The sequence below is a fragment of the Cupriavidus basilensis genome, from assembly GCF_000832305.1.
Classification (GTDB): Bacteria; Pseudomonadota; Gammaproteobacteria; order Burkholderiales; family Burkholderiaceae; genus Cupriavidus; species Cupriavidus basilensis_F.
Map to the genome: position 1 here is coordinate 2176618 of NZ_CP010537.1, position 56098 is coordinate 2232715.

Annotated in this window: 51 protein-coding genes and 2 pseudogenes (1 of these 53 cut by a window edge); 20 read left to right on the forward strand and 33 right to left on the reverse strand. The window is 65.8% G+C overall.

Features of this window, described 5'->3' with window-relative positions; all coding sequences use genetic code 11:
- Nucleotides 1-48: 48 nt before the first annotated feature.
- The 3 genes from RR42_RS30315 to msuE form a co-directional block, all read right to left on the reverse strand.
- Nucleotides 49-480, reverse strand: coding sequence for a HEAT repeat domain-containing protein (locus tag RR42_RS30315; protein ID WP_043355467.1), 432 nt, complete (start codon nucleotides 478-480; stop codon nucleotides 49-51).
- Nucleotides 449-1426 (reverse strand): HEAT repeat domain-containing protein, encoded by a 978-nt coding sequence (locus RR42_RS30320; protein ID WP_043355470.1) that lies wholly within the window; start codon nucleotides 1424-1426, stop codon nucleotides 449-451. Before RR42_RS30320 ends, RR42_RS30315 begins: the two co-directional genes overlap by 32 nt.
- Nucleotides 1427-1517: 91 nt before the next feature.
- Nucleotides 1518-2084, reverse strand: coding sequence for an FMN reductase (gene msuE, locus RR42_RS30325; protein ID WP_043355473.1), 567 nt, complete (start codon nucleotides 2082-2084; stop codon nucleotides 1518-1520).
- 601 nt (nucleotides 2085-2685) lie between these two features.
- On the opposite strand from msuE, the gene RR42_RS30330 reads away from it, so the two are divergent.
- From RR42_RS30330 to RR42_RS30355, 6 genes are read left to right on the forward strand one after another with little or no spacing between them, the layout of a single operon-like run.
- The gene (locus tag RR42_RS30330; protein ID WP_043355475.1) at nucleotides 2686-3300 is read left to right on the forward strand and encodes a phosphatase PAP2 family protein; all 615 of its coding nucleotides are present in this window, start codon (nucleotides 2686-2688) and stop codon (nucleotides 3298-3300) included.
- On the forward strand, nucleotides 3297-3965 hold the full coding sequence (locus RR42_RS30335) for an ABC transporter ATP-binding protein (protein WP_330218529.1): 669 nt from the start codon (nucleotides 3297-3299) through the stop codon (nucleotides 3963-3965). The genes RR42_RS30330 and RR42_RS30335 overlap by 4 nt, the downstream gene beginning before the upstream one ends.
- The gene (locus RR42_RS30340; RefSeq protein ID WP_043355478.1) at nucleotides 3962-4759 is read left to right on the forward strand and encodes an ABC transporter permease; all 798 of its coding nucleotides are present in this window, start codon (nucleotides 3962-3964) and stop codon (nucleotides 4757-4759) included. Before RR42_RS30335 ends, RR42_RS30340 begins: the two co-directional genes overlap by 4 nt.
- A 41-nt stretch (nucleotides 4760-4800) precedes the next feature.
- Nucleotides 4801-5472: a response regulator transcription factor gene (locus tag RR42_RS30345; RefSeq protein ID WP_043355480.1), complete on the forward strand. Its 672-nt coding sequence runs from the start codon at nucleotides 4801-4803 to the stop codon at nucleotides 5470-5472.
- On the forward strand, nucleotides 5469-6788 hold the full coding sequence (locus RR42_RS30350; RefSeq protein WP_043355481.1) for an ATP-binding protein: 1320 nt from the start codon (nucleotides 5469-5471) through the stop codon (nucleotides 6786-6788). Before RR42_RS30345 ends, RR42_RS30350 begins: the two co-directional genes overlap by 4 nt.
- 51 nt (nucleotides 6789-6839) lie before the next feature.
- Complete coding sequence (locus tag RR42_RS30355; RefSeq protein ID WP_052495081.1) at nucleotides 6840-8579, forward strand: glycosyltransferase family 39 protein; 1740 nt, start codon at nucleotides 6840-6842, stop codon at nucleotides 8577-8579.
- A 110-nt stretch (nucleotides 8580-8689) separates the two neighbouring features.
- Here the strand turns inward: RR42_RS30355 and RR42_RS30360 are convergent, their stop codons facing one another.
- Nucleotides 8690-9253, reverse strand: a complete 564-nt coding sequence (locus RR42_RS30360) for a c-type cytochrome (RefSeq protein WP_236702239.1) — start codon at nucleotides 9251-9253, stop codon at nucleotides 8690-8692.
- A 109-nt stretch (nucleotides 9254-9362) separates the two neighbouring features.
- Nucleotides 9363-10571: a hypothetical protein gene (locus tag RR42_RS30365; protein ID WP_043358223.1), complete on the reverse strand. Its 1209-nt coding sequence runs from the start codon at nucleotides 10569-10571 to the stop codon at nucleotides 9363-9365.
- Nucleotides 10572-10908: 337 nt separating this feature from the next.
- Here RR42_RS30365 and RR42_RS30370 point away from each other — a divergent pair, with 337 nt between their 5' ends.
- The 3 genes from RR42_RS30370 to RR42_RS30380 all read left to right on the forward strand — a co-directional run bounded on the left by RR42_RS30370 (nucleotide 10909) and on the right by RR42_RS30380 (nucleotide 13727).
- On the forward strand, nucleotides 10909-11604 hold the full coding sequence (locus RR42_RS30370) for a VIT1/CCC1 transporter family protein (protein WP_043355485.1): 696 nt from the start codon (nucleotides 10909-10911) through the stop codon (nucleotides 11602-11604).
- 231 nt (nucleotides 11605-11835) lie between these two features.
- Nucleotides 11836-13101, forward strand: a complete 1266-nt coding sequence (locus tag RR42_RS30375; protein WP_043355486.1) for a M20 family metallopeptidase — start codon at nucleotides 11836-11838, stop codon at nucleotides 13099-13101.
- Nucleotides 13098-13727 carry a trimeric intracellular cation channel family protein gene (locus tag RR42_RS30380; protein WP_173430735.1) on the forward strand — a complete coding sequence of 210 codons (630 nt, stop codon included), beginning with the start codon at nucleotides 13098-13100 and terminating at the stop codon, nucleotides 13725-13727. Before RR42_RS30375 ends, RR42_RS30380 begins: the two co-directional genes overlap by 4 nt.
- Nucleotides 13728-13844: 117 nt before the next feature.
- On the opposite strand, the gene RR42_RS30385 is transcribed toward RR42_RS30380, so the two are convergent.
- The 4 genes from RR42_RS30385 to RR42_RS30400 all read right to left on the reverse strand — a co-directional run bounded on the left by RR42_RS30385 (nucleotide 13845) and on the right by RR42_RS30400 (nucleotide 21236).
- On the reverse strand, nucleotides 13845-14915 hold the full coding sequence (locus RR42_RS30385) for a porin (protein ID WP_043358224.1): 1071 nt from the start codon (nucleotides 14913-14915) through the stop codon (nucleotides 13845-13847).
- A 450-nt stretch (nucleotides 14916-15365) separates the two neighbouring features.
- Complete coding sequence (locus tag RR42_RS30390; RefSeq protein ID WP_043355490.1) at nucleotides 15366-18410, reverse strand: FAD-binding and (Fe-S)-binding domain-containing protein; 3045 nt, start codon at nucleotides 18408-18410, stop codon at nucleotides 15366-15368.
- Between the two features lie 75 nt (nucleotides 18411-18485).
- Nucleotides 18486-19754: an MFS transporter gene (locus RR42_RS30395; RefSeq protein ID WP_043355492.1), complete on the reverse strand. Its 1269-nt coding sequence runs from the start codon at nucleotides 19752-19754 to the stop codon at nucleotides 18486-18488.
- A 261-nt stretch (nucleotides 19755-20015) separates the two neighbouring features.
- Entirely contained in the window at nucleotides 20016-21236 is a 1221-nt protein-coding gene (locus tag RR42_RS30400; RefSeq protein ID WP_043355494.1) for a pyridoxal-phosphate-dependent aminotransferase family protein, read from the reverse strand.
- Between the two features lie 170 nt (nucleotides 21237-21406).
- Here RR42_RS30400 and RR42_RS30405 point away from each other — a divergent pair, with 170 nt between their 5' ends.
- Nucleotides 21407-22132 carry a GntR family transcriptional regulator gene (locus RR42_RS30405; RefSeq protein WP_043355496.1) on the forward strand — a complete coding sequence of 242 codons (726 nt, stop codon included), beginning with the start codon at nucleotides 21407-21409 and terminating at the stop codon, nucleotides 22130-22132.
- 86 nt (nucleotides 22133-22218) lie between these two features.
- Nucleotides 22219-22437: a DUF2188 domain-containing protein gene (locus RR42_RS30410; RefSeq protein ID WP_043355498.1), complete on the forward strand. Its 219-nt coding sequence runs from the start codon at nucleotides 22219-22221 to the stop codon at nucleotides 22435-22437.
- A 146-nt stretch (nucleotides 22438-22583) separates the two neighbouring features.
- Here the strand turns inward: RR42_RS30410 and RR42_RS30415 are convergent, their stop codons facing one another.
- From RR42_RS30415 to RR42_RS30425, 3 genes are all read right to left on the reverse strand, one after another.
- Nucleotides 22584-22871: a XapX domain-containing protein gene (locus RR42_RS30415; RefSeq protein WP_043355501.1), complete on the reverse strand. Its 288-nt coding sequence runs from the start codon at nucleotides 22869-22871 to the stop codon at nucleotides 22584-22586.
- Nucleotides 22872-22937: 66 nt separating this feature from the next.
- Entirely contained in the window at nucleotides 22938-24809 is a 1872-nt protein-coding gene (locus tag RR42_RS30420) for an amidohydrolase (RefSeq protein WP_043355502.1), read from the reverse strand.
- Nucleotides 24810-24897: 88 nt separating this feature from the next.
- Nucleotides 24898-25584, reverse strand: coding sequence for a hydrolase (locus tag RR42_RS30425; RefSeq protein ID WP_043355504.1), 687 nt, complete (start codon nucleotides 25582-25584; stop codon nucleotides 24898-24900).
- A 257-nt stretch (nucleotides 25585-25841) separates the two neighbouring features.
- Here RR42_RS30425 and RR42_RS40115 point away from each other — a divergent pair.
- Nucleotides 25842-25940: pseudogene (locus tag RR42_RS40115) on the forward strand (glucose dehydrogenase); the annotation flags it as partial.
- 110 nt (nucleotides 25941-26050) lie between these two features.
- Here RR42_RS40115 and RR42_RS30430 read toward each other — a convergent pair.
- Nucleotides 26051-26758: a hypothetical protein gene (locus RR42_RS30430; RefSeq protein ID WP_043355506.1), complete on the reverse strand. Its 708-nt coding sequence runs from the start codon at nucleotides 26756-26758 to the stop codon at nucleotides 26051-26053.
- 235 nt (nucleotides 26759-26993) lie between these two features.
- On the opposite strand from RR42_RS30430, the gene RR42_RS30435 reads away from it, so the two are divergent.
- A complete protein-coding gene (locus RR42_RS30435) occupies nucleotides 26994-27311 on the forward strand; it encodes a high-potential iron-sulfur protein (protein ID WP_043355507.1) in 318 nt (105 codons plus the stop codon).
- Nucleotides 27312-27329: 18 nt separating this feature from the next.
- Here the strand turns inward: RR42_RS30435 and RR42_RS30440 are convergent, their stop codons facing one another.
- The 9 genes from RR42_RS30440 to RR42_RS30480 all read right to left on the reverse strand — a co-directional run bounded on the left by RR42_RS30440 (nucleotide 27330) and on the right by RR42_RS30480 (nucleotide 37319).
- Nucleotides 27330-27737 (reverse strand): Na+/H+ antiporter subunit G, encoded by a 408-nt coding sequence (locus RR42_RS30440; RefSeq protein ID WP_236702240.1) that lies wholly within the window; start codon nucleotides 27735-27737, stop codon nucleotides 27330-27332.
- A gap of 24 nt (nucleotides 27738-27761) precedes the next feature.
- Entirely contained in the window at nucleotides 27762-28037 is a 276-nt protein-coding gene (locus tag RR42_RS30445; protein WP_043355509.1) for a K+/H+ antiporter subunit F, read from the reverse strand.
- Complete coding sequence (locus RR42_RS30450; protein WP_043355510.1) at nucleotides 28022-28525, reverse strand: Na+/H+ antiporter subunit E; 504 nt, start codon at nucleotides 28523-28525, stop codon at nucleotides 28022-28024. The genes RR42_RS30445 and RR42_RS30450 overlap by 16 nt, the downstream gene beginning before the upstream one ends.
- A 4-nt stretch (nucleotides 28526-28529) precedes the next feature.
- On the reverse strand, nucleotides 28530-30062 hold the full coding sequence (locus tag RR42_RS30455) for a monovalent cation/H+ antiporter subunit D (RefSeq protein ID WP_043355511.1): 1533 nt from the start codon (nucleotides 30060-30062) through the stop codon (nucleotides 28530-28532).
- Complete coding sequence (locus RR42_RS30460; protein WP_043355513.1) at nucleotides 30059-30454, reverse strand: Na+/H+ antiporter subunit C; 396 nt, start codon at nucleotides 30452-30454, stop codon at nucleotides 30059-30061. Before RR42_RS30460 ends, RR42_RS30455 begins: the two co-directional genes overlap by 4 nt.
- Nucleotides 30454-33267, reverse strand: a complete 2814-nt coding sequence (locus tag RR42_RS30465) for a monovalent cation/H+ antiporter subunit A (protein ID WP_043355517.1) — start codon at nucleotides 33265-33267, stop codon at nucleotides 30454-30456. Before RR42_RS30465 ends, RR42_RS30460 begins: the two co-directional genes overlap by 1 nt.
- A 571-nt stretch (nucleotides 33268-33838) precedes the next feature.
- Nucleotides 33839-34198, reverse strand: coding sequence for a hypothetical protein (locus RR42_RS30470; RefSeq protein ID WP_043355520.1), 360 nt, complete (start codon nucleotides 34196-34198; stop codon nucleotides 33839-33841).
- A gap of 63 nt (nucleotides 34199-34261) precedes the next feature.
- A complete protein-coding gene (locus RR42_RS30475) occupies nucleotides 34262-36112 on the reverse strand; it encodes an OPT/YSL family transporter (RefSeq protein ID WP_043355521.1) in 1851 nt (616 codons plus the stop codon).
- Between the two features lie 241 nt (nucleotides 36113-36353).
- Nucleotides 36354-37319 carry a LysR family transcriptional regulator gene (locus tag RR42_RS30480; RefSeq protein WP_043355522.1) on the reverse strand — a complete coding sequence of 322 codons (966 nt, stop codon included), beginning with the start codon at nucleotides 37317-37319 and terminating at the stop codon, nucleotides 36354-36356.
- A 236-nt stretch (nucleotides 37320-37555) separates the two neighbouring features.
- On the opposite strand from RR42_RS30480, the gene RR42_RS30485 reads away from it, so the two are divergent.
- The 3 genes and pseudogenes from RR42_RS30485 to RR42_RS30495 all read left to right on the forward strand — a co-directional run bounded on the left by RR42_RS30485 (nucleotide 37556) and on the right by RR42_RS30495 (nucleotide 39622).
- A complete protein-coding gene (locus RR42_RS30485) occupies nucleotides 37556-37909 on the forward strand; it encodes a cyclophilin-like fold protein (protein ID WP_043355523.1) in 354 nt (117 codons plus the stop codon).
- A gap of 217 nt (nucleotides 37910-38126) precedes the next feature.
- Nucleotides 38127-38285, forward strand: a pseudogene (locus RR42_RS40875) (alpha/beta hydrolase); the annotation flags it as partial.
- A gap of 107 nt (nucleotides 38286-38392) precedes the next feature.
- Nucleotides 38393-39622 carry an MFS transporter gene (locus tag RR42_RS30495; protein WP_043355525.1) on the forward strand — a complete coding sequence of 410 codons (1230 nt, stop codon included), beginning with the start codon at nucleotides 38393-38395 and terminating at the stop codon, nucleotides 39620-39622.
- Between the two features lie 328 nt (nucleotides 39623-39950).
- Here RR42_RS30495 and RR42_RS30500 read toward each other — a convergent pair whose 3' ends face one another.
- The 5 genes from RR42_RS30500 to gtdA all read right to left on the reverse strand — a co-directional run bounded on the left by RR42_RS30500 (nucleotide 39951) and on the right by gtdA (nucleotide 45185).
- Entirely contained in the window at nucleotides 39951-41294 is a 1344-nt protein-coding gene (locus tag RR42_RS30500) for an MFS transporter (RefSeq protein ID WP_043358225.1), read from the reverse strand.
- Between the two features lie 123 nt (nucleotides 41295-41417).
- Complete coding sequence (locus RR42_RS30505) at nucleotides 41418-42626, reverse strand: 3-hydroxybenzoate 6-monooxygenase (protein WP_043355526.1); 1209 nt, start codon at nucleotides 42624-42626, stop codon at nucleotides 41418-41420.
- Nucleotides 42627-42687: 61 nt separating this feature from the next.
- The gene (gene maiA, locus RR42_RS30510; RefSeq protein WP_043355527.1) at nucleotides 42688-43332 is read right to left on the reverse strand and encodes a maleylacetoacetate isomerase; all 645 of its coding nucleotides are present in this window, start codon (nucleotides 43330-43332) and stop codon (nucleotides 42688-42690) included.
- A gap of 41 nt (nucleotides 43333-43373) precedes the next feature.
- A complete protein-coding gene (locus RR42_RS30515) occupies nucleotides 43374-44072 on the reverse strand; it encodes a fumarylacetoacetate hydrolase family protein (RefSeq protein ID WP_043355529.1) in 699 nt (232 codons plus the stop codon).
- A 66-nt stretch (nucleotides 44073-44138) separates the two neighbouring features.
- Nucleotides 44139-45185, reverse strand: a complete 1047-nt coding sequence (gene gtdA, locus RR42_RS30520) for a gentisate 1,2-dioxygenase (protein ID WP_043355531.1) — start codon at nucleotides 45183-45185, stop codon at nucleotides 44139-44141.
- A 157-nt stretch (nucleotides 45186-45342) separates the two neighbouring features.
- Here gtdA and RR42_RS30525 point away from each other — a divergent pair, with 157 nt between their 5' ends.
- Entirely contained in the window at nucleotides 45343-46287 is a 945-nt protein-coding gene (locus RR42_RS30525; RefSeq protein WP_043355533.1) for a LysR substrate-binding domain-containing protein, read from the forward strand.
- Between the two features lie 57 nt (nucleotides 46288-46344).
- Here the strand turns inward: RR42_RS30525 and RR42_RS30530 are convergent, their stop codons facing one another.
- The 5 genes from RR42_RS30530 to RR42_RS30545 form a co-directional block, all read right to left on the reverse strand.
- Nucleotides 46345-47769, reverse strand: a complete 1425-nt coding sequence (locus RR42_RS30530) for a DHA2 family efflux MFS transporter permease subunit (protein ID WP_052495084.1) — start codon at nucleotides 47767-47769, stop codon at nucleotides 46345-46347.
- Nucleotides 47770-47924: 155 nt separating this feature from the next.
- On the reverse strand, nucleotides 47925-48875 hold the full coding sequence (locus tag RR42_RS30535) for a cation diffusion facilitator family transporter (protein WP_043355535.1): 951 nt from the start codon (nucleotides 48873-48875) through the stop codon (nucleotides 47925-47927).
- A 35-nt stretch (nucleotides 48876-48910) separates the two neighbouring features.
- Entirely contained in the window at nucleotides 48911-49177 is a 267-nt protein-coding gene (locus RR42_RS41310) for a hypothetical protein (protein ID WP_236702079.1), read from the reverse strand.
- Nucleotides 49178-49273: 96 nt separating this feature from the next.
- Nucleotides 49274-50125 carry a universal stress protein gene (locus tag RR42_RS30540; RefSeq protein ID WP_043355537.1) on the reverse strand — a complete coding sequence of 284 codons (852 nt, stop codon included), beginning with the start codon at nucleotides 50123-50125 and terminating at the stop codon, nucleotides 49274-49276.
- 165 nt (nucleotides 50126-50290) lie between these two features.
- Nucleotides 50291-50980: a cobalt-precorrin-7 (C(5))-methyltransferase gene (locus tag RR42_RS30545; RefSeq protein ID WP_043358227.1), complete on the reverse strand. Its 690-nt coding sequence runs from the start codon at nucleotides 50978-50980 to the stop codon at nucleotides 50291-50293.
- 240 nt (nucleotides 50981-51220) lie between these two features.
- Here RR42_RS30545 and RR42_RS39035 point away from each other — a divergent pair, with 240 nt between their 5' ends.
- Nucleotides 51221-53788 (forward strand): EAL and GGDEF domain-containing protein, encoded by a 2568-nt coding sequence (locus RR42_RS39035; RefSeq protein WP_158408325.1) that lies wholly within the window; start codon nucleotides 51221-51223, stop codon nucleotides 53786-53788.
- A gap of 40 nt (nucleotides 53789-53828) precedes the next feature.
- Here the strand turns inward: RR42_RS39035 and RR42_RS30555 are convergent, their stop codons facing one another.
- On the reverse strand, nucleotides 53829-55193 hold the full coding sequence (locus RR42_RS30555) for a M20/M25/M40 family metallo-hydrolase (RefSeq protein ID WP_043355539.1): 1365 nt from the start codon (nucleotides 55191-55193) through the stop codon (nucleotides 53829-53831).
- A gap of 256 nt (nucleotides 55194-55449) precedes the next feature.
- Here RR42_RS30555 and RR42_RS30560 point away from each other — a divergent pair, with 256 nt between their 5' ends.
- Both RR42_RS30560 and RR42_RS30565 read left to right on the forward strand, forming a co-directional pair.
- Complete coding sequence (locus tag RR42_RS30560) at nucleotides 55450-55701, forward strand: HPr family phosphocarrier protein (protein ID WP_269083405.1); 252 nt, start codon at nucleotides 55450-55452, stop codon at nucleotides 55699-55701.
- 25 nt (nucleotides 55702-55726) lie between these two features.
- On the forward strand, nucleotides 55727-56098 hold the beginning of the coding sequence (locus RR42_RS30565) for a DUF1275 domain-containing transporter (protein WP_043355543.1). Its footprint extends 771 nt past the window's final position; only the first 372 of its 1143 coding nucleotides appear in the window; its start codon is at nucleotides 55727-55729; its stop codon lies beyond the right edge, outside the window.

The window sequence follows — 56098 nt, forward strand, 5'->3', positions numbered from 1 at the left end:
CGAGATATCCGGGCGGGAAGTACTGTCCTCCTCCTTGCAGTACGGCTGCTACGCGTAATGCACCGTTCCGATGCCGACGCGACGGGATCCGCCACCCTCGTCGGGCATCGCGCCGCTTTCGAGTGCCTCGATCGCCTCCTCCAGCGCTTGCCTCACATCCTCGCGCCGTTTTGGCAGCGCCGATAGCAGATCGCGCAGTCCGGACACAACGCAGATCTCGGCCAGCGCCAGGACAGCCTGCTGCCGCACATGGGGATCGCTGTCGCCAAAGCTGCCCGTCAGCAGCGGCAGCACCTTGCCGGGCGTGAAGAAGCTCAGCGCCCAGACGATGCGGCGCCGGACATCCGGCGAAAGCTCACGCTTGAGCCGCGACGCCAATGGCGGAACCGCCTCATCGTCACCGATGGCCGCCAGCGCCAACGCCGCCTCGCCACGCACCGCATCGTCGTCATCCCCCAGCAGTCCAAGCAGCAGCGGCATGGTGCTTCGCGTCGATGCGGCTGATGGCCTCGATGATCTTGCACCAAGCCTCCTCGTCGCCGTCGCTCAGCGCACCGGCAAAAAACGGGACGGCCCGCGCATCGCGCAAGCTGGCGAGCGCGCCGCAGACGCTGCGCCTGACGTTCGGCTCGGCATCGCTCAGCGCACGGCAGAGGCTTTGCAGCGTGGCCTTGGTGTCGGGATGCGCCGCCCACGGGAGGCTGCCGAGCGAGTCGATCAGATGTTGCGTGGCGCCCGCATGCCGCATCTCGCCCAGCGCATTGACCGCGTAATTTCGGACTTCTTCGTCCGGATCGCTGAAGATGCGGTCGGCGAGGGTGTCGATGGCTTGATGCACCTGCATCGAACCCAGGGCGATCACGGCCTGCAGCCGCACGCCAGCCACCTCGTCGTTTGGCGCAACCATGAGCGCCGGGATGGCCTCCGGCGACTGGCTCGCCAGGGCCGAAGCCGCGGCCGCCCGGATCGACGCATCGCGGTCGCCCGCCAACGCCCGATGCACGGCCTGCGCCGCTTGCGCATGCGTCGCCATGTCGTAGTGCCCGAGCGCATGGATCGCGCTGGCGCGGATGTACGGGTCTTCGTCCCGCGCCGCGGCCAGCAACGGCGCAACAAACGCATCGGCCGTCCCCGGATCGGTGAGGCTGACGTTCGCACCGCGCCGTTCGTCAGGGGGCTGCGCCCTCAAGAACGCGATCAGGTCTTCGATTTCGCCCGGCGCACGCCCCTCTTCGCCGGCCCGATCGTCAGCAGCGGCATCTCGATTGCCAGCCAGGGCCGCTTTCGCGCGCATCATCACGCATGTGCCGGCCTCCGGAGCTTTCCTCGTGTCGTTCTCCGCAACCGGCAACGCGCGCAGTCGCCGCCCGTTGAACAGCGCATCGGACGCGCAGTCAATGCGCCGGATTTCCTTGATATCTATCATGATGTCTATCACGATCCTTGATCCGTGCGGCCACTTCCTGTGCCGTGCGTGGGAAGAACCCAGAAGACATTCAGCGCCGCGGTTCTCCCCTTCAAGCCGCGCGCTGCAGCGGCAATTTGCGGCTGGCCTCGAACAGCGGCGCGCAACGATCCGCGGCCAGGCGGATGCGTTCGGCCAGCGCGGCGCTGCTGACCTGGTAATTGTGGAAATCCCCCGGGCTGCCATACACGCCGATGGGCAGCGTGAGCGCCTGCAGGAAGCCGAACAGCGGCCGCAACTGATGCTCCAGCACCAGCGCGTGGCGGTCGCTGCCGCCCGTCGCCCCCAGCAGCACCGGCTTGTCCACCAGCGCTTGCTGCCCCACCAGGTCGAAAAGGTGCTTGAAGTGGCCGGGATAAGAACCGCGATACACCGGCGCGGCCACCACCAGCAGGTCCGCGGACTCGATGGCGACCAGCTGGTTTTCAATCTCGGCCGGCAGCTCCGCGCGCGACAGCGCCGCGCCCAGCGGACGCGCGATGTCGCCGAGATTGACGATATGGCTTTGCAAATGCAGCCGGCTATCCAGCTCCGTGAGCAGTGCCTGCACGAGCGCGAGCGTGCGCGAGGGCTGCTGCGCGCTGCCGTTGACGGCGACCACTTTCAGCGGTGTAGCCATGGGATGAACCTCCTGTCGATATCGATGGTTTGTGGTTTCACGCGCGGGGCGCATTTCATTGCCGGCCATGCGTCAGGCAAGCAGCAAGCCCGCGTGAATGGCCAAGTTCTTTACCTGTGCGCCATTCCTGGCGCGGATCCGCGCCGCTCTCCCGGAGCACACTGTCGATCTGCTATTGCTGGTGCGACAGTGTGGAGAGAGGGCGTAGCCACCGCAGCCGTCTTGGGCACGCGCTGACAAGTCCCTCACGATAGCGCAATGGAATTGGCCGTCGAAGGATGAATTTCGTCTATGCATAGACACGCGAGACGCATATAGGCATGCGGGCTTTGCATCCCCACCCGGCCCCCACAGAGGGTGCCGAAGATGGGTGCCGGCTCCAACCTGAAAACGCTGCGGCGAAGCATGCAAAGCGAAGGGGGCCCTGCTTGCGGGACCCACTTCGTTCATGCCTTGCCGGATATTTGCCCGGGTCCGCGAGCCCGGGTCCACGACATCGGCATGGAGCGGACCGGGCACGGCCAGCCTGCCAGCCGGCCTTAAGCGTTTCTTAAGCCGCTGTGCCCTATCCTTGTCGCATCGCCAGAATCCAACGCTCCCGATGCCGACGCTCCTTGCCCTGAACCTCACACTGTTCCAGTGCCTGAACGCCCCCGCCGGGCTGTCTGGCGCCGGCCTCTGGGTGGCCGCTTTCCTTGCCGAAGGGCTGATCGCAGGCGCGCCGCTGGTGCTGGCCGCAGGCTGGCTGCGCGCGCGGCCGGGCGAGCGCCAGATGGTGACGAGCGCCCTGGCGGCCGTGGCGCTGGGCGGGCTCTGCTCGACCCTGCTCGGCCTGCTGCTGCCGATGCCGCGGCCCTTCATGGCGGGCATCGGGCATACCTACCTGGCACATGCCGCCGACCCCTCCTTCCCGAGCGACCACGTCACGCTGCTGGCCACGCTGGCGTTGGTCCTGCTGCGCGCGCCCGGCAGGGCCCAACGCCTGAGCGGGACCGGCTTGCTGGTAGCCGCGGCATTCACGGGCTGGGCCCGCGTCTTCCTCGGCGTACACTTTCCACTGGACATCGTCGGCGCATTTGCGATAGCAGCATGCTGCGCGGCCGTGGCTACGTCTGCCCTCACGCGCCCGCTGCTTGCCGCTGTCACGGTGCGCGCGGAGCAACTCTACCGGCACCTGCTGGCCTACCCCATCGCACGCGGATGGCTCAACCCATGACAACGGCTGACACGATGCCCCACCTCGCCAGCGCTGACGCACTGCCGTCAATGCGCGATGCCGACGCCAGCCTGGGCATCAACGGCCTTGAAGGCGCTGGCCGCGGGCCCTTCAGCCTCACCGTCGCGCCCGGCAGTTGCGTGATCCTGTCCGGCGCATCCGGCGCGGGCAAGAGCCTGCTATTGCGCATGATCGCCGATCTCGATCCCAATCGCGGGCAGGTCCGGCTAGGCCAGTCCCCGCGCGAGAGCATGAGCGGGCCGGCCTGGCGGCGCCAGGTCATTTACGTGGCGGCCGAGTCCGGCTGGTGGGGCGACGACGTGCTTGAACATATGACGGACGTGCCGGCCGCCCAGGCGCTGCTGGCGCGGCTGCGCCTGCCCGCGGACATCCTGGGCGCGCCCGTGAGCCGCCTGTCCACCGGCGAGCGCCAGCGCCTCGCGCTGATCCGCGCGCTGGTGCGCCGTCCGCGCTTCCTGCTGCTCGATGAACCAACCTCTGCGCTGGACGCCGAGACCACGCTGGCCGTCGAAGCGCTGCTGCACGACTGCAAGGCGCAGGGGCTAGGGCTGCTGATCGTCTCGCACAATCCCGCGCAGGCGGCACGCCTGCAGGACCGGCACTATCGCCTCGGCGCCGCCGGGCTGGAAGCGGTGCCGGCATGAGCCCGATCCCGCTCACAGCCTATGACCTGGCGCTGGCCAGCCTGCTGGTGCTGGCCGGCGCGGGCGCCTCGCTGGTGATGTCGCTGGACGTGCACCGCAGCCTGCTCTGGGCCGCCGGCCGCATGGTGGTGCAACTGCTGCTGGTCGGCCTGGTGCTGCGCACGGTGTTTGGCTTGTCATCGCCGCTGGTAACCGCGTTGACCGTAGCCGCCATGATCGCGGCAGCCGCCCGGGAGGTGGGCAGCCGGCAGGAGCGCCGCCTGGCCGGGCCCTGGCACGCGCTGATCGGTGCCGCCGCCGTGAGCCTGCCGACGCTGCTGGTAACCGTGCTGGCGCTGACCACGGCCTTGCGCCCGACGCCCTGGTACGACGCCCGCCACGCGATCCCGCTGGCCGGCATCATCCTGGGCAATGTGATGAACGCCGCGAGCCTGGCGCTCAACGGCGCCTTTACCGCGGTCTGGCACCAGCGCGCGGCCATCGATGCGCGCCTGGCGCTGGGCGACGACCGCCAGGCGGCGCTGCGCGTGATCGTGCGCCAGGCGGTGCGCAGCGGCATGCTGCCCACCATGAACACCATGGCGGCGGCCGGCATCATCACCATGCCGGGCATCATGACTGGCCAGATCCTGGCCGGGATGGATCCGATCGCCGCGGCCCGGTACCAGATCCTGCTGATGTTCCTGCTCGCCGGCGGCAGCATGCTGGGCGTGATCCTGGCGGCCACGCTGGCGGTCCGGCGGCTGACCGACCACCGCCACCGCTTGCGCCTGGACCGGCTGCAACGCCGTTGAACCCAAGGCATCCACTGATCACCAACCAAGGAACCCATGCCATGCGCCTGCTGCTGGTGGAAGACGACCCGATGATCGGCGAGAGCGTAGAGGAAGGCCTGCGGGCCGAAGGCTACGCGGTCGACTGGGTCAGGGATGGCCGCCTCGCCGATGCCGCGCTAGCCGCCAATGCGCCCGGCACCTACGACGCCGTGCTGCTCGACCTTGGCCTGCCCGGGCGCTCCGGCGAGGCGGTGCTGCGGCAACTGCGCGCCCGCGGGCTGGCACTGCCGGTGCTGATCCTGACCGCGCGCGACGCCACCGCCGACCGCGTGCGCGGCCTGGATGCCGGCGCCGACGATTACCTGGTCAAGCCGTTTGACCTCGATGAGTTGTTCGCGCGCATCCGGGCCCTGCTGCGCCGTAGCGCCGGACGCGTCAGCACCGAGCTGGCGCATGGCCCGGTGCGCCTGGACCCGGCCACACGCGAGGTACGCCGCACCGGCGAGATCGTGGCGCTGTCGATGCGCGAGTTCATGGTGCTGCAGGCCTTGATGGAGCAGCCGGGCCACGTTGTGACCCACGAGCGCCTGCGCGAGGCGGTCTACAACATGAACGAGGAAATCAGCAGCAATACAGTGGAAGTCCATATCCATGCGCTGCGCAAGAAGCTTGGCGCCGACTTTATCCGCAATGTGCGCGGTGTCGGCTACAAGCTGGGCGGTCCGGCATGAGAACGATCCGCGCCCAGTTGCTGGCCGGCCTGCTCGGGGCCATGCTCGCATGCGCCCTGGTGGCGGGCGCGGCCGCCTATTTCAAGGTGCGCCGCGAAGCCAACGAGGTCTTCGACGCGCAACTGCAGCAAGCGGCGCGCATGTTGCCGACACATCTGCAGCGCGACGCCACGCCGCCGCTGGACGGCAGCGAACTTGACGAGGAGATCGTGGTGCAGGCCTGGGATGTGCAGGGCCGCCAGATCTACGCCTCGCACCCGGTCACGCTGCCGCGCGCGGACCTGCCCGGCTTTCATGACCTGCAGGCGCACGGCAGCGAATGGCGCATCTACGGCGTGCTCGCCGGGGATCGCTACGTGCAGGCCGCGCAATCGGTGGTGTTTCGCCGCAAGCTGGCGGCCTCGCTGTCGCTTGGCGCGCTGCTGCCCATCCTGGCGCTGGTGCCAGTGCTTGGCTTGCTGATCCACCTGGTGGTCAGGCGCTCGCTGCGCCCGGTCGAGGAGATCGCGCGCGCGGTCGGCAGCCGCTCGGCAAACACCCTGGCGCCGCTGGACGCGCACGGCTGGCCGCCGGAACTGGTGCCGGTGGTGGAAGCCCTCAATGCCCTGCTGGCCCGCCTGCAGCAATCCATGGACACCCAGCGCGCCTTTGTCGCCGACGCCGCGCACGAACTGCGCACGCCGCTCACCGCGCTCAAGCTGCAGCTGCAGCTGGCCCTGCGCGCCGACAGCGAAGACAAGCAGAAACTGGCGCTCGCCAAGCTGGGCGAGCGCCTGGACCGCACCACGCACCTGGTAGCGCAGTTGCTGACGCTGGCACGCAGCGAAGACGGCGCCCCTGCCACCCAGGCCCCGCTCGCCGACGTGCGCTTGCGCGACGTGGCGGTGCAGGTGGTGCGTGAGCTGCTGCCCATGGCCGAAGCCAAGGATGTGGACCTCGGCCTGGATGCGAGCGCGCCCGAATGCCGGGTGCGCGGCGTGGATGGCGATCTCTTCATCCTGCTGCGCAACCTCGCCGACAATGCGATCCGCTATACCAGCCCGGGCGGCCGGGTCGACCTGCGCATCGAATGGCGCAACGGCGCGCCCATGCTGGGCGTGAGCGACACCGGCCCGGGCATTGCGCCGGCCGAGCGTGACAATGTGTTCCGCCGCTTTCATCGCGGCGCCGCCAGCGACGCGCATGGCAGCGGACTGGGCCTGGCGATCGTGCAGAGCATCGCCGCGCGCCATGGCGCCACGGTGTTGCTGGAGGATGGCCCGGCGGGCCGCGGGCTCACGGTGGCCGTGGTGTTCCCGGCGCAAAACGGTGCGTGAAAGACAACGCCGGTCGTGCACGGCTGGACTTCATTCTTATCCGGAGCTCCAATGCATCCCCAATCCGACTCTCGCTCCCCAGCGTTCTTCGCCCGGCAGGTGGCCGGCCTGCCCACAGCCCTGTGGCTGCTCACCGGCCTGCTGATCCTGCTGCTGTGGTTCGGCACGCTGGATTTTCGCCACCTGCTCAGCTCCGATGAAGGCCGCTACGCCGAGATCTCGCGCGAGATGTTCGCCAGCGGGGACTGGGTAACGATCCGCTACAACGCGCTCAAGTACTTCGAGAAGCCGCCTTTCCATATGTGGGTGACGGCGCTGTCGTATACCTTGTTCGGCGTGGGCGACTGGCAGGCCCGGCTATGCGCGGCGCTGTCCGGCATGGTTGGCCTCATCGCGTCGATGTTTGCGGCAATGCGCTGGTATGGCATTCGCGCTGGCCTGCTGACCGGGCTGGTGCTGGTGGCCGCGCCGATGTGGAGCGTGGCCTCGCACTTCAACTCGCTGGACATGACGCTGTCCGGCGCCATGGCCTGCGTGCTGGCCTTCATGCTGGTGGCACAGCATCCCGACGCCACGCCTGCGGCCCGCCGCTACTGGATGTGGGCCTGCTGGGTGGCCATGGGCGTGGCGATCCTGAGCAAGGGCCTGGTGGGCATCGCCCTGCCCGGGCTGGTGCTGGTGATTTACACCCTGATCTCGCGTGACTTCGGGCTGTGGCGGCGCCTGCACCTGATCTCCGGCATCGCATTGATGCTGATCGCGACGGTGCCCTGGTTCTGGCTGGTGTCGGCGCGCAACCCCGAATTCCCGAATTTCTTCTTTATCCACGAGCACTGGCAACGCTATACGTCGACAGTGCACTCGCGCGGCGGGCCGGTCTGGTACTTCGTGCCGTTGCTGGTGGCGGGCTTCGTGCCCTGGCTGGGGCTGGCGCCGCGCATGTGGGAGGTGGTGCGCGACGATGGCGCCGCAGCCCGCGTGGCGACGGTTCGGCGCCTGCGGCCAGCGCTGTTGCTGGCTGTGTGGGCCATCGCCATCTTTGTCTTCTTCAGCCTGTCCGGCTCCAAGCTGCCCGGCTATATCGTGCCGGTCTTCCCGGCGCTCGGCATGCTGGCAGCCATGGCGCTGGAGCGCATCGGCGAGCGCGGCTGGCGACGGCAGCTCAACGCCATGCTGGTAATCATGGCGATCGGGTTGCTGGCCAGCCCGGTGGTGGCCACGCTGCATTCCAACCACACTGCGGTCGCCGACTACCGCCGCTACGCGGTCTGGGTGGCCGCCGCGTTTGTCGTGATGCTGGCGGGCACGTGGCTGGCGCGCCGGCTGCTGCGCACCCACGGCCTGATGCCGAGCATCGTGGCCTACACGCTAGCGCTGCTCACCGGCTTTACCACCGCGCTGCTCGGGCACGAATCGATCGGCGGCCCGGCCTCGGGCGCCAGCCTGGTGCCAACCATCCGGGCGGTACTCAAGGACGACATGCCGATCTACGGCGTGCGCACACTGGACCACACCCTGCCGTACTATCTGCGCCACACCACCGTGATGGTGGAACACCCCGACGAGCTGGAGTTCGGCACCCGGCAGGAGCCGCAGAAATGGCTGCCCACGCTCGACAGCTTTATCGCCCGCTGGCGCGAGGGGCCGCCGGCACTGGCGATCATGTCCGCCGATACCTACCGCGAGCTGACAACGCGCCAGCTGCCCATGCACCTGGTTGCGCAAGACCAGCGGCGCATCGTGGTGGCTAACTTTCCGGTGGCGGCTTTGCTTGGCCGCCAAGCGCCTTGAAGTTCTTGAACCCGGCGCCTTCGCGAGCAAATCGGTCACCGACCTATGTGCGCCGGGTCCGATCCCTTTGCCGACCCAACAAACACAATCAAAATATGACTGAATCCGAATCACCTGGATTGCAGATAGGTTGCAACGGCGTTGGCTTGATCGGTATTCAGATTGTGTGCGACCGCACTCATGACCGGTGCATTGCCGCGCGACTTGTCCCTGAAAGCCTCGATCTGACGTAGTAGATAGGATTTATGCTGCCCGGCAAGTCGCGGGAATTGCGCCGCACCCTGTCCCAGCGCGCCATGACAGGACGCGCAGGCTGGCACCCCGTCATCGGGAGCGCCATGCTCGAAGATGGTCTGCCCCTTGGACATCAGTGCCGTGTCTCCGGCCGCACCGGGTGCCGCAGTTTGACCTGCATAGTACTCGGCCAGCGATCGGACGGTTGCGTCGTCAAGTTGTGACGCGATGCCCCACATGAATGAACGCGCCTCCGTTTCGCCACGCGCATGCTCCCGAAAGCCTTTGAGCTGCGCCTCCAGGTATTCAGGTGTCTGAGCGTCAAGCCGGGGGAACATCGGCGATTCGCTTCGCCCGTGAATGCCATGGCAAGTTGCGCATAGCTGGGCAGCGAGCTTGGCGCCATCCTCGCCATAGGCCTGGATGATCGTCATGCCCATGCCCGTGAAGGTCAGCAGCGCAATCAACGGTACACGGATGGTCAGCGTCATTTTCATAGTCGTACCCAGCCCAGAAAATCTCCAACGGCAGATGTTGCCGGTGGCTCGTTCAGAACATAAACCAGCCGAGCAGATATAGCGTGTTGTTATCGCCAGCATTCCTGCCGTTACCGTCGTAGTTCGAACGTGCACCATTGAATTTAAGGAACCACGTGTACTGCACCGCAAACTTGACTTGCGGGTGAGGCAGATAGTTGAGCTCGAAGATCAGCCCGCGCGTGTCGGGATATCCATTGGCACTGCCTGTGACCGGCGCCGGAGCGTACAAGCCCGTATCCGCGTTTCCGGTGGTCGAGAAGTAAGCCAGCGTGCCGCCATACTTGCGCTGGTAGATATAGGATGCCTTGGCCTTGAAGGTCGTGAGGTGGTCGGTCGGGTTCGCCGGTGTGGGGCCAGCGCCTATGCCGCCGCTGGGAAAGCTCGCGCGCCAGTCCTGTTTCTCGTAGATCCAGGCTGCCTGGGCAGTAAAGGCATGAGGTAGCGTGAGGTACTGGTACTGCGCGTCCAACGCATAGTCGCTGAAGCGGTCCGTGGGCGTGCCGGGCAGCGTGTTGTCCGGATACCGGCTGGCTATCAGGCCGAAGGTGCCCGCCATGATGGAGTGCGGGCCCCACTCCCGGTTGTACGCCACGCGCCAATATGGGTTCGCGCCACTCAGGCGTGCTACGCCCCCCGGTGTGTTGCTATCTTGTCCGGTCCGGAATACCGAGAATGCCTGGTCGGCCGTCCGATATAGGCCAAATTCGACATAGAGGCTGCGCTGCCAGAAGAGGTACGCGGACGCGCCCGCCACTTGTTGCGCCAGCCCGCCATCGATGAGCGTGCTCGCCGTTGGCGTGAGCGAAACACTGCTCGACGCGTAGGGATAACCGAAAGCTGGCGTGCTGTTCCACACGTCGGAGACCGTCGGGTTGTTGTTGACGGTCATGCCGTAGATGAAGTCGACATCGTTATCTGTCAGGTGCCACGCGGCGCGGATATCTGTGTTGTCGAGCGCGGCATGGTGGGCGATGCCATCGTAGGTCCATTGCCCAAAGGCACCCACATGGTCAACGATGCGGCCGGCATAGAAGACGCTAGCCTGCTGCAACGTAGTATCGCCATCGCGCAGGAAGTCGTAATTGGCCCGGTCAAGCGTCCTGGTATGTGTTTTTGAGACCTGCACCATTGCCGAGACTGGAATGGTGGTGTTGTTCGTCAAGGTGTAGCCAGTCAACTTGAAGAAACGGCCGAACGGGGTCAGTTCGGGAAAACTCACATGGCACGCCATGCAGGCCATGCCCGTCTGGCGGGCAAAGGCGGGAACCGCCTCTGCCTCCCTCGGCAGCAGAGCAACCACGCAGGCGAGCGTCAATAGCGCCTTTACGGCGTACCGTGTGTAAGCCCTCATCATGTCCCCCGGCTTCCCTTTGGATTACGTTCTTAGGCTGGCACTTTTTCCAATCCTAGAAAATCAAGTAACCTTTGAACAGGAATTCCGACGCAAAAAGCTTGTGCTGCGTCAAGTTGCAGCGGATGCGGGCGGCCAGCCGCGACTTCGACGATCCCCTTTGCCGCCGTCCAGGCGATTCTTCCAACCCTCTTGATGAGGAAATATGCCCAGGCGACATAAAGAACAGCATCGTGTTGAGGCCATTGGGTGGCTGCGTGCCGCGGTGCTCGGCGCCAATGACGGCATCGTATCGACCGCAAGTCTCGTTATCGGCGTGGCATCGGCACACACCGCTCACGCAAATATCGTGCTCACGGCAGCCGCGGGTCTGGTCGCAGGAGCCATGTCGATGGCAACAGGGGAATACGTATCAGTTTCATCTCAGGCAGATACCGAAGCGGCGGCCTTGTTCCAGGAACAGGCTGAACTCGACGCCGATTTTCCACGCGAGCAGCAAGAACTGACCGCGATCTATATGCACCGTGGCCTGGATCTTTCGCTTGCCAGGCAGGTTGCCGAAAAGCTGATGGCGCACGACGCCCTCGGCACGCATGCACGCGATGAACTGGGGCTTTCGACTGCGACCGCCGCACGGCCTTTGCACGCCGCGCTGGCTTCCGCCAGCAGTTTTTCGGTCGGCGCTGCCCTGCCGGCTACCGTCGCAGCGCTTGCCCCCGAATCGGCAGTGATCCCGTGCATAGTGATCTCGGCGTTGATATCGCTGGCTGCCCTGGGCGGCCTGGCTGCAAAAACCGGCGGTGCGAGGGTCGGCCCGGGCGTTATCCGCGTGGTCTTCTGGAGTGCCTTGGCCATGGCTGTGTCATCGGGCATCGGCCTGTTGTTTGGCAGGACAGGCTGAAACTCCTTAGCTCGACGGCGCGGCGTTCGGGGCGCCGCTTGAAAGGCTCCCGCTCTAGCTAAGCACAAGCCGAATGCGCCGCGGTGGTATCGAATGGACAGGCATGCTCCTGAATCACGGACCGGCAGATTGAGCACTATACTGAAACGCTACATATCCTCATCGGCGAAGCGGGATAGCCATTGCGCGATGGCATGAGGCATCCTGCCTATTCGCGATCCGGAGGTTGCCATGAATCCGCTCGTCCAGGCCCTGACTATCTGTAGCGGGAAACTGCTGGGGGAACTCGAAACGATCTACAAGGATATCCACCAGCACCCGGAACTGTCGATGCAAGAGGTTCGCACCGCCAAGCTCGCGGCCGACTACATCGAAGCGCTCGGCTACGCGGTGACGCGCGCGGTTGGCGTCACGGGCGTCGTCGGCGTATTGCGCAATGGCGAAGGCCCCACCGTGATGCTGCGCGCCGACATGGATGCGCTACCCATGGCGGAGAATACGGGCCTGCCCTATGCCAGCACCGTCAAGGCAAAAGATGAAGATGGTGTAGAGGTCGGCGTGGCCCACTCCTGCGGACACGACCTGCACGTGACATGGCTGATGGGGGCGTCGCGCATTTTTGCAGAGCATCGCGACGCCTGGAAAGGCACTGTCATGCTCGTGTTCCAGCCCGGCGAGGAAGTGGGCCGGGGTGCGGCGAGCATGGTTCAGGATTGGGGGGAGGGGCGCTTCCCCAAGCCAGACATTATCCTGGGCCAGCACGTGATGGTAGGACTGAGTGGAACGGTCCGCTACCGCCCAGGTGTTATCTTGTCAGCCGGTGACAGCTTGAAGATCAAACTATTCGGCCGCGGGTCACATGGCTCACAACCGCAGACCGCCATCGATCCGGTGATCATGGCTGCCGCCACCACTTTACGTCTGCAAACCATCGTTTCGCGTGAAATCTCGCCGCTGGACAATGCCGTGTTGACCATTGGCTCGCTGCAGGCCGGCACCAAGGAAAACATCATTCCCGACGATGCCACGATCAAGCTCAATATGCGCACCTTCGACGAAGATGTGCGCGAGTACATGCTGTCATCCGTCAGGCGAATCTGCTGCGCCGAGTGCGATGCCTCCAACGCCGAGCGGCCGCCCGAGTTCACCACCCTCAGCAGTTACCCGCTAACCGAAAACGACGATGCGTCGACGCAGAAGATCGCGGCGGCCTTCAAGGCGCAGTTTGGCGACCAGGCCTATGAGACGGCTCCGGCGTCGGCAAGCGAAGACTTCAGCATCTTCGGGCGTACGTGGAATGTGCCGTACGTCTTCTGGTTCGTCGGCGGTACCGACCCCAGTGTGTATGCGCAGGCCAAGAAGGACAAGCAAATCAACAAGATACCTAGCAATCACTCGCCCAAGTTTGCACCGGTCATCCACCCGACGCTGGAAACGGGGCTGCAGGCCATGTTGACAGCCGCGTCTGCCTGGCTTTGCGGTCATCAAGAGGCATGATGGAACACAGTCTCTTTGCCTTGGTCGACCTGTTCGGTACCTTCGCCTTTGCAGTCAGCGGTGCCCTTGCCGCCGAACAGAAACGCCTCGATCTGTTCGGCGTCGTCGCGATCAGCTACATGACAGCCTGCGGGGGAGGCATCGTTCGGGATCTCTGCCTGGGCTCGTTACCGCCGGTGGGCATCTCCGATTGGCGGTATCTCGCGACCTCGGCATTGGCCGCGGCGATGGCAATCTGGGCGAGACCAATCGTCGACCATCTTCAGCATCCTGTCGTTTTTTTTGACTCGCTTGGACTGGGCTTCTTTGCTGTCGTTGGCGCACACAAGGCGCTGCTGTTTGGCCACAACATCGAGGTGGCCATCGTGCTCGGCATGGTGACCGCGGTCGGCGGCGGCGTGGCGCGAGATGTGGTGCTCAATCGCGTACCGATCATCCTGCAGAAGGAAATCTATGCACTTGCCGCACTGGTTGGCGCAGCCTTGCAGGTGCTTGGACAATTCATGGAATGGAGGGTGGCAGTTACGCCCTGGTTCGCGGCGTCGATCTGCTTCGCAATCCGCCTGCTTGCGCTCCGCTATTCCTGGAGCCTTCCTGTTTTTCACAAGACGGACGCCGCGCACTGAAAAAAGGCCGGCAGATCTGCCGGCCAAGCGTCCTTGCACCCAGTGAACAAAGGCAAGGTCGATATGACTTGTCTCCAGCGCACCCCGACAGCACGCTGGCTGAAATCGCGAGCGCTATTAGAAGCGGTGACGCACGCCAACCATGGCGCCGGTCTGGTTCTGGCCAGGCAGGGTGTTCATTGTGTTGGTCACGCCGTAGGTTGCCTGCCCCTTGTTCTTCACGTAGCCGAGCAGCACGTAGGCATCGGTGCGCTTGGACAGGGCATAGTCGGCATTCAAGACGTACATCCACGAACTGTTGCTGTCCTTGCGGGCGTCGGTGTAGTAAGCCGCGCCGGTCAGGCTGAAGGCAGGGGTGAACTTATACAGCGCGCCCAGCCAGTACAGGTTGTCCTGGCGGACTGCGGTCGCGCTGGTGACCTCATCGCGCATCCAGCGATAGCCGGCGAACACCTTGGCATCGCCGAACGCATACGCGCCACCGATTGCGGCGCGCTTGGCCGCAGCGCCGGACGTGGCAATGGTGCTGCCCTGGTACTGGTCATACGCGACACCCACCGAGACCGGGCCGTTCGCGTACGCCAAGCCGCCACCGAAGTTCTTGCCAACCCGGAAGCTACCGGGCACTTCCCCACCATTGGCGACGTTGCTATCGCGGCCGAAGCTGTAGAAACCCGTGGCGGTCAGGCCGCCGAACTTGCCGGTGTACTTGACGGCGTTGTCGGCGCGGCCGTTGAAGCCCTGGGTATCGACCGAGTTGAGCGAGTAGCTGCTGCCGACCGCCATCGGGTCGTAGGCGCCGAACAGGTCATACAGGGCGTTTTGCTGGCGGCCCAGCGTGACTGCGCCGAAGTTGCTCTGCAAGCCGACATAGGCCTGACGGCCAAACAAGCGGTTGCCTTGGCCGGACTTCCCCGTGTCGAGGTCAAAACCGCTTTCCAGCACGAAGATGCCCTTCAGGTTATTACCCAGGTCCTCCACACCGCGAATGCCCCAGCGCGAACCGGAGAGGCCACCGGACGTCACGCCTGTGACCGAGCCGCCACCGTTAGGGCCTTGCACGTGACTCTGGAAGCTAACGCCGGCATCGGCGATGCCGTAAAGCGTCACGCCGGACGATTGCGCCGAAGCAGCGGTGGACACGGCGCACGCAGCAGCTGCTGCCAAAACGAAGAGAGGTTTTTTCATGATCATTTTTCGGTTTCTGATTGATCCGGTAGGGTCGCGCTACCGGGGAAGCCTGCCTTGGCGAGAAGGCGAGACAACCAAGGCCAACTCCATGCGAGTGACGCATCGTAAGGCACTTATGTGACAGCAATAAGTAAATAGTTATCAGATATAAACATCTATTGTTCCGCATACGGGAATAACTGTTCGGGCAGGCGGCCAGTGAAGCATCGCCCTGAGGGCGTGCGCGGCGCTAAGCGGGGACGCGACCCACGCGCTTGAGTTGCAGTAAGGCAGCGAGTTTGGCGAGAGCCCAGAAGGACCTGCCAGGCTATGCCGCCAGGGCATGGAGTTGCCACACTGTGGCGGTAGCGCACCCTCCGGGCCGGTGGATTCACCCCTTGGCAAGACAGCGATCCACGCAGCGATCGCTGCGTGGCCAGGGCACCACCGCGGTGAACCGCGCGCGCATCAGGCCTGAGGCCCGCCCTGCCGCTTCAGCGCCATCGCCAGCACACGCGCCACGTGCATGGCCTCGGTGTCGGCGCCGTCCAGGATCTGGTGGCGGCAGCTGGTGCCGTCGGCCACCACGATGGCATTGGCGGCGCGCTTGCGCACCGCGGGCAGCAGCGCCAGCTCGGCCATGGCCTTGGACGCCTCGTAATGCTCGGCCTCGTAGCCAAAGCTGCCCGCCATGCCGCAGCAGGACGATTCCACCGGGGAGACCTTCAGGCCGGGGATCCAGCCCAGCACGGTCTGCACCGGGGTGAAGGCGTCGAATGCCTTCTGGTGGCAGTGGCCGTGCACCACGGCCTCGCTCGTCTGCAGCGCATCGAGATCGAGCGCAAGGCGGCCGGCTGCCTTCTCGCGCACCAGGAACTCCTCGAACAGGAAGGCCTGCGCGGCCAGCTTCCTGGCGTCGTCGCCGTAGCCATAGCTCAGGAACTCGTCACGCAGGGACAGCAGGCACGAAGGCTCCAGGCCGACGATGGGAATGTCGCGATCGACATAGGGCTTGACCGCATCCAGCAGGCGCCGCGCCTCCTCCCTGGCCTGGTCCACCAGCCCCGCCGCAAGAAAGGTGCGGCCACAGCACAAGGGGCGCTCGCCTTCGCGGCGGTTGAAATGCACCGTGTAGCCCGCCGCCTCCAGCACCTGCTGCGCCGCCAGTGCGTTCTCCGGCTCCATGTAGTTGCTGAAGGTGTCGACGAAGAGCATGACTTCGCGGCCCTCCCCGCCCTGGCGCATTGCCTTGGCTTTCGACAGGAACGCGGCCTTGAAGCGCGGCAGCGAGCGTTGCGGCGCGAACCCCATGGCCCGCTTCACCACACCGGAGATGCCGGGGATGCCATCGGCCAGCGCCAGCAGTGCGGCAAGGCGGCTCGCCACGCTCGCATAGCGCGGCATGAACGCCACCATGCGCTCGCGCAGGGTGATGCCGTGCCGCCGGGCCCAGGCATGGCGCGCTTCGATCTTGAACCTGGCCATGTCCACGCCGGTCGGGCAATCGCGCTTGCAGCCTTTGCAGGCGACGCACAGGTCGAGCGCTTCCTTGACTTCGGGGCTGGCAAGGCCGTCATCGCCCAGCTGCCCCGACACTGCCAGGCGCAGCGTATTGGCACGGCCGCGCGTGACGTGCTGCTCGTCCTTGGTCACGCGATAGCTCGGGCACATGGTGCCCGCATCGAACTTGCGGCAGTGGCCGTTGTTGTTGCACATCTCCACCGCCGCAGCCAGGCCGCCGGCGCGGTCGGTGCCCGTGCCGGGCGCCGTTTCCTCGCCGGTGAGCGGGTTGCGGCTGACGTTCCATGCGGACCAGTCGAGCGCCGGCGTGAGCGGCAAGGCGGCATAGCCCGGCGCAAAGCGGAAGTTCTCGCGCGCGTCCATCCTGGGCGGGCGTACGATCTTGTCCGGGTTGAAGCGGTTGTCCGGATCGAACAGCGCCTTGATCTCGCCGAAGGCGGCGTTGATGCGCGGGCCATACTGCCAGGCCACCCATTCGCCCCGGCACAGGCCATCGCCGTGTTCTCCGGAGTACGCGCCCTTGTACTCGCGCACCAGCTCGGCGGCTTCCTCGGCGATCTCTCGCATGCGCTCCGCGCCGTCGCGCCGCATGTCCAGGATTGGGCGCACATGCAGCGTGCCCACGCTGGCATGGGCATACCAGGTGCCTTCGGTCTCGTGCTTGTGGAACACGGCGGTAAGCCGGCGGGTGTACTCGGCCAGGTGCTCCAGCGGCACGGCGCAATCCTCGATAAAGGAAACCGGCTTGCCGTCGCCCTTCATGCTCATCATGATATTGAGCCCGGCCTTGCGCACGTCCCACAACGCCTTCTGCGACTTGGCGTCGGCCATCTTGACCACCGAGCCGGGCAACCCCAGGTCGCTCATCAGCGCCGCCAGGTCGTCGAGCTGCGCCAGCAGCGCGCTGTGTTCCTCCCCCGCGAACTCGACCAGCAGGATGGCCTGCGGCTCGCCAGACAAGGCGCTCTCGATGACGGGGCGGAACGCCGGGTTCTCCATCGACAGGTCGATCATGGTGCGATCCACCAGTTCCACCGCAACCGGCTTGAGCCTGACGATATGCTGCGTCATGTCCATGGCCTGGTAGAACGTGGGGAAATTCACCACGCCCAGCACCTTGTGCCGCGGCAGCGCAGACAGCTTCAGCGTGACCTGGCGGCTATAAGCCAGCGTGCCTTCCGAGCCCACGAGGATATGCGAGAGATTGGCGTAGCCGTCGTCGGTATAGGCGCGCGGATTCTGGCATGCGAACAGGTCGATGTTGTAGCCGGCCACACGGCGCAGCACCTTGGGCATGCGCTCGGCAATCTCGTCGCGCTCGCGCGTGGCAATGCGTTGCAAGCCCTGCAGAATGCCCGCCACGCGCGCGTCGGAAACGGGTGCCTTGAGCGTGCCGAAATGGCATTGGCTGCCATCTGCCAGCACGGCATCGATGCCCAGCACGTTGTGCACCATGTTGCCGTACTCGATGGAGCGCGAGCCGCAAGAGTTGTTGCCGGCCATGCCGCCGATGGTGCACTGCGCCCCCGTCGATACATCCACCGGGAACCACAGCCCGTGCGGCTTGAGCCAGGCGTTGAGGTGGTCCAGCACGATGCCGGGCTCAACCGTGACGGTGGCGGCCACGGGATCGAAATCCACCACGTTGTTCAGCCACTTGCTGTTGTCGATCACCAGCGCCTCGCCAACCGTCTGGCCGCACTGGCTGGTGCCGGCGCCGCGCGCCAGCACCGGGGCCTTCTCGTCGCGGGCGATCTCCAGCGCCAGCAACAGGTCCGCCTGGTCCCGCGGCACCACCACGCCGATCGGCGTGATCTGATAGATGGAGGCATCGGTGGCGTAGCGGCCCCGGGTGGCGCGGTCGAAGAACACGTCGCCGCGCAGTTCCTTGCGCAAACGGGCCGAGAGCGGCGACAGGGCCGGGCCGGCGCGGCCCGGCGACGGCACCAGATGGATCGGCTTGACGAGCATCGGGGAGGAGGATGGGTTCATGGCTTTCTACCAGGGCTTGTGTGGCGCGGTGCCGTGCCGGCGCGCCTTGTCATGCGAGGATCAGTTCTGCGTGGCTCAGGCGCGCAACGGCTTCGAGGCATCCGCGGGCTCGGCTTCGAACTTGCTCTCTGGCTGCATGCGCAAGGCCAGGATCACGCCGACGCCCATCAGCACCATGCTGCCGATAAAGGGCAGCTCCCAGCTGCCGAAGCGGTCGATCAGGTAGCCCGAGAGCACCGGCGAGATGATCGCGGCCAGCGCCGAGCCGGAATTCATCATGCCGCTCGCGGTGCCGGAATGCTCCGGCGCGATGTCCATGGGAATCGCCCACATCGGCCCGATCGTCATCTCGGCAAAGAAGAAGCCGGCGGCCAGGCAAGCCATCGAGACATAGAGGTTGTGCGTAAACAACAGGGGGAGCAGCGACAACATGGTCAGCAGCATGCAGACCGCCACCATCGCGCTGCGCGCGCGCTTCAGGCTGCCCGTACGGTCGTAGAGCTTGTCGGTGACGACGCCGCCCAGGGTATCGCCGATCACGCCGGCAAAGAACACGGCGGAGGCAAAGATGGCGGACTTCTTCAGGTCCAGGTCGTAGCTATGCAGAAAGTACTGCGGAATCCAGCTCAGGAACAACCACAGGGTCCAGCCGTAGCAGAAGTAGACGATGGTCACGGGGGCCATGCGCTTGAACAGGCGGCGCCAGGGCACGTCGGCAGCCTTCTTCCTGGGGGCCGGCAGCGTCTCGAGTTCTGCCGGGGTCATGCGGGGATGGTCCTTCGGATGCTCGGTGAACGTCACCGCCCACAGCGCCACCCAGACCAGGCTGATCGCGCCGCAGATGTAGAACGACTCGCGCCAGCCGTAGACCGCCATGATGGCGACAACCGCGGCCGGGGCCACGGCGTTGCCGACCCGGGCGCAGGCATGGGTGATCCCCTGCGCGAAGCCGCGCTTTTCCTTGGGCACCCAGCGTGCCATGGCGGCGGTGGCAGCCGGAAAGGTAGCGCCCTCGCCCAGGCCCAGCAGCAAGCGCGCGGCGAGCAGGGAAACCAGACCGCCGGCAAAGCCAGTGAGCAACGTGGCAGCAGCCCACAGCACGCCGCAGACCATCAGGGTGCGCTTGGCGCCGAACCGGTCGCTCACCCAGCCGCCGATGATCTGGAACACCAGGTAGGGATACGCAAAGGCCGAGAACACCAGGCCGATCTCGGTCTTGCTGAGGTTGAACTCCTGGCCAAAGCCGGCCGCGGCCGTGCTCACATTGACGCGGTCCAGGTAAGTGATGAAATACATGATGCATAGCATCCCCAGCACGACGCTGGTTGCACGCAGGCGCTTCATGGTTTGTCTCCGTTGTGTTATTCCTGCCCGCCCGGCGGGACGCCGGGGCCAGGGCAAATTCATCGCGGCCGGCTCTATGGCCGGCTCCATGGCCAGTTCGCGCTACCGCCCACAGGCGGTGGCATGGCTGCCGAATGGCAAAAATGGGCGGCACCTGTCCCTGACCTCACCCCAAGGAGTGAAGCCACGCCTGCTTGCACTGGTTAACTTCTTGTTGCCTTGCGCGGGTTCAGGAAGGCCGCCCTGCCCTCCCGTGCTGGCTTATGCCGCGGCCTTCAGCACCGGGCTATCCGCATGCGATGCCAGGTACTCCATCGCCGCCACCACGCCGCTGGCCGCCACCGGCACGCCGGCGAGCTTCAGCCCCATCTCGCAGCCGGACAGCGTGGCCATCAACGTGAGGTCGTTGCAGTCGCCGAGATGCCCGATGCGGAACATCTTGCCGCGGATCTTGCCCAGCGCCTGTCCCAACGACATGTCGAAGCGTTCATAGATGCGCTTGCGCACTTCGTCGGCGTCCACGCCGTCGGGCATCATCACGCCCGTCAGCACGGGGCTGTACATGGAGGCATCCGCGCACTGGATCTCCAGGCCCCAGGCCCGCACCGCGCGGCGGGTGGCTTCGGCCAGCCGCTGGTGCCGCGCGAAGACGTTGTCCAGGCCCTCCTCCAGGATCATGTCCAGTGCCTCGGACAGGCCATAGAGCAGATTGGTGTTCGGCGTGTACGGCCAGTAGCCGTTCTTGTTGGCTTCGATGATCTCGTCCCAGGCCCAGAACGCGCGCGGCAGCTTTGCCGCCTTGCTGGCCGCGATGGCCTTGGGCGACAGCGCATTGAAGCTGATCCCCGGCGGCAGCATCAGCCCCTTCTGCGAACCCGATACCGTCACGTCCACGCCCCACTCGTCATGGCGATAGTCCGCCGAGGCCAGGCCGGAGATGGTGTCCACCAGCAGCAGCGCCGGGTGGCCGGCCGCGTCGATGGCGCGGCGCACCGCAGCGACGTCGGAGGTCACGCCGGTCGAGGTCTCGTTGTGCACCACGCACACCGCCTTGATGGCGTGCGCGCTGTCGGCGCGCAGGCGGGCTTCGATCATGTCGGCCCGCACGCCATGGCGCCAGCCCTCGACGCCCGGCAGCCCGAGAAATTCCGGCTTCAACCCGAGCGCTTGCGCCATTTTTTTCCACAGCGTGGCGAAGTGACCCGTCTCGAACATCAGCACCGTGTCGCCGGGGCTCAGTGTGTTGGTCAGTGCAGCCTCCCAGGCGCCGGTGCCAGAGGCCGGATAGATGATGACCGGCTGCTCGGTCTTGAAGATCTTCTTGATGTCCGCCAGCACCTTGCGGCCCAGCGCGCCGAACTCCGGGCCACGGTGGTCGATGGTCGGGTAGCTCATGGCACGCAGGATCCGGTCGGGCACGGGGCTCGGGCCGGGGATCTGCAGGAAGTGGCGGCCGGCGGGGTGGAAGTCGAGTTTGATCATGGGTTGTTCCTCCTTTGTGAATTATGCATTTTGCATTCAAAATACTTTAGCAGACGAAGCGCGCCACATCCAAGCGCTGTTTTGGCCTGAACACCGGGTGTTTACCCCGGTTCTGGGTGCCTGCCAGGAGATGCAGTAGAATGCGAAAAACGCAAAGATAAGGACTTTGAATGCAGAATCCATCTGGCAACGACCTCACGCGCCCTGCCGCGGTCCTCCCCAAGGTTGAGCGCCAGCGGCTGCACGACACCGTGGTCGACCACCTGCGCAAGTTCATCGTGGAAGGCGTGCTGTCCCCGGGCATGAAGCTCAACGAGCGTGAGCTATGTGAAACGCTGGGCATCTCCCGCACGCCGCTGCGCGAGGCGTTCAAGGTGCTGGCGGCGGAGGGCCTGATCGAGATCTCGCCCAACCGGGGCGCCAGCGTCTCGCGCATGACCGAGGCGGAAGTCTGGGAAACGTTCGAGCTGATGAGCGGCCTGGAAGCCTTCTCGGGCGAGCTGGCTTGCGAGCGCATCACGCCGGCCGAGCTCGCCGAGATCAAGGCGCTGCATTATTCGATGCTGGCCTGCCGCGTGCAGAACGACCTGCCGGGCTACTACAGCCGCAACCAGGAAATCCACGACCGCATCAACGAGGCGGCCCGCAACACCGCGCTGCGCCAGACCTACCAGGGCATCAACCGCCGCCTGAAGGCGCTGCGCTTTCGCTCCAACCACCAGACGGACAAGTGGGACCGCGCCGTGCATGATCACGAAGACATGATCAAGGCACTGGAAGCGCGTGACGGCAAGCTGCTTGGCGCCATCCTCAAGCGCCACTTGCTGGAGAAGCGCGACGCCATCATGCAGATCCATCCGGATCCGGTCGGCGACCCGCCTGCCCATAACGACTAAAGTCAGACGGTCTCCGATAGCCATGTGCTGGCACTGGACCAAAATGGAGTCAGCCGCTATCTGCAAGACCCCCACGGGAGATTGTCATGACAGCCCATAACATCCACGTTTTGCCACACGGTTCCGGATGGGACGTGATCCAGGAGGGCGCGCGGTATGCCAACTCGCATCACGCGTCCCAGGAAGACGCCGTGGAGGCCGGCACGCGCGACGCCCAGCGCGAGCAGGTCGAGTTATTGATTCACGGACAGGACGGACAGATCCATACCCGCAGCAGCTTCGGGCATGAGCCTCGCTCGATATAGCATGAAGATGGCCAAGCCGATAAGCGAGACGGATGAGAGAAACCGATAAGCGAAACCGAACGGCACGACATGGCATCCAGCAGCCGGAAGGGCAATCCGGGACATAAGCCCAGGTCCTGACGCCATGTCCCCGCGTGGGCTGGCGTCTACGTGCCGTTCTTGCCCCCCGTGCTGGCCACCGTTGCCGCCGCCCCCTGTGCCGGCGCGGGCGGCGCTCCACTGATCTTGGGCACGCACTCGGCGCGGAACCACGCAACGGTGATCGGCTCGCCGGCCATCAAGCGCTTCGCGGTAGGCACCACCTGCTCGCCAACCAGCATCCCAAGCAGCCCGATCAAGGCAATGGCGGGCGGGGCCGGCGAGCGGACCTGCAACAGCGCATAGATGATGCCAACCAGAATCCCCGCGCCGAACGAAACAAGAAACAGCTTCATGGTCCTTCTCCCTGGAAGTAGCCGCCGCTCAGGATGGTGGTGCGGGCCAAAGCGTGCTCCCTGCCATCAGAATGCCCAGCAGGAGCAACCCAACGCGCCCCAGAACCCGCGGTGGTCCGACACCGGCGCGCTGGACTGCCACGCGCCCGCGTGCGCATGGCCGTGCACGCCGCAGGCGCTCGCGCAGCCGCAGCCAGCCGTCACGGCCAGCGCCTGCGCGCCGGGCGCTCGCCGTGGCTGGTAGCCGCCAAAAGCGCGCACCGGCGCCCAGTCCGGCATGGCGGCCGGCAGCGGCGGCGCCAGCGTGCCGAAGTCGCCATCGCCATACACCACCTTGCCACCCAGCACCGTCATCACCGAGGTGATGTCCTGGATCTCGTCTCCGGGCACGCTGAAGTAGTCGGCGGACAGCACCGCCAGGTCGGCCAGCTGGCCGGCCTGGATCTGGCCCTTCTTGCCTTCCTCGGAGGAGAACCAGGTATTGGCTTCGGTCCACAGCCGCAGCGCCGTTTCGCGGTCGAGCAGGTTCGCTTGCGGATACATCGACAGCCCACCCACGGTCTTGCCGGTAGTCAGCCAGTACAGCGACACCCACGGGTTGTACGAGGCCACGCGCGTGGCATCGGTGCCGGCGCCGACCTTGACGCCGCGCTCGAGCATGCGCTTGATCGGCGGCGTGGCCTCGGCCGCGCGCGCGCCGTAGCGCTCGACGAAATACTCGCCCTGGTAGGCCATGCGGTGTTGCACGGCGATGCCGCCGCCCAGCGCCGCGATGCGGTCGATGTTGCGGTCGGTGATGGTCTCGGCGTGGTCGAAGAACCAGTGCAGGCCATCGAAGGGCACATCCTTCGCTACCTTCTCGTAGACGTCCAGCGCGCGGGAGATGGTCTCGTTGTAGGTGGCGTGCAGGCGCCAGGGCCAGCGGTTCTCCGCCAGCAGGCGGATCACCGGCTCCAGGTCGCCTTCCATCGACGGTGGCATGTCGGGCCGCTCGACGCGGAAGTCTTCGAAGTCGGCGGCGCTGTAGACCAGCATCTCGCCGGCGCCGTTGTGGCGGTACAGGTCGTCGCCCTGGCCAGGCTTGATCTGCTTGGACCAGCCGCTGAAATCGCTGAGCTCGTCCTTGGGCTTTTGCGTGAACAGGTTGTAGGCCAGGCGCACCGTGAGCTGGCCGTCCTTGTGCAGCTCCTCGATGATGTGGTAGTCCTCCGGGTAGTTCTGGTAGCCGCCGCCAGCGTCGATGACGCCGGTCACGCCAAGACGGTTCACCTCGCGCATGAAATGGCGCGTGGAGTTCTTCTGGTATTCGGGCGGCAGCTTGGGGCCCTTGGCCAGCGTGGCGTAGAGGATGGTGGCGTTTGGCTTAGCGAGCAGCAAGCCGGTGGGATTTCCCGCCTTGTCGTGCACGATCTCGCCGCCCGGCGGGTTCGGCGTGTCCTTGGTATAGCCCACGGCACGCAGGGCGGCGCCGTTGAGGATGGCGCGGTCGTACAGGTGCAGGATGAACACCGGCGTGTCCGGCGCCGCCGCGTTCAGCTCCTCGATGGTCGGCAGGCGCTTTTCGGCGAACTGATGCTCGGTGAAGCCGCCGACCACGCGTACCCACTGCGGCGCGGGCGTGCGCGCCACCTGGTCCTTGAGCATGCGCATGGCATCGGCCAGCGAGCGCACGCCATCCCAGCGCAGCTCCATGTTGTAGTTCAGCCCGCCGCGAATGATGTGCATGTGGCTGTCGATCAGCCCGGGAATGGCGCGGCGGCCTTGCAGGTCGACCACCTTGGTGGCGGCGCCGGCCAGTTGCATGATCTCGTGCCGGGTGCCGACGGCGATGAACTTGCCGTCGCTGATGGCTACGGCTTCGGCCTGCGGGTTGGCGCGGTCGAGCGTGGCAAAGCGCCCGTTCATCAGAATCAGTTCGGGCTTGGCGGCGGCATCCATGGTGAGGCTCCGGTCGATGGCAACGACTGCAGCGGGGCCGCGGCAAAGCGGCACCCGCCGGTTCGGCAAAGAGCAGTCTGGCCAAGCGCTAGCGGGCGGGCACTGCCGGCAGGGCCTCGTGCTTGCCGCTGGTCCGTTGCTCGGCCTTGTGCACCATCGTGTAGGCATAATCCACGCCCATGCCGTAAGCGCCGGAATGCTCCTTGACCAGCTTCATCACGGCGTCATAGGTGTCGCGGTGCGCCCAGTCACGCTGCCATTCGAGCAGGACCTGCTGCCAGGTCACGGGGACGACGCCGGCCTGGATCATGCGTTGCATGGCGTAGTCGTGTGCTTCCCTGGAAGTGCCGCCCGAGGCGTCGGCCACCATGTAGATTTCGTAGTTGCCCTCGGCCATCGCGCACAGCGCAAAACTGTTGTTGCACACCTCGGTCCACAAGCCGGAGACGACGACTTTCTTGCGCCCGTTCGCCGCGAGCGCGTCACGCACCTTCTGGTCATCCCAGGAGTTCATCGATGTGCGTTCAAGCAGCTTCGTGCCTGGAAACACGTCGAGCAATTCCGGATAGGTGAAGCCCGAAAAACTCTCGGACTCCACGGTAGTGATCGTGGTGGGAATATTGAAGATCTTCGCGGCCTTGGCCAATCCGACCGTATTGTTCTTCAGGGCCTGCCGGTCCATGGATTGCACGCCGAAGGCCATTTGTGGCTGGTGATCGATGAAAATCAACTGACTGTTCTGCGGTGTCAATACCTCGAGCTTCGGGTTAGTCATGGTGTTTCTCCGATACGGACGTACGGATCGATCGAGGACGCGTGACGCCCTCGCCTTGGATTCACGTCGCGGGTGCAGCGCCCGCGTGCGCGCATGAAGCGATACGAAGCACGCCCCATGCTTTGGGCCTTACTAATATAGGAACTCTATTCAAACGGGCCAGGCTTTTCTTACGCGGCAGCGTGCACTCTTCAGCCCCTGCATGGCGTCATGCGCTTAGAGGCCGTTTCAAAAAGATGCTGACGTCGTTGCGCGGCCTTGCCATGTCGGTGCTGTACCTGGCATCCGACGATTCAGCCTTCGTGACCGGAACCGCGCCTCCGGTGGATGGTGGCGCATCGATCACCCGCACCTGAGCGAAAGCCGCCAGCAGGAGGCCACCTGGTGGCGCAGCACATGATGGACCGGTCCTCGTTGCCTGCTGGGCAAGCTGGAGACCGGCAGCCGCAATGTTTGCCGACGGCGATCAACCCGCCGAGCTGGCGGGAAGCACCGAAACACGGACGCTGGTAATGCCCAGCGGCTCGCGCCCGGCAGCATCCGCCGCGACCGTCCACGCCTTCAGTGTATCGGCAACCGACTGCAACAGCGCAGCCCCCGCAGTGGATGCTTGGTCCAGCCCCAGCAACACCTCGAACGACGCGCTGCGCTCGCCCGCCACCTGCAGCCGCGCATCCAGGTCGCCCAGCACGGCGTAGACGGCATTGGCCAGCAGTTGCACAAAGCCGCGCTGCAGGCCAAGCGGCTGGTACTGCGGGCGAATCCACGACTCGACCAGCGTGACGAAGATCACACCGGTTTCGTCGGCATTGATCTCGAACGCGCAGTACCCGACCGGATCCAGGTCCCGCGCGAGGATCAGGCGGTAGAACAGCACCTGGCCGCAAACCTCATCGGTATCCATGTCCATCTCGAACGCCTGGCCCGGCTCCCAGTCCTCGCTGTCGAGGACTTCGCCAACGGCCGGCTCGTCGCCGGCGTGCGCGTCGAGATGGCTGCGCAGCGCAGCGAGCACCTCATCGCGCCCGGGCGCTTCCGGCGGTTCCGTATAGATGGCAAACCGCTCCGCCTCGCCCGCCTCGGCAAAGGCGGTGCCCATCAAGGGCGCGAGCTGCAAAGGCAGCGGCTCCTGCAGGGCTTGGCGGAGAGTGTCGGTATTGGTGGACGCGGTCATGGGCTTGATTGGGCTTGATGAGGGCTTGAGGGCTCGGGATTGAATGCGCGCCAGCGGCGCAGGCACAAAAAAAGTCAGCGCCGAGTTTGCCACAGATATGGCGCGGCGAAGCGCTCGGATGGGTCGGCGCCGCATCAACCCGCAACCAGCCGGCAGCGCCTGTGCCACAATCGCCCCGCCGGATGCCGAAACACCCCGCAAAAACGCCGCCGGCCCACAGAAAAAAGGAAACCCCATGTCCTCCCGCCGTCAATTCCTGAAAACCATGCCGGTGGCGGTTGTCGCAAGCCTTGCCACCGTCCCGGCCTGGCGTGGCGCTTACGCCGCCGCGCCCACGCTCGACGAGGCCGAACCGCAGGCGGTCAAGCTGGGCTACAAGGCGGATACCCGCAAGGTGGACCAGGCCAGATATCCCAGGCATGCCGCCAGCCAGACCTGCGCCAACTGCCAGCTGTTCCAGGAAGGCGCCAACCCGGCAACCGGCGGCTGCGTGCTGTTTGGCGACAAGCAGGTAGCTGCCGCCGGATGGTGCAGTTCGTGGGAACAGGGATAAAGACCGAAGGTTGCAGGCTCAGTTGCCCTGAGCGTCACGGGGCGAAGCCGGTTCCGCGCCCTGCGCCGGCGCTTCGCTGCGCTCCCGGTCCTGGGCATCCCACAATCGCCCGCGCGTGCGCGGGTCCACCGGCAGCCGCTGCTGCATGGCAGCCTTGGCCAGCATATGGGCGCTGATCGGCGCGGTAAGAAACAGGAACGCGGTAACCAGCAACGCATGCAGGCTCAGGCCGTCGCCTTGGTTGCTGAAGAACACCACCGACGCCAGCACCACGCCGCCAACGCCAAGCGTGGTCGACTTGGTCGGGCCGTGCAAGCGCATGAAAAAATCCGGCAGCCGGACGAGGCCGATGGCGCCGACCAGGGTGAAGACGCTGCCGATCAGCAGCAGCGCGCAGGTGGCGATTTCCGCTACAGGGCTCATCAAGTCCATTGGGTCTCCCGGTGCCGGTTACTTGAGCTCGATGATGTCGCCACGCTGCAGGTACTTGGTCAGCGCGACGGTGCCAATGAAGCCCATCACCGCGATCAGCAGCGCAATCTCGAAGAACAGCGCCGAGCGCAGCCAGATGCCGAACACCATGATCAGCGCGATGGCATTGATATTGAGCGTATCGAGCGCCACGATGCGGTCGGGCAGGCCCGGTCCGCGCACCAGGCGGATAAAGGTCAGCAGGCAGGCAATCCCGAGGATCGCCAGCGAGATCGGCATTACGACGGCAAGCATTCGAATATCTCCCTTAGCGGTGTCTCGTAGCGCGTCTTGATCAGCGCGATCAGGCGGGCCTCATCGTCAAGATCCAGCACATGCACCAGCAGGCGGCGGCGGTCGTCGCTGAGTTCGGCGCACAAGGTGCCAGGGCTGAGCGACACGATGCTGATCAGCGCGGACAGCGCCAGCTCGTGCTCGACATCGATCGGCACCTGGATAAAGGCCACGCGCAGCCGGGACACCGGCCCCAGCACCAGGATGGCCACTTCCACATTGGCCACCACGATGTCGATGAGCACATGCACGAACAAGCGCAGCATCAGGTCGGGACGAGACACCCGCACCGGCCGCAGCCAGAGCCGTGCCCCGATCCGCAGCGAAAATGCCCAGCCGAGGAAGGCACCCAGCGCCAGGTTGCCTGGCGATGCGCTATTGGCCAGCAGCAGCCAGATCGCCAGCAGCGCCAGGCTGAGCCAGGGATGCGGGAACAAGCGTTTCCACATGGTGTCAGCCTCCCCCGGACGGCAGCACCGCGCGCAGGTACGCGCCACGGTCGAACAACTGGGCGCAGGTGTCGGCAAGATACTGGCTCAGCGGACGGGCACCCACGACCAGGGCCAGGCTGCAGGCCAGCAGGAACGCGCAGCAGCCCAGCTTCCAGCCGTCGGGCGCAATGCGCTGGCAGGCGCGATGGCGCTCCGGATCGTGATCCTGAGGCAAGCGCCACAACAGGCGCGTGCCCGTGCGGCTGACCGCAATCAGCAGCGCCAGGCTGGACAGCAGGATGCAAGGCCACAACACGGCCGCCGCCGGCAGCGAGGCACTGCGCATGACCATGACCTTGCCGATGAAGCCGGATAACGGCGGCAGGCCGATCGCCGCCACCGCCGCGACCAGGAACAGCAAGCCGGCCAGCCGCGAGCCGCGGACCACCGCCACCGGCTCGCGCGCCGGGGCGGCAGGCGCAGCCGGCTCCAGCGCGTCCGCCAGCAGGAACAGCGCCGCCGTGCACAGCGTGGTGCTGAGCAGGTAATACAGCGCGCCCGCCCAGCTTTGCGCTGTCTGCATCGACACGCTGGCCGCCAGCAGCCCTACCGATGCCACCACAAGGTAGCAGGTCAGCGATTTGAGGTTCGGGGCGGCCAGCGCGCCGAGGGCGCCGAACGCCATGGTGGCAAGGGCCAGCCACCACACCCAGTCATGCAGGAACACGCCCAGCATGCCATCCGGGGCATCGAAAACCAGCGCCGCGCAGCGCAAGATGGCATAGATGCCCACCTTGGTCATGATGGCGAACAGCGCAGCGGCCGAGCCCGCGGCGCTGGCGTAGGCCTTGGGCAGCCAGAAAACCATGGGAAACAGCGCGGCCTTGAGCGCGAAGACCAGCATCAGCATGACGCCCGCCGCCGTGGCCAGCGGCACATCGGCCGGCGCCAGCCCGGCCAGCCGCACGCCCATATGCGCCATGTTGAGCGTGCCGCTCAGCCCGTACAGCACACCGATCGCGATCAGGAAGAAAGCGGATCCGGCCAGGTTCAGCACGACGTAGTGCAGCCCGGCGCCGATGCGTGCCCGCCCGCCGCCGTGCAGCAGCAAGGCATAGGAGGCGATCAGCAGGATCTCGAAGAAGACGAAGAGATTGAACAGGTCGCCGGCCAGGAAGGCGCCGTTCAGCCCCATCAGCTGGAACTGGAACAGCGCATGGAAATGCCGCCCGAGGCGCGCATCGCCCCGCCCCGCCGCCACCACGGCAGCCGCGCCCAGCACCGCGGTCAGCAACAGCATCAGGGCGCCCAGCCGGTCGAGCTGGAGCACGATGCCAAACGGCGCTGGCCAGTTCCCGATGTGATCGACCAGGATGGCACCCGTGGCCGCCACGCCGACCATGCACGCCGCGACCGGCAACAGCAGCAGCGCGGCCGCGGTGCTCAGCACGCGCTGGGCCCGGCCCCAGCGTGCCGGCGCGGCCACCAGCAGGCCGCCGGCAAACATCGGCAGCAGGATGGGCAGGAGAATCGATGGCTGGAGGCTGTGGGTCATTGGCCGCTCGCCGTGTCTGTGCCAGGGGTGCCGGGGGTGCCGGCCGCCGGCGGCTCGCCCCGCGCCGGGCCCGCCTCCCTGCCGTCCACATGATCGCTGCCCGTGATGCCGAGGGAGCGCAAGGCCAGCACCACCGCGAATGCCGTCATGGCAAAGCCGATGACGATGGCCGTCAGCACGAGGCCCTGCGGCAGCGGATCGGCATACTGCGCGCCCGTGGCAATGATCGGCGGGCGGCCGGTGGACAGCCGCCCCATCCCCAGCAGGAACAGGCTCACGGCGTACGAGATCAGCGCCAGCCCCATCACCACGGAAAACGTGCGGGCACGCAGCAGCAGGTAGATGCCGCAGGCCATCAGGATGCCGAGCGTGCCGGCGTAGACGGCTTCCATCAGCCCCCCTCCTTCGCATTGCCATTGACATTGCCATCGAGGCGCTTGTCACGCACGCCGAGGTGGGACACGATCAGCAAGGTCGTGCCCACCACCGTGAAATAAACGCCCAGGTCGAACACCATGGCGGTCGCCAGTTCGATTTCTCCCAGCACCGGTATGTGGAAATGGCCGAAGGCCGTGGTCAGGAACGGAAAACCGAACGCCCAGCTGCCCAGGCCGGTCAGCCCCGCCACCAGGATGCCGCCACCGGCCAGCGCGCGATAGTTCAGCGCGATGCGCGCCTCCGTCCACAGCACGCCGCTGGCCACGTACTGCAGCAGCAAGGCTACCGCCGTGATCAGCGCGGCGACAAAGCCGCCGCCCGGCAGGTTGTGCCCGCGCAGCAGCATGAAGACCGCGACCAGCATGGTCAGCGGCAACATCAGCCGGGCCAGGATGGCGAGCAGCAAGGGATGGCTCTGGGTTGACCATGGCAGCCCCTTGGGCCCCGCTGGCGGCGCCGTCAGGCGCATGCCCTTGAGCAGCGCCTGCACCGCCAGGCCGGCGACCAGCAGCACGCAGATCTCGCCCATCGTATCGAAGCCGCGGAAGTCCACCAGGATCACGTTGACCGCATTATGGCCACCGCCGCCTTCCACGCTGTTGGCCAGGAAGAACGAGGAGATCGCGTCGTAAGGCCGGGTCATCACCGCGTAGGCCAGGATGGCCAGCAACGTGCCGCCGCCCAGCGCCAGGCAGCCGTCGCGCACATGCCTGCCCAGCGAGGACGAATCCGGCCGGTCGACGGGCAGGAAATACAAGGCCAGCACCAGCAGCAGGATGGTGACGATCTCGACCGAGACCTGCGTCAGCGCCAGGTCCGGCGCCGAGAAGCGCGTGAACAGCAGCGCCACCAGCAAGCCGCACGCGCTCAGCAGCACAAGCGCGTTCAGCCGTTGCCGGTGGGCAATCACCACGCCGATCGCCGACAGCCCCAGCAAACCCATCCCCGCCACCGTCATGAGGTCGAGCGGGATCGCTGGCACCGGGCCAGCCAGCGTGTCCAGGTCGGACAGGAAGACGGCGGGAATCAGCAGCATGGCGGCCAGCATCCACGCCAGGTAGCCTTGCAGCGAGCCGGTCTCGAATGCGCCGGTGACGCGCCCGGCGATCCGCGCCAGGCTGTCGATGCCCGCCTCGAACGCATCGCGCGCATTCAGATGGGCAAAACGCGCTTGCATCCGATGAAAAGCGTTGCGCCGCAAGAAGAACAGCACGCTGCCGCAGGCCATCGAGACCAGGCTCATCACCAGGGGCAGATTGACGCCATGCCACAAGCTGAGGCTGTATTCCGGCAGCGGCCCGCCTAGCGTGGCCAGGGCGGCCGTCGCCAGCAAGGGCCCCACCGTATACGCCGGGAACAGCCCGACCACAAGGCAGATGGCAACCAGCACCTCCACCGGAATCTTCATGGAGCGCGGCGGCTCATGTGGCGGATAGTTCGGCAGGCCGTCCGGCTCGCCGCCAAAGAACACGCCGTAGATAAAGCGCAGCGAGTACGCCACCGTCAGCGCCCCGGCAAAGGTCGCCGCCGCCGGGATGATCCAGTTGAAATCCCCCAGCAGGCCCTGTGCGAGCGTCTCGCCGAAGAACATCTCCTTGCTCAGGAAGCCGTTGAACAGCGGCACGCCCGCCATCGAGAGCGACGCCACGATGGCCAGCAACGCCGTGTGCGGCATATAGCGGCGCAGGCCCCGCAGCTGCAGCAGGTCGCGCGTGCCGGTCTCATGGTCGATGATGCCCGCCGCCATGAACAGCGACGCCTTGAACACCGCATGGTTGATGATGTGGAACAGCGCGGCCACCGTGCTCAACTGCGTGTCCAGGCCGAACAGCAGCGTGATCAGGCCAAGATGGCTGATGGTGGAATACGCCAGCAGGCCTTTGAGGTCCCGCTGCAGCAAGGCCATGCCCGCGCCAAGCACCAGCGTGGCAAGGCCGGTGAGACTGACCATGTAGAACCACCAGTTGGTGCCGTCCAGCACCGGATACAGCCGCGCCAGCAGGAAGACGCCGGCCTTGACCATGGTGGCGGAATGCAGGTAGGCGGACACCGGCGTGGGCGCCGCCATCGCATGCGGCAGCCAGAAACTGAAGGGAAATTGCGCGGACTTGGTAAACGCCGCCAGCAAGATCAAGCTCAGCATCACCGGATACAGCGGGTGGCGCTGCACGGTGCCGGCCTGGGCCAGCACCACGGAGAGCTCCATGCTGCCGCAGATATGCCCGAGCAACAGCACACCGGCCAGCAACGCCAGCCCGCCCCCGCCGGTCACCGTCAGCGCCATGCGCGCGCCCTTGCGCGCATCGGAGCGATAGGACCAGAAGCCGATCAGCAGGAACGACACGATGCTGGTCATCTCCCAGAACACCGCCAGCAGCAGCAGGTTGCTGGACAGCACCACGCCCAGCATCGCCGCCATGAACAGCAGCAGCAGGGAGAAAAAACGTCCGGTGGATTCGCTGCGCGGCAGGTAGTAGCGCGCATAAAGGATGACCAGCAACCCGATGCCCAGCACCAGCAGCGCAAACACGTAGGCCAGGCCGTCCAGCCGCAGGCTGAGGCTTAGCCCGATGTCCTCGAGCCAGGGCTGGCGCCAGGCAATGGTGCGGCCCTCGAACACCGCGCTGCGCACGCTGAGCAGCAAGCCAAGGCCAAGCAATGGCGTGCTCACCACGATGGGCGTGGCCAGAAAGGGTACGTGGCGCCGCACCGGCAGCAGCAGCAACGCTGCCAGCAAGGGAAGCGCGATCAACCAGGCCATCACCATCGGCGGGCTCCGCAAGCGCGCCGCGTGCTGCCGGCGGCGGGGGCATCAATGAGGTTCAGGGGAGTATCGATGGCGTTCAATGTGTCGGCGTCCAGGGAAGCTCCGTGGCGTTCATGGGCACGCTTGGGGTACGCGGGATGGCGTCCGCGCCTCAGGCAGGTTGACGACAATCACCGGCACATCCGATCTCGCGATGAGGGCGCCGCCGCCGGGGCGTGCCCACGCTGCCAGCCCCCCGTCCGCTGCCGCAGCCTATTTTGCGCCACAACCACTCACCTCCGGCATGTCCTCTCCATCCCGGATAAAGAATTCAGATCCATCTCAAAAGAATTGAACACGGGGTGCGGCAGCGGCAATGCCAAGTCGCTCCAGGTCGCACTGCTGCAGGCGCACCTTCAGGCACAAACACAAACCGTCGGCCTCTGGCCAGCCGGCGAACAGGCCGGACCGGCGCAAGACGCATGCTGCAGTTGAAGGATAGACACTAAACGAGGTAACTTCAGGATTCTGAGGCGTTCCTGACTGGCAGTACCCGCAACGTCCATCACAGGGGTTTTTCCAGCCCCCGCCGTCAGGGAAAAATGGCGCGAATACGGTCGATGGGATGTGGCGGCAAGTCAATCGAGCCACTGTCACCGCCGTAGTAAACATGCCTGCCGTTTGCCCCCCATACGAGATGCTTGTCATCAGCTTCATAGCTGCGCTCGGCCAGCACTGTATTCCCGCCATTGCGCAAGATCCGCACCCGCACCGTAACAACCCCGCGCCAAGAGTCAATGATGCATTGCTCCGCGACATAGGTCCTGTCGTGGGAAACGTCACGCGTGCAGCTGTCGGCTTTCGCTCGCAGTCGCGCTCCCAGGACGTAGTTGGCCAGGACGATGAGTACCACGAAATAGACCGGCCAGCGGAAGATCTTGAGGCCCCTCATATGTCGAACTCCAAGATGTCGATGCTGCAGGCGGCAGGCTGAGCCTGCGGCGGCGACTGCGCGCTAGCGTAAAGCCGTAAACAGCAGTCCCGCGATGCCAAGCCCGAGCGCCGCCAGCGCATCCCCTGCGATCAGCCCGCCGCCCACCAGCGATGTCGTGCTCATGTCCTCGGGCAAGGTATCCGGCGCGTCCCCGGGATTGCGCAAGCGGTTGAGCAGGCTGGCCACGACGCCGCCCAGCGCGAACCACGCCGAGGTGGGCAGGTTGACGAAGCCGCCAAAGGACGAGGCATAGGGCGACGGCAGCAACACCGCATCCAGCAGGAAATCGGCAACGCGGCCGCCTCTTCCCGCCCGGGCAAAGCGCTGGTAGCGCGGCCACGACTTGACCAGAAGGCGCAGCACCGCCGTGGCCAGCCCAAGAACGATGCCCAGCACAACCGCCGTGCGCTGGTGCGGCAAGTCGTTGGTCAAGCCGCGCAACGCGCCGACGATCTTGTAAGTCATGGCCGAAGCCCAGTGCTGGGGCTGCTCGCCGGCCGAGAGCACAGTCTGGTCGAGCGCCAGCGCCGGATACGCCCGCATGAACAGCCTGGCGAACAACACGGCCAGCACCGCGCCGGCAACGATGCCCGCCACCTGGAAGCGAAACTGCACGGTGCGGCTGGTGCCGAGCCGCCAGCCGGTGGAGCGGTCTTGCTGCATGTCGCACGCCTCGCTGGTCGAGACCAGCAGCACCGTCGCCGCGATCAGCCCCACATTCGGGTCACGCAAACCCAGCGCGGCCATCAGGATCACGGACAGCACGAATGCGGAAGAAATCGGGTTCTGGTCGACCATGCCCACCGAGATGCCGTTGACCATGGCGAACACGAACACCAGCAACACCGCCAGCACCATGTAGCCCGCGGGCTGATGCAGCAGGCCCACGCCCACCGCCACCACCGCGAGCCCCCAGAACAGCACCCACGCCACCATCCGCCACAGGCTGCCGTCACCTGCCGCCGCAGAGGGCTCGCGCCGTATCCGTGCGGGCAACTGCCGGCCATGCCGGTACACCTTGAGCAGGATCAGCGAGATATCGAGCAGCGCGGCGCCCATGATCATGCCGAGCGCAATCAGGAAGGTGATCTTGCGAAAGGGGTCGCCCGGCGCCAGCCAGCCGATCGAGACAAAAAAGGGGATCAACGCCTGGCCCGCCAGCCCGGCAACAAGCGCCGCCACGCCGATGCGGGCCCCGACGATCATGCCCGCGCCAAAGGTGGACGCGGACAAATCGATGGCGGCAAGCCGCTCCACGCGGGCCGCACCGATGCCGCTGACGATGCCCAGCACCGTGCCGCCAGCCAGCCGCGACACCGACTGCCTGAGCAGCACCGGATCCGTCAGGGCGCGCAGGATGTTGGCCACCGCCAGCCCGGAGGGAAACGTGAGTTGCAGCCGATCGACCAGGATTGGCGTGTACAACATGCCCACGCCCACGCCGAACATGCCCACGCAAAGCATGTACAACATCAACTGCCATATCGGCGGCTCGGGCAGGCCCATCCAGGTCATCGCCTGGATCACCACGGCCATGCCGCTCATGCCGGCGACCGATGCGGCAATGGTCTGGATATAGTTCGCGCCATGGCGGCCGTCCGCGCCATAGCCGTAGGTCACCGTGGAGCCGAGAATGCCTGCCAGCACCTGCCCGCCCACAAAGAAGCCGAGCGAGAAGTTCATGTACGCCGCCGCAATCCCGCCCAGCGGGCCCAGCACAAGGACCCCGATGGCGCCGAGCAGCGCATGGTATTTCCAGCCGCCCTGCTCTGGCAGCCATGCCCAGCGCCGGCCGCCGGCGGCAGTGGCACCGAGCCTCCCGGCGTGTGCCGGCGAGGTAGCGTCTTGCGGTGGCCTGCCGACTGCCGTCATTGGTTTCCCCCATGCGGGCAAGCCGCATCGGTGGCGCTGGATCGAAGGAAAAGGAAAAAGCCCGCGCAGCGAGGACAACGCTGCCGGCGCTGGGCAGATGCTACCGCAAGCGGCGCACTAGGTCGTGCGGGATTGCCGAGCAACGGCGGGCTCGTTTTTCATCATAGCCCAAGCGGTCTGGCGTCATCCAGAGCGAAGAACGCGCAGTCAAGGACCGCGCACATTCATGAATCGAGACGGCTTATTGCGCAGACGAATCCTTCCGCGACCTAACTTTCCTGGTCGAACTACCAAGCTGACCTTTGCTTGAGTTGCTCTCCCTATACCGAAGCGCATCCACAACCAGCGAAAAAGCTGGCGACGGTTGCCGGCGGCTGGGGTAGTACAGGAAGAACCCCGAGAACGGCTCGCACCAGTCGTCCAGCACGCGTACCAGGCGGCCTTCCTCGATATGCGGTGCGAACTCTTCTTCGGGCAGACTGGCGATGCCGAGTCCGGCGAGCGCGGCCTCCACTATGTTGTGCGACGTGTTGAAGATGAGCTGTCCATCCACGCGCACATTCAACTGCTTGCCACGCCGCTGAAAGTCCCATACAAAAATCCCGCCACTGCTCTGCATCCGCATGTTGATGCAGTTGTGATTCAGCAGGTCGTGCGGTTTCTTGGGAATCGGGTGCGACTTGAAGTACTCGGGCGACGCGGCAATCGCCATGCGCAGTTGCGGCCCGATGGGCACGGCGATCATGTCCTTGTCGATGGTGTCGCCCAACCGGACACCCGCATCGAAGCGATCCGCAACGATGTCCCGGAAGCCGTAGTTCACGTCGAACTCGACCTTGATGTCGGGGTACTCGCGCAACAACGGGGTGAGCTTCGGGAGAATCGTGGTTCGTAGAATGTGATCGCCGCAGGTGATGCGCACCGTCCCCGCAGGCTTGTCGCGCAGCTCAGTCAGTTCATCCAACTCGGACTCGATCTCGTCAAACCGATGGCCGATGGCATTCAACAGGCGCTCGCCTGCTGCCGTCGGCGAGACGCTGCGCGTGGTGCGAGTCAGCAGCCGGATCTGAAGTCGTGCCTCCAGGCCGTTGATCGCCTGGCTCAATGCCGATTGCGTCACCTCCAGATGCGCCGCGGCGCGTGTGAAGCTGCCTTCGCGCGCAATGGTGACGAAATATAGAAGGTCGTTGAGGTTGCGTCTGGCCACAGCTCGGTCTCCCGTGTAAAACCAAAAATACTTATTAGCTTACCTTATAGGGCCTTTAAGCATTCATTAGCTAGTCAACGCGGCCTCCAAAGCTGAAGATAGGAGGCATGAAAATCGTCCCCCTTTCAATGGCGACGGGGAGCGATGGCTCTGCTGGTCGGCTCGCTTGTGGGGCTGGCAGCTCGGTCGCCCAGACATCGGCCGGCGCGGCCTCTGCGCCTTCCAAGGATTCCGTCATGAAGATTCGCCTGATCGTCGGCGAGCAGGTCGCCATCGCCACCCTATACGACAACGTCACCGCCCGGGATTTCGCGTCGCTGCTGCCGCTGTCCTTGACGATGACGGACTACGACACCATCGAGCGTGTCTCCGACCTGCCGCGCACGCTGTCCAAGCAGGGCGCTCCTGAGGGCATGGCGCCCGTGGCCGGTGAGCTGACTCACTACGCGCCTTGGTGCAACCTGGCGATCTTAATCAAGCCTCGCTCCTATTCGCGCAGCCTGTTGCCGCTGGGCAAGGTTGATGAGGGTCTGCCCATCTTGTCCCGGCCCGGGCCGTACAAAGTGCGGATTGAGCGCGTAGCACCCTGAACCGCCTTCCCGTGACATCTACCCGTTGAAAGAAATACCCATCATGACCAAGAGCATTGAAATGAGCAGCGACATCGCCACGCTGGACGTTGCCGACGTGGGCCGCCGCAACTTGCCGAAAATGAACGGCACCGGAATCGCCCCCCTGTGCCTCGGCGCCATTGGCGCGAGTCCATCAATGGCCCAGGCGCAAGCGCAGCTCGGCACCAAGTGGGACAAGACATTCCCCGAAACAGCCTACACGGCGGCGGCAGAGCCGAAGGAACTCATGATTATTCCGGGGGCCGTCCACACGGACTTGTACGACCGCGTCGACGTCATCCCCTTCGACAAGCTGACGGCGTTCTTTCAGAAAAACCTGGCTACGCCGGTATAAAGCCACCGGGGCGGGCGAGCTGCACCCCTCGCGTTTCCATACCTGGCCGCGCACACCCTAACGGGCTGCGCGGCATTTCCTATTGAGCGACAGAAGAAGAGTATTTCATGACAGCCACCGCCATCGACACCCCCAAGGGCGACACCAACACCCTCAACGAACCTCAAGAGCAGCCGGCGGCCTGGAGCGGCGTCTTTGCCATGTCGGTTTGTGCTCTCGCACTGATCGCGTCGGAATTCCTACCCGTCAGCCTGCTGACGCCCATGGCAAGAGACCTTCATGTCACCGAAGGCATGACCGGCCAGGGCATCGCCATCTCCGGCGCGTTCGCGGTGCTTGCGAGCCTGTTCATCTCGGCGCTGGCAGGCAACCTGAACCGCAAGCCCCTGCTGCTGGGGCTGACGGCGGCAATGGGCGTTTCCGGCGCGATCGTCGCACTGGCGCCGAACTACTTCACCTACATGCTAGGCCGGGCGCTGATCGGCGTCGTCGTTGGCGGATTCTGGTCAATGTCGGCGGCCACGGCCATTCGGCTGGTGCCAGCGCGCGATGTGCCACGCGCTCTCGCCATCGTCAATGGCGGCAACGCACTCGCCACGGCGGTCGCCGCGCCGCTGGGCGCCTACCTGGGCACTGTCATCGGCTGGCGCGGTGCGTTTCTGTGTCTGGTTCCAGTGTCGCTGATCGCGCTGGCCTGGCAGTGGAAGACGCTCCCGTCGATGCAAGCGGCGGCACGCGTGTCCGGCATCGGCAATGTGTTCAAGGTGTTCACCCTGTTCGCGCGCCCCGGTGTCGCTGTGGGCATGCTGGCCAGCAGTTTGCTGTTCATGGGGCAGTTCGGGCTGTTCACCTATGTGCGGCCGTTCTTGGAAACGATCACGGGAGTGCATGGAGCCACGATCTCGCTGATCCTGTTGGTGATCGGCGCGGCGGGCTTCATCGGCACCGTACTCATTGGCCGCGTCCTGCAGCGGGGCTTCTATCAGACGCTGATCATCATTCCGCTGCTGATGGCCGCGACGGCCCTGGCTCTGATCGCTTTCGGCGGCTGGATCGCCGGCGTTGTCGCGCTGCTCGGCCTGTGGGGCCTGACAGGCACCTCGGCGCCTGTGGGCTGGTGGGCCTGGATCGCCAAGGTATTCCCCAAGGATGCAGAGGCCGGCGGCGGTCTGTTCGTCGCCGTGGTTCAGATGTCCATCGCACTGGGCTCCACCGTGGGCGGCCTGCTGTTCGACCACAGCGGCTATCAGAGCACCTTCGTGGTAAGCGCGGTGCTGTTGGCGATCTCTGCCGTCCTGACGGTCATGACTGCACGCAGATCTGCGGCACATGCCTGAGAAGCCGGCCTGCCGCCTGTCGCTAGTCGATCTGCCTAAAGGAGAAAGAACATGACCATCAAAGCCTATGGTGCCCATGCTGGCAACCTTCCGCTCGAACCAATCGGCATTACCCGCCGCGCGCCACGCGCGCACGACGTGCAGAGGGCTTGAGCGCAGTCCGGCGAAGTGCCGAGCTGAAGTCATGCTGAAACAAAAAAACCGGACACATGACATGTCCGGCAACCCATTTGCTGACTCAGATCGTGTCACTAACCCGAGGCCAGAAATGATAACGATTATCATTTGAACATTCAAGGATGAAACGCGCACCCGCCGCTGGAAGCCCTCAGGCCGCCACCGCCATGCGCCGTGCCTGGCCCGCGCGATGGCGTCCGAACCGGAGCATGGTGGCGCCAGCCATCACCGCCGGTATCCCCACCATCAGGAACAGCGCGGGCATGGTCAGGCCCATCGACAGCATCGTCCCGCCCCCGACCGAGCCAACCACCGAGCCCATCCGCCCGACGCCGTTGGCCCAGCTCACGCCGGTGGCGCGGCAATCGGTGGGATAGTAGGCCGCCGACAAGGCATTGGCGCCCACTTGCGAGCCGGAGATGCAGAAGCCAGCGGCGAATACCGCCACCCCGGCCAGCCATGGCGCCGTGGTCAGGCTGCCGATGGCGGTGATGAACACACCTGCCAGCGCGTAGCTTGCGGCCAGCACATAGTGCGGGTTGGCCCGGTCCATCAGCCAGCCCAGCACGATGGCGCCAAGCGTGCCGCCCACCTGGAACATCATGGTGACAAGGGCCGCCGTCTTGAGCGAGATCCCGGTTGCCCGCAGCAGCGTGGGCAGCCAGCTCGACAGCAGGTAGATCACCAGCAAGCTCATGAAGAAGGTCAGCCACAGCAGCAAGGTCCCGCGCACCAGCTCGGGCTTGAACAGGTGCGCAACCGGCGAGCCGGGCGCGCGCTTGTCCGCCACCACGATGCTGCCAGGCGCGACACGCTCGCGCGGCGCGATCCGCTCCAGGATGGCCGCCACCTTTTCCGGGTGCTTGCCGCTCAGCACCAGGTAGCGGACCGACTCAGGCAGCTTCCAGACCAGGAGCGGCAGCAGCAGCAACGGCAGCACGCCACCCAGCAGCAGCACGGCGCGCCAGCCGTGCTCTTCGATCAGGCTCGCCGAGGCCAGGCCGCCCAGGGCCGAGCCAATCGTGAAGCCGCAGAACATGGTCGTGACCAGGAAGGAGCGGCGCTTGGCCGGGCAATACTCAGAGGTCAGCGTGATGGTATTGGGCATGGCGCCGCCCAGCCCCAGACCGGTCAGGAAACGCAGCGCCACCAGCCCCCACAGCGAGCCGGAGAACGCGCAGGCCAGGCTCGCGACGCCAAAAAACAGCACACAAAAGAGCAGCACGTTCTTGCGGCCAAAGCGGTCGGCCAGCGGTCCGAACAGGAACGCGCCAGCCATCAGGCCGGTGAGCCCGGCGCCAAACAACGGCGCCAGGTGCGCCGGCGTGAGCTGCCATTCGGCGCGGATCGCGGGTGCGATAAAGCCGATCGCGGCGGTATCGAATCCGTCGATGGCGACGATCAAGAAGCAAAGCACGACGATCGTGACCTGGAAGGCCGATAACGGCTGGCGGTCGATGAATTCGGTGATGCCGATGGATGGTTGCGTGGGCACAGCGGTCTCCTGCATTGTGTTTCGAAGCGGCCGACTTGCGATCGGCTCGCCATGTTCTGGCGGCTCTTTGGCCGCTCTTTGCTTCTTTTGCGCACTTTGGGGCACTCCGGGCCGGCGCTCCCCCTACCGCGCCCCGCCCAGGCAGTCTTCCGCGCGCCAGCCGTGCAGCCATTGCAGCGCGTCGTAGAACTGGTCCTGCGTGCGTCCGACCCACAGCGAATTGCGCACCAGCCGCTCCACGCCCTTGGCGTGATACAGCCGGCCCATCTCGCGCGCGGAGTACAGCACGCGCGCGGTGCGCGGGATGCGCGCCCTCTCGTACAGGGCAAAGGCCGCCACGAAATCGCCTTCGGTCTCGGCCACGGCCGCGCCCAGTGTCACGGCGTCTTCCAGCGCCTGGCAGGCGCCCTGCGCGAGGTACTGCGTCATGGGGTGGGCGGCATCGCCCAGGAGGGTGGCGCGGCCAAAGCTCCATTGCGCCACCGGGTCGCGGTCCGCGGTGGCCCAGCGCCGCCAGGAGGTGGGCCGGTCCAGCATCTGGTGCGGGCGGGCGTGGATGCCCTCGAAGTACGACAGCACTTCTTCCTTGCTGCCATCGCGCACGCCCCAGACTTCTTGCTCGCGGCTATGGAAGGTCACCACCAGGTTGTACTGCTCGCCGCCGCGCAACGGGTAATGCACCAGATGGCAGTTGGGGCCGGCCCACACCACCGGCGCATTGATCTGCAGGTCGGCCGGCATGTCGGCCACATCCACCACGGCGCGGTACACCACGTGGCCGGTCACGCGCGGCTCGTCGCCGAGCAAGGCCTGGCGCACGGCGGATTTCACACCGTCGCAGCCGATTACGGCATCGCCCTGGTGGCGTTCGCCGTGCTGGTCGATCACGCTCACGCCGCGCTCGTCCTGCTCCAGCGCGCACACCGTGGTGGCGGTGCGGAACTGAATCAGCGGGTGATCCCGCACGGCTTCCAGGATGGACAGGTGGATGTCGGCGCGATGGATCACCGCGTAGGGGTTGCCAAAGCGCTGGCGATAGCGCTCGCCGACATCCACCTTGGCGACTTCGGTGGCGTCGAGCGCATCCATCATCACCAGGTAGTCGGTGAACACGGAGCGCTTGCGCGCGGCGTCGCCCACGCCCAAGGCGTCCAGCGCGGCAAAGGCGTTGGCACCAAGCTGGATGCCGGCGCCGATTTCACCGATCTGGGCCGCCTGTTCCAGCAATTCAACGCGGATGCCCTGCCGGGCGAGCGCCAGTGCGGCGGCCAGGCCGCCGATGCCGCCACCGACCACGATCACCTTGCGGTCCGTGCTGCGCGTGTTGTTCATGTTCGTCTCCTTGGGTGCGCACCCGGTGGCCATCCGGCCTCGGGGTGCCCTGTCGCATTGGTTAGCGCGCCGTGTAGTCCGGCTGCCGCTGAGGTTCTGCCTGCTGGAAGGCCGGGTGCTCGCAGGCATGGCGGTAAACCGCCATGGTGCGCTCGAAGCGTTCGGTACGGCAGCCCATGCGCTGCGCATTGGCGATCTGCGGCACCAGGCAGCAATCGGCCAGCGTGGGCTGGTCGCCGAAACACCACGGGCCGCGCCCGTGCTGCGCCAGCAGCCGCTCCACCGCGCCCAGCCCTTCGTCCACCCAATGCTGGTACCAGGCGTCCTTTTGCTCCGGCGTCACGCCCAGCGTGTCCTGCAGGTAGCGCAGGATGCGCATGTTGTTGACCGGATGGATATCGCAGGCAATCACATTGGCCAGCTCCAGCACCCGCGCGCGCGGCTCCGCCGCTTGCGGGATCAGCCGCGGCTCGGGATGGCAGGCGTCGAGGTAGTCGATGATCGCCATCGACTGGCCCAGGTGGAAGTCGCCGTCCACCAGCGCCGGCACCACCGCCGAGGGGTTGATGGCCGCCACATAGTCCGCGGCGCGATGCTCGCCCACGCGGATATTGACCGGCTGGTAGTCGCATGGCAGGCCCTTGAGCGCCAGCGCGATGCGCACGCGGTACGACGTGGAGCTGTTGAAGAAACTATAGATCTGCACGGTGAAGCCCTCTTTCTCGAAATTCCGGAATCTCGATGCCGTCAGGCCACCCGCACCGACAGCTCGCCCAGGCGCTCCACGCCGGCAACCATCAGGTCACCCGGCTTGACGGCCCCGACGCCTTCCGGTGTACCGGTGTAGATCAGGTCGCCTGGTTCCAGGCGGAAGTACTTGGACAGGTCCGCCACGGTCTCAGCCACCGACCAGATCAGGTGCGTGACGTCGCTGCGCTGCTTGTCGGCGCCGTTGACGGTCAGCCAGATCGCGGCCTGCTCGAAATGCCCCACTTCGCTAGCCGGATGGATCGGGCCGATCGGCGCCGAGGCGTCGAAGGCCTTGCCGATTTCCCACGGGCGCCCCATCTCGCGCATCTTCATCTGCAGGTCGCGCCGGGTCATGTCCAGGCCCACGGCATAACCCCAGACGTGCTCCAGCGCCTGTTCCAGCGCAATATCCGAGCCGCCCTTGCCGATGGCGACTACCAGCTCGGATTCATAGTGGTAGTTGCTGGTCTGGGCCGGGTACGCCAGCGTCAGGGTCTCGCCGCAGGCGACCGGGATCACGGCATCGGCCGGCTTGCAGAAGAAGAATGGCGGCTCGCGGTCGGGATCGAAGCCCATCTCGCGGGCATGCGCGGCGTAGTTGCGGCCAACGCAGTAGACGCGGCGCACGGGAAACTGGTCGCTGGTGCCAACGACCGGCACGGCCACGGCGGCGGGAGGGGTAATGACGAAAGACATGGAAGACCTCAGGCAAGAATCAGGCAAGAGAAGGGGAAAAAGACAAAGTAATGGGACCGCGCCGGATCAGGTGCGCTCCTCGCGCAGCAGGTTGAGCGCGGATAGCACCGGGCGGTCGGAATAGCTGAACAGCACCGTGTCCTCGACCGAAGCCAGTTGCACCGGCTGCCAGGACGGGGCCACGAAGGTGTCGCGCGGCTCGAACTGGAACTGCGCCTCGCCGATGCGCACGGTGCCGCGCCCTTCCACCACGGAATAGATGGTGGCGTCGGTACTGCGATACGTTTTGCCCTGGAAACCGGCAGGGAGGTATTGCATGAAGGTAGCCATGGTCGGCATCGGCCAGCCGCCGGTGGTCGGGTTCACATAGCGCAGCTTCACGCCATCCCAGGCATCGAGCTCGCCGTTGCGGTAGAGCTGGTCCAGCGCCTCGCGGCTGCGGGCATAGGGATAGCTGAAGATTGGCGAGGTGGGATCGGTGACGCGGTGGCGCACCGGCAGCATGTTGTGGCCGAAGCGGGCAAAGCTGTCGCCTTCGGGACGCAGCACCGGCTGCGAGGCTTCGGGGTAGTTTTCCGCAAAGCCGGCATCCAGGTGCTGCAGCAGCGGGATATCCAGCCCGTCGAGCCAGACCACCGGCTCGCCGCCCTGTGCCACGGACGGGTTGCCGTGGTCATGCCAGGTCCAAGATGGCGTGATGATGAAATCGCCCGGATGCATGGTGGTGCGCTCGCCGTTGACGGCGGTCCAGGCACCGCGGCCCTCCACGATAAAGCGCAGCGCGGACTGGGTATGGCGATGGCTGGGGGCAATCTCGCCGGGCAGGATCAGCTGCAAGCCCGCGTACAGCGTGGAGGTGATGCTGGACTTGCCGGGCAGGCCAGGATTCTCCAGCACCAGCACGCGGCGCACGGCTTCTTCCGCGCTGATGACCTCGCCCGCCTGCATCACCAGCGGGCGGATCTCGGCGTATTTCCAGATCGCCGGCTGCGCTTGCGGGCGCGGCTCGCGCGGGACCAACGCGTGCAGCGATTCCCACAGGGGCGCCATCTGGTTGCGGCCGATGCGGCTGTAATAAGCTGAACGGTCGGTGCGCTTCTTTGCGTCTGGCATGGCCTTGTCTCCGATTCATCGCCCGCTCGGGGCGCTGGGCAGCCGCTATGGGCTGCGGGGTGCGATGGAAGATTTATACGCCGTGAGATATACCTTGTAAAATGACAGATTCCTCTTATCCATATGAATATGGATATATCTCAAAGGGAATACCCTGATGGATTGGACCCAGCGGCTCCGGCTGCGCAACCTGCAGATGCTGCTTAGCCTGGCGCAGACCGGAAACATGAGCCAGACAGCCGCAGCGCTCAGCACCACGCAGCCCGCCTTGTCGAAATGGCTCAAGGAACTCGAAGACGACATCGGGCTGCCGCTGTTCGAGCGCCACGCGCGCGGCCTGCGCCCCACGCCCTATGGCGAATCGATGATTGCCCATGCCAGGCGCATCGAGGCGCACCTGGATACCGCCCGCGACGACATGCAGGCCATGCGCGAAGGCGGCAGCGGCCTGGTGGTGATCGGCACCTCCGGCGCGTCGGCTGCCGATACCGTGCCGCTAGCCGTCACCTCGCTGTTGCAGCGCCTGCCGAAAGCCCATGTCCGGCTGGTGGAAAGCACCATGAACCTGCTGATGGCGCAGCTGGCCCGGGGCGAGGTCGATATCGTGGTGGGCCGCTCCGCGCCGGAACTGCAGGACGGGCAGATGCGCGCCGAGGCGCTCTACATGGAGCCGATCCATTTCGTCACACGCCCGCGGCATCCGCTGTTCGAGCTGGCCGAACCGGGCTGGAGCGACCTGCAGGCATACCGGTGGATTGTGTGGCCACGCGGCACGCCCATCCGCAACACGCTGGAGTCGGCGCTGAACGCGGCTGGCCAGGGCATGCCGGCCGATTGCGTGGAGTCGAACTCGGTCATCCTCAACCTGACCTTGCTCAACCACAGCAATATGATCGGCGTAGCCTCGCACCGGACCGCACGGCGCCTGGAGCATCTTGGCGCCCTACGCATCCTGCCGCTGCGGCTGGCGGGCTTTGGCTCGGTATCCATGTACTGGCGCGACGACGGCTTTGGCCGTATCGCGGTCAGTGCCGCGCTGGATGCCCTGCGGCGCGCGGCGGTGCGCTCGGTCGATGAAATCCCCGACGACACGCACGGATGACGCCAGCCCGCGCGGCTCACGCTCGCCCGTTGCTCACTTCATATCGGGAGGACCCTGTCATCCAGCCGCCCGCCGGCTCGACAGATGCCGCCCCGCATCCGGCGCGAGCCGGACATAGCCGATCAACGACACCAGCGTCAGCACGCCCGCGAAGAGAAACGCCCAGCGAAAATCACCGAGCGTAAAGTGCGGCACGTCGCTGGCCTGTGCGCGCAACGATGCGGCAATCCTCAGCGACAGCGAGCCAAACGCAATGCCAAGCCCGATCGACATCTGCTGGGCAGCGTTCCATAGCGTATTGGCGCTGCTCATCTGGTTTTGCGGGATATCGGCGTAGGCCAGCGTGGCGAGCGTGGAGAACTGCATCGAGCGCGTCACGCCGTAGATAAACACAACGAACAGCACGATGGCGAGCGGCGTCTCGGGCGTGAGCAACCCGCACGCAACGATGAACACGCTGGCGAAAGCCACGTCGACGATCGCGGTGGCGCGAAAGCCGTAGTGTTGCAGCACGCGCGTGGTCAATGCCTTCATGCCGAGGTTGCCGAGCGCGCTGGCGAGCAGCAACAGCCCGGAGCGGAACGCGGACAGCCCGAAGCCAACCTGGAACAGCAGCGGCATCAGGTACGGCACCGCGCCGATGCCGATACGGGTGACGGACCCGGTGATCACGGTGACCGAGAACGTCGGCACGCGCAGCGTGGTGAAATCGAGCAGCGGATGCTCACGCCCCGCCGCATGGCGCACGGCAAGCACGCCCAGGACGAGGCCGGCGGCCACGAACGCGCCCGCCGTTGCCAGGCTGGCGCCTTGCTGGCTGGCCAGTTCCGTGCCATACAGCACGAAGGTGAGCGTGGTGCCACTGAGCACGAAGCCAACGATATCAAGCGGCTTGGGCTCGCTCGCGCGTTCGTTGCGGATCATCATGAAGGTAGCGATCAGCGCGGCGATGCCGAATGGCACGTTGAGCAGGAAGATCCAGCGCCAGGATGCGTAGGTAGTGATAAACCCGCCGATGGGCGGCCCCACCACAGGCGCCACGATGGCCGGCCAGGTGATGGTGGAAATGGCCTTGATCAACTGGCGCTTATCCGTGTTGCGCACCACGATCAGCCGCCCGACCGGCACCATCATCGCGCCGCCAATGCCCTGCAGCACGCGCGCCGCGGTGAACGCGAACAACCCGTTCGATGCGCCGCACAGCACCGAGGCCACCGTGAAAACAACGATCGCCCCGCCGAACACCGTCCTCGACCCAAAGCGATCCGCGATCCAGCCGCTGATCGGGATAAACACCGCCAGCGCCAGCATATAGGCCGTCATACCCAGGCTCAGGTCATTCGGCCCGACCCCGAACGACTGCGCCATCTGCGGCAACGCCGTGGCGAGCACGGTGGTATCGAGGTACTCCATGAAGAAGGTGGCCGCGACGAGATAGGGCAGGAATCTCATCGACGACGACTGGGTTTGCGTTTGGTCCATGGAGCGGCGGGTGCGGGGGGGGGATGCGTGTCTGCGCGGCGAAGCGAGCGGGCCGCTTTTTGCCACCGGGAAAGCCATTTCAAGCCAGGATGGCAATCATACCGGGCATCGGCAAACGACGTTTGCCCCGCCCGGCCCACGCCTTGGTCAGTCCATCATGCCGCGCCCGCGCGCGCCGGGTCCTCCGCCTGGTGCCGCGGCACGCGCACCGGGTCGACATGGGTCATCACATTCAGCACGTCCTGAATCTGCATGGCAGCGAGGCGCGCCTGCACCGCAATACGGTGTCCTTCCTCGACCGTCATTGCGCCATCGATCTCCAGATGCACATCGACCAGGATCGCGTCGCCCATCTTGCGGGTCTTCAGGTCATGCAGGCCCAGCACGCCTGGCGTGGCCAGAATGGCCTGACGAATCGCCTCGATGCTCTGCGCGTCCACGGCACGGTCCATCAGGTCATGCAGGGCATCCCAGGAGAACTTCCAGCCCATTCTGGTCACCATCAGGCCGACCACCAGGGCGGCCACTGGATCGAGCATGTGGTAGCCAAGCAGGTTACCGCCAATGCCCACGGCGACCACCAACGACGATGCCGCATCCGAGCGCGCATGCCATGCGTTGGCAACCAGCATGCTGGAGCGCACGCGCTCGGCCACGGCGAGCATGTAGCGGAACAACGATTCCTTTGCCGCCAGCGCGCCCAATGCCACCCACAGCGCGACACCCTTGACCGGCTGGATCAACTCGGGATACTCCAGCTTTTGCACGGCCGACCACAGCATGCCGGCGCCGACCGCGAGCAGCAGCAAGCCGATTGCCAGCGAGGCGGCAGTCTCGAAACGCTGGTGGCCGTATTGGTGGTCGGCATCCGCGCCCTTGCGGCTATGGTGACTGGCGAACAGCACCACAAAGTCCGAGACCAGGTCGGAAAGCGAGTGAATGGCATCCGCGATCAACGCCTGGGAGCCGGCCACCACGCCCGCCACCAGTTGCATGCAGGTCAGCAGGATATTCACGGCCACGCTCACCCAGGTGCTGCGCCGCGCCGCCTGAGCCATGGCGGGCGTCTCTACCTCGGCCTCGTCGATGATCTCATCATTTCGCATCGATGGATGACTCCTGTTGTCCGGTTAATGTGCGGTTAATGTCCAGCGAATGCCTTGCCAGGCAAAGCGCGGCCGCGCCCCAGCCATTCTAGCCACTCGAACAGCGCCATGCCGGCCAGCATGGCCAGCACAGAGACTGCGCCTTGCCATGCGCCCGCGCCCAGCAGCACGAGCGCGGCGGCGGCCAGGCCAATCAGCAAGCCCCCGCCCAGCGCGGACCAGCGCGCAACATGGCGGTGGCATCGTCCGCGGCGGCGCGCATCGTGTCCATCCAGGCTCAGGGAGGGAGAAGCCCCTTGCATGGGTTCGGCAAAGGCCGGGCGTGACCCCGGCCCGCCAATCAATATATATATTAATATTATATCAATAAATATATTGATGCCGGCCGAGACCAACCTTCAATGCGACATCAACACCGGAATGTCGGCGTGGCGCATCAGGGTGCGGGTGGTGCCGCCAGTGACCAGCTCACGCAGCCGGGCGTGCCCATAGCCGCCCGCCACCAGCAGGTCGGCCTGCAAATGCCGCACTGCCTCCAGCAGCAACTGGCCGACCCGGTGGCTGCCTTGCACGGCGTGCATGACGCTGGTGATGCCCTGGCGTGCCAGGTGGTCGCGCAGGCCGGCGTGCGCACCGGGCACATCGGGCATGCCGTGGGTCGCCTCGCCGTCATGCGTGCTGGATGCCGACACCACGGTGACACGCTTGGCCAGGCGCAGCAGGGGTATCGCATCGGCCACGGCCCGGGCGGCCTCGCGCCCGCCATCCCATGCGATGGCGACATGCTCGCAGGGCAGATGCCGCACGCCCGGCGGCACCAGCAGTACCGGGCGACCGGTGTTGAGCAACACATATTCCGGGGTCTGTGCCACCAGCACCGGGATGGATTCCGGCCCCGGCAAGCGGGCCAGGACAACCACGTCCGCCACCCGACCTTGCTGGACCAGCGCCCAGCCCACGTCGTCCTCGATGATCCGATGGGTGAAGCCCACGCCGGGCGCCGCTTCGCTCATGGCCCGATGAAATGCGGCGCTGGCTTCGGCGCCCTGCGCCAGCAACTGGCGCCGGGCCAGTTCCGCGTAGTATCCCGCCTCGTCGCCCGCGCCCCGGAACGGCTCCAGCCGCATGCCGGTGGCCGTCACCCCGATCACATGGCCGGCCGAGCGCTGCGCCAGCTCCGCCGCCAGGTTGACGCGATCCGCACAGCCGGGATCGGCGCCGAGTTCGACCAGTACGGTCTTGAAATACATGATGTTCTCCCTCCGATCCGCAGACCCCTGCACACGGTTGCTGACGTTTTTTGCGACTATCCGAAAATGGACTCTACTCCGTGCGCGGGGCAGTGCAAGCGGACAATGCGGCCGAATTGCGGCAGATCAACGCCGGGACCTGCCGGGCGCGGCCGGCGCGCGGGGCTACGCAAGGCTCGGCGGCTCGATCTGGCTGGCCATTGGCGCCAGCGCACGGATCAGCATGATGCTCATATCGGTGAACGCCGGCGTGCAACTGGCCAGCGTGCCACGCCAGTGCGCATCGGCCAGCGTCAGATTCTCCCAGACCTCGACCGGATGCTCGGGCGGCGCGCCCTGCGCGACCAGCCAGGCGGCGATATCGCTGGGCATGAAATCCCACGGGCGCGGAATCACGATGGCGTTGCGCTGGTCCGCCAGCACGTGCACAAGATGGCGCTTGAACGGCTCCAGGTCTCCGCGCCGGTGAAAAGTCAGGAAGGTGGTCTCGTCAAAGCAAACCTTGCCGCGCGCGGCCAGCACCTGGGCCGAAGAGATGCCGGGCACGGTATCCACCGGATGGCCGCATGCCCGCTCGACCCGCTCCAGGTACTGGAAGCCGCTGAAATGCATGTCGCCCATGAACAGCACCACGCAGCGCCGGCCGCCATGGTGCTCGGCGGCAACCCAGGCAAGCCGCTCCACCTGGTCCTGGTATCCCATGGTGACCACCTGGGCCGCCGGCGGCACCAGCGGGCGCACGGCGTCGATGACCGTGTCGAAGCCAGCCACGATGTCGGCGCCACGGATCAGTTCCGCCACGCCGTGGGTCAGGAAGTCGAGGTGCCCGGGGCCAACGCCGGCGCAGATGATCATGAAGAATCCCCGCATCGATCGATGCAAAAAGGGACGGCGCGCGCATCGCCCCGTCAAGACAGGGCGCAATTATGCCAAGCCATCGGAGCGCAAGGCCTGCGCCGGGGAACGCCGGCGCAAAAAAAGTACTTCAGGATCCGGCACCGGATGCCGATACCTGCTTCAGAGCCGAGTCAATGTCCCGCGAGCCCCACCGGGCAAGGCAGGCATCCTCGGTCGTTAGCGACGTTTACCTCACTCATGCCAGATAGAGACAAAGCGCTCAGCATAGCCGACCCCCATCAGTTGTTCCGCACTTCGCTCGAGCAAGCCACCGATGCCGTCTTCATCCTGAACACGGACAACAAGGTGATCTTCCTGAACGCTGCTGCGGAGGCACTCTATGGCGCATCCCGTACGCAAGTCTTCGGCATGAACGTGGAGGCGCTCGTGCAAAAGCTGCCGGGTGCCGACGCGCAGCGTGCCCAGCCCTTGCCCGCCGTCCAGATCCTGAGGCCGGATGGCGAACTTCGCTTTGGCCATGTCGCGGAATCCAGCACCCGCCTGGGAGACGCTACGCTGCGCACGCTGCTGGTGAAGGTGGCCAGCCCCCCGGATGCCAGCCGCGACGATCACCCGTTGCTATCCGTCATTGCCGACGAGATCGACAGCGCCGTGCTGGTGGTCGATGCCGACTGGCACATCGTGTACGCCAACGCCGGGCTCACGCGCATGCTGGGCTACAAGCCCTGGGAGCTGAGGGGCAAGACCCCGCGCGAGATACTGGCCGGCGAGTTCACCGATCCCGGCGTGATGCAACGCTTGCATGCCCAGCGCTCATCCCCGGGCGGCGAGCGCCACGAGGCGCTGGTGTATGCTCGCAACGGCAGCGCACTCTGGGTCAGCGCCACCGTTCGCCATCTGGTCAGCGCGACCGGCGACCGGCATCACGCCATCGTCATCCTCTCCGACATCACCCAGCAGCGGGCCTACGAGATGCTGCAGCGAAAGGTACTGCAAGCCATGGTGATGGAGCAGCCGCTGCCGGCCGTGATGGAGTTGATCTGCGAAGAAGTACAACGCGTGGCACCCTCCGTGATCGCGTCCGTGCTGCGGGTGGACGCCGATGGCCGCCTGCACCCGCTGGCCGCGCCCGGCCTGCCGCCGGGCTATGCGGCGGCGCTGGACGGCCTGACCATCGGGCCATCCGTGGGCTCCTGCGGCACGGCCGCGTGGCTGGGCGAGCCGGTGATGGTCAGTGATATCGCCAACGATCCGCTATGGGTGGATTTTCGTGATCTCGCCCTACCCCTCGGCCTGGCGGCATGCTGGTCCTATCCGATCAAGGCAAGCGATGGGCGGGTGCTTGCCACGCTGGCCTTCTACTGCCGCACCGTCCGCCAGCCCGACGCCTTCCACCAGCAACTGGCCGAGGTATGCGCCTCGCTGTGCAAGCTCGCATTCGAGCGCGAGGAAGCCGCCGAGCGGATCCTGCAGCTCGACCACTACGATTCACTGACCGGCTTGCCCAACCGCAGCCTGCTGCAGATGCAGGCCGGCACCCTGCTGCTCGCGGCACGCTCGGCCGGCACCACGCTCAGCGTGCTGTTCGTCGACCTGGACCGCTTCAAGCATATCAACGACTCGCTCGGCCACGTCGGCGGCGACAAGCTGCTGCGCGAGGTTGCGCAACGCCTTAGCGCGCACGCCGGGGATTCCGCGCTGGTGGCGCGGCTGTCGGGCGACGAATTCGCGCTGGTGCTGCCCGACAGCGACCGCGCCCAGACCATTGCGGCGGGCAAGCGCATCCTGGCCGCGCTGCGCCAGCCGCTGCGCATCGACCACGCCAGCATTGCACCCTCGGCCAGCATCGGCATCAGCATGTTCCCGGCCGACGGCGACGCGCTGGACTACCTGCTGCACTGCGCCGAGATGGCCATGTACGACGCCAAGGCCGCGGGGCGCAACCTGTTCCGCTTCTTCAGCATCGAGATGAACTGGGCCGCCCAGGAGCGCCTGGCGCTGGAGTCCGCGCTGCGCGACGCCCTGCTGGCCGAGGAGCTTCACCTCAACTTCCAGCCCCAGGTGTTCCTGCGCGATGGGCGCCTCTACGGCCTGGAGGTGCTGGTGCGCTGGCACCATCCGCACTTTGGGATGGTGTCGCCGGACCGCTTCGTGCCGCTGGCCGAAGACAGCGGCCTGATCGGCGCGCTGGATCGCTGGGTCCTGGAGCAATCGTGCGCGCAGCTGGCCGCGTGGCGCCGGGAAGGGCTTTCCGTACCCACGATCTCCGTCAATATCTCCCCCGCCAGCTTCCGCGACCCGGGGCTGCCGGCGCAAGTGGCCGAGACCCTGGCCCGCCATGGGCTGCCCGCCCAGGCGCTGGTGCTGGAAATGACCGAAGGGCTGCTGATGGAAGATGACGCGAGCCTCGCCGCCACCGTTGCCGCCATCCACGCGCAGGGCGTGCGCTTGTCCATGGACGACTTCGGCACCGGATATTCCAGCCTGGGCTACCTCAGGCAATTGCCGGTGCACCAGCTCAAGCTGGACAAGAGCTTTGTGATCGACCTGGAAAGCGATGCCGCCGCCCGCGAGCTGGCCAGCGCCGTCATCCGCATTGGCGACAGCCTGAAGCTTGCGGTGATCGCCGAAGGCGTGGAAAACGAAGCCCAGCGGCGCTTCCTGCTATCGCAGGGATGCCATATGGGGCAAGGCTACCTGTTCTCGCGCCCGCTGGATGCCCTGGCGGTGGCGAAATGGATCGCCGCGCCGCGGGCGGTTGAGCCGCATCCGGCGGAACATGGAGAGATGCATTCGCGGCGTTGAAAGAAGCGGCGGTGGCGGCTCGGCCGACACCGCCCGCTGGCTACCTGGCGGCGCGCTTTTCCAGCAACGGCTGGCTCACGCCCTGCACGCCCACCAGCCCGAGCACAGTGGTTAGCCCGACCTGGGCGCCTTCCCAGGCGTTGGTCGGGTCGTACCACTCATCGCGGGCATGGAAGCCGCCGGTCTTGCCGCCGCTGCCGATGATGATGGCGGGAATGCCGAGCGACATCGGCACATTGGCGTCGGTGCTGCCGCCGCGCAGGCTGGGCGTGCCCTTGCCGTAACCCTTGATGGCGCGCACCGCCGCCTGCACGATAGTGGCGTCAGGCGGCGTGCGGCCCGCCGGACGGTCGCCGATCTGCTTGACCTGGTAGGTGATCTGGCTGGCCGCGTCGGCCGGATGCCAGCGGCGGTTTTCCTCGGCAACCCCGGCCTCGATGGCCGCCATGATCTGCTTCTCGGTTTCCAGCAGCGACGGCGTAGCGTTGGAGCGGATATCCACCGCCATGCGCGCATCGCCCGCAATCGCGTTGACCGACGTGCCGCCGCCCACCGTGCCCACCGTGAACGTGGTCTTGGGATCCTCGGGCGGGCGCACGTCGCTCACCTTGGCAATGGCCCGTCCCATCGCGTGGATGGCGCTGGGCAGGCCGAAGGCGCCGAAGCTGTGGCCCCCCGGGCCACGGAACGTCACCTCGTAACGATGGCTGCCGGTGCCGAGTGACAGCACCCGGTCGCCCACGCCTGGCTCCAGCCCGACCATGCCGTCGATATCCGGGTGGTCGCGGAACACGGCCTTCATGCCGCGCAGGTTGCCCAGTTCTTCCTCGCCCACGTTGCCAACGAACACCAGGTCTCCCACGGTGCGCACCTGGTTGTCGTTGAGCACCTTGAGCCATGACAACAGGACCGCCAGCCCGCGCGTGTCATCCGAGATGCCTGGTGCATAGAGACGGCCATCGCGCGGCCTGACCGTGACATCGGTGCCTTCGGGAAAGACCGTGTCCAGATGCGCCGAGATCAGCAGCTTGGGGCCATTCCCGCTGCCCTTGCGGATGCCGATGGCATTGCCCTCGGCATCAATATGCGCATCGGCAAGGCCAAGCGCCTTGAGCCGGGAGAGGAAATGCTCGGCCCGTGCCTTCTCCTTGAACGGCGGCGCGGGGATCTCGGTCAGCGCCTTGAGATCGCTCAGCGAGCGCGCGTCATCCGCCCTCACGTCGGCCAGCACTTTCCTGACCAGCGGGGCGGCTTCGAGCGCGGCGTACGTGCGCTCCACCGCGGGCGAGACCGCTGGCACGGGGATGGTCTGCGCAACGGCATGGCTGCCTGCCAGGGCGAGCGCCGCGAGCACCACGGAAAGCGGACGGAACGGGACGGCAACAGATTGGGGGCGTGCTTGCATGGTGGGGCGATGGCTCCGGAAAGAACATGGCGGCAAGACAAACGGCACAGGCATCGGGCATGGCCGGGCGAAGCCATATTCTGCCAGCGAGGCGGGAGATAGTGGGCAGCAAGCAGTGGGCGGCATGTGGCATCCATGTGCCGGGCAAGGTAATTGGATTACCATTCAGTACTTGGCGTCAGGCCATGCCGTGCCTGTTGCCCGCCTTCCGGCTTGCCCGGTGTCCACGCTGCATAGAGGTTTTACCGAGGGTGATGTGGTAGAAGCAACGATTGAGATGTCCAGCCCACACGGCTTGCAGGGCCGCAGGGCCACACGGCTGACCACCACGGCCAGCCAGTTCGAGTGCAACATCCAGCTGAGCAGCAACGACTGCGCGGCGGACGCCAAGAATGTCTCCGAGGTCATGCGCTTGTCGGCGCGCGCCGGCCTGCGCTTGCGCATCCAGGCCAGCGGCCCGGACGAGTCGGTGGCGCTGCGCGTCATCTGCGCGTTGCTGACCGACTAAGCGGCCGGCCCGGCAGTCAGCGACCATGCCCATCACCTACCTGCGCAACCTCACCGGACGGGTACGCAGCCCGCGCGCCAACCGGCAGCTTGCCGGCTATCTCAGCTTTGTGGCCGGCGCCACCAACGCCGGGGGCTTCCTTGCCGTCCAGCAGTACACCTCCCACATGACGGGCATCGTCTCGGCCATGGCGGACCACCTGGCGCTGGGGCAGGTCGGGCTGCTCCTGCAGGGACTTGGCGCACTGCTGTCCTTCCTGGCTGGCGCGGCCACTTCCGCCGTGCTCATCAACTGGGCGCGGCGCGAGCACCTGAACAGCGAATATGCCCTGCCCCTGATGCTGGAGGCCATTTTGCTGCTGTGCTTTGGCTTGCTCGGCGGCAACCTTGGCAATCAC

What these genes read in the sequence shown, in the direction of transcription:
- RR42_RS30335 (WP_330218529.1), top strand. Translation starts at nt 3,297, where the DNA reads ATGACAACGGCTGACACGATGCCCCACCTCGCCAGCGCTGACGCACTG.
- msuE (WP_043355473.1), bottom strand. Translation starts at nt 2,084, where the DNA reads ATGGCTACACCGCTGAAAGTGGTCGCCGTCAACGGCAGCGCGCAGCAG.
- RR42_RS30505 (WP_043355526.1), bottom strand. Translation starts at nt 42,626, where the DNA reads ATGAACAACACGCGCAGCACGGACCGCAAGGTGATCGTGGTCGGTGGC.
- RR42_RS30555 (WP_043355539.1), bottom strand. Translation starts at nt 55,193, where the DNA reads ATGCAAGCACGCCCCCAATCTGTTGCCGTCCCGTTCCGTCCGCTTTCC.
- RR42_RS30385 (WP_043358224.1), bottom strand. Translation starts at nt 14,915, where the DNA reads ATGAAAAAACCTCTCTTCGTTTTGGCAGCAGCTGCTGCGTGCGCCGTG.
- RR42_RS30495 (WP_043355525.1), top strand. Translation starts at nt 38,393, where the DNA reads ATGACAGCCACCGCCATCGACACCCCCAAGGGCGACACCAACACCCTC.
- RR42_RS30540 (WP_043355537.1), bottom strand. Translation starts at nt 50,125, where the DNA reads ATGTATTTCAAGACCGTACTGGTCGAACTCGGCGCCGATCCCGGCTGT.
- RR42_RS30485 (WP_043355523.1), top strand. Translation starts at nt 37,556, where the DNA reads ATGAAGATTCGCCTGATCGTCGGCGAGCAGGTCGCCATCGCCACCCTA.
- RR42_RS30470 (WP_043355520.1), bottom strand. Translation starts at nt 34,198, where the DNA reads ATGAGGGGCCTCAAGATCTTCCGCTGGCCGGTCTATTTCGTGGTACTC.
- RR42_RS30450 (WP_043355510.1), bottom strand. Translation starts at nt 28,525, where the DNA reads ATGTGGAAACGCTTGTTCCCGCATCCCTGGCTCAGCCTGGCGCTGCTG.
- RR42_RS30350 (WP_043355481.1), top strand. Translation starts at nt 5,469, where the DNA reads ATGAGAACGATCCGCGCCCAGTTGCTGGCCGGCCTGCTCGGGGCCATG.
- RR42_RS30355 (WP_052495081.1), top strand. Translation starts at nt 6,840, where the DNA reads ATGCATCCCCAATCCGACTCTCGCTCCCCAGCGTTCTTCGCCCGGCAG.
- RR42_RS30460 (WP_043355513.1), bottom strand. Translation starts at nt 30,454, where the DNA reads ATGGAAGCCGTCTACGCCGGCACGCTCGGCATCCTGATGGCCTGCGGC.
- RR42_RS30370 (WP_043355485.1), top strand. Translation starts at nt 10,909, where the DNA reads ATGCCCAGGCGACATAAAGAACAGCATCGTGTTGAGGCCATTGGGTGG.
- RR42_RS30375 (WP_043355486.1), top strand. Translation starts at nt 11,836, where the DNA reads ATGAATCCGCTCGTCCAGGCCCTGACTATCTGTAGCGGGAAACTGCTG.
- RR42_RS30525 (WP_043355533.1), top strand. Translation starts at nt 45,343, where the DNA reads ATGGATTGGACCCAGCGGCTCCGGCTGCGCAACCTGCAGATGCTGCTT.
- gtdA (WP_043355531.1), bottom strand. Translation starts at nt 45,185, where the DNA reads ATGCCAGACGCAAAGAAGCGCACCGACCGTTCAGCTTATTACAGCCGC.
- RR42_RS30435 (WP_043355507.1), top strand. Translation starts at nt 26,994, where the DNA reads ATGTCCTCCCGCCGTCAATTCCTGAAAACCATGCCGGTGGCGGTTGTC.
- RR42_RS30465 (WP_043355517.1), bottom strand. Translation starts at nt 33,267, where the DNA reads ATGGTGATGGCCTGGTTGATCGCGCTTCCCTTGCTGGCAGCGTTGCTG.
- RR42_RS30345 (WP_043355480.1), top strand. Translation starts at nt 4,801, where the DNA reads ATGCGCCTGCTGCTGGTGGAAGACGACCCGATGATCGGCGAGAGCGTA.
- RR42_RS41310 (WP_236702079.1), bottom strand. Translation starts at nt 49,177, where the DNA reads ATGCAAGGGGCTTCTCCCTCCCTGAGCCTGGATGGACACGATGCGCGC.
- RR42_RS30400 (WP_043355494.1), bottom strand. Translation starts at nt 21,236, where the DNA reads ATGATCAAACTCGACTTCCACCCCGCCGGCCGCCACTTCCTGCAGATC.
- RR42_RS30320 (WP_043355470.1), bottom strand. Translation starts at nt 1,426, where the DNA reads ATGATAGATATCAAGGAAATCCGGCGCATTGACTGCGCGTCCGATGCG.
- RR42_RS30530 (WP_052495084.1), bottom strand. Translation starts at nt 47,769, where the DNA reads ATGGACCAAACGCAAACCCAGTCGTCGTCGATGAGATTCCTGCCCTAT.
- RR42_RS30380 (WP_173430735.1), top strand. Translation starts at nt 13,098, where the DNA reads ATGATGGAACACAGTCTCTTTGCCTTGGTCGACCTGTTCGGTACCTTC.
- RR42_RS30340 (WP_043355478.1), top strand. Translation starts at nt 3,962, where the DNA reads ATGAGCCCGATCCCGCTCACAGCCTATGACCTGGCGCTGGCCAGCCTG.
- RR42_RS30455 (WP_043355511.1), bottom strand. Translation starts at nt 30,062, where the DNA reads ATGACCCACAGCCTCCAGCCATCGATTCTCCTGCCCATCCTGCTGCCG.
- RR42_RS30315 (WP_043355467.1), bottom strand. Translation starts at nt 480, where the DNA reads ATGCCGCTGCTGCTTGGACTGCTGGGGGATGACGACGATGCGGTGCGT.
- RR42_RS39035 (WP_158408325.1), top strand. Translation starts at nt 51,221, where the DNA reads ATGCCAGATAGAGACAAAGCGCTCAGCATAGCCGACCCCCATCAGTTG.
- RR42_RS30360 (WP_236702239.1), bottom strand. Translation starts at nt 9,253, where the DNA reads ATGGGCATGACGATCATCCAGGCCTATGGCGAGGATGGCGCCAAGCTC.
- RR42_RS30430 (WP_043355506.1), bottom strand. Translation starts at nt 26,758, where the DNA reads ATGACCGCGTCCACCAATACCGACACTCTCCGCCAAGCCCTGCAGGAG.
- RR42_RS30545 (WP_043358227.1), bottom strand. Translation starts at nt 50,980, where the DNA reads ATGATCATCTGCGCCGGCGTTGGCCCCGGGCACCTCGACTTCCTGACC.
- RR42_RS30395 (WP_043355492.1), bottom strand. Translation starts at nt 19,754, where the DNA reads ATGAAGCGCCTGCGTGCAACCAGCGTCGTGCTGGGGATGCTATGCATC.
- RR42_RS30445 (WP_043355509.1), bottom strand. Translation starts at nt 28,037, where the DNA reads ATGCTTGCCGTCGTAATGCCGATCTCGCTGGCGATCCTCGGGATTGCC.
- RR42_RS30390 (WP_043355490.1), bottom strand. Translation starts at nt 18,410, where the DNA reads ATGAACCCATCCTCCTCCCCGATGCTCGTCAAGCCGATCCATCTGGTG.
- RR42_RS30535 (WP_043355535.1), bottom strand. Translation starts at nt 48,875, where the DNA reads ATGCGAAATGATGAGATCATCGACGAGGCCGAGGTAGAGACGCCCGCC.
- RR42_RS30415 (WP_043355501.1), bottom strand. Translation starts at nt 22,871, where the DNA reads ATGAAGCTGTTTCTTGTTTCGTTCGGCGCGGGGATTCTGGTTGGCATC.
- RR42_RS30475 (WP_043355521.1), bottom strand. Translation starts at nt 36,112, where the DNA reads ATGACGGCAGTCGGCAGGCCACCGCAAGACGCTACCTCGCCGGCACAC.
- RR42_RS30515 (WP_043355529.1), bottom strand. Translation starts at nt 44,072, where the DNA reads ATGTCTTTCGTCATTACCCCTCCCGCCGCCGTGGCCGTGCCGGTCGTT.
- RR42_RS30420 (WP_043355502.1), bottom strand. Translation starts at nt 24,809, where the DNA reads ATGGATGCCGCCGCCAAGCCCGAACTGATTCTGATGAACGGGCGCTTT.
- RR42_RS30410 (WP_043355498.1), top strand. Translation starts at nt 22,219, where the DNA reads ATGACAGCCCATAACATCCACGTTTTGCCACACGGTTCCGGATGGGAC.
- RR42_RS30330 (WP_043355475.1), top strand. Translation starts at nt 2,686, where the DNA reads ATGCCGACGCTCCTTGCCCTGAACCTCACACTGTTCCAGTGCCTGAAC.
- RR42_RS30425 (WP_043355504.1), bottom strand. Translation starts at nt 25,584, where the DNA reads ATGACTAACCCGAAGCTCGAGGTATTGACACCGCAGAACAGTCAGTTG.
- RR42_RS30405 (WP_043355496.1), top strand. Translation starts at nt 21,407, where the DNA reads ATGCAGAATCCATCTGGCAACGACCTCACGCGCCCTGCCGCGGTCCTC.